Origin of the sequence: Geodermatophilus siccatus (assembly GCF_900103785.1) — a bacterium.
Taxonomy (GTDB): Bacteria; Actinomycetota; Actinomycetes; order Mycobacteriales; family Geodermatophilaceae; genus Geodermatophilus; species Geodermatophilus siccatus.
In genome coordinates this window covers 1-57,671 of the sequence record NZ_FNHE01000002.1, presented here as the reverse complement: position 1 = coordinate 57,671, position 57,671 = coordinate 1, and the positions used below count along the sequence as shown (strand labels likewise).

Genomic DNA, 57,671 nt, shown 5'->3' with positions numbered 1-57,671 from the left:
ACCACCGGCCCGCCGGCGCAGGCGCGGAGCAGCAGCGCCTCGAGTTGCGCGGTCTCGGTGGCCAGCCCCACGACGTGGGCGTCCTCGTCGGTCCCGCTCACGTCGACACCGTAGGGCCGGGAGGCCGGGGGCTCCCCCGTCCGCGGCGTCTCGCCCGGCGGCTCAGCCCAGGTCGCCACCGGCCACGGGCAGGATGGTGCCGGTGATGTAGGAGGCCTCCTCCGAGGCCAGGAAGGTGATGGCCGCGGCCTGCTCGTCCAGGGTCCCGTACCGCTTCATCAGCGAGGACTCGACCGTCTGGTCGACGATCGACCGGTACCAGGACTGCTCGAGCTCCGTCTCCGGCGCCGGGCCGCGCGGGGTGCGCCGCGGTGGGGCGTCGGTCCCGCCCGGGGCCGTGGCGACGACCCGCACGCCGTGCGGTGCCATCTCGAGGGCCAGCGCGGTGGTGATGGCGTTGACGCCGCCCTTGGCGGCGGAGTACGGCAGGCGGTTGACCCCACGGGTGGCCACCGACGACACGTTGACGATGGTGCCCTGCCCCCGCTCCACCATGTGCGGGACGACGGCGCGGCAGCACCACAGCGTCGGCCAGAGGGACCGGTTGATCTCGGCCTGGATCTGCTCGGGCGGGTAGTGCTCGAACGGCTTGGCCCAGATCGTGCCGCCGACGGTGTGGATGGCGACGTCGATGCGGCCGAACCGCGCCAGCGCGGCGTCCACGACGGACTTCGCGCCCTCCCAGGTCTCCAGGTCCGCGACGACGGGGATCGCCTCGGCCCCGGGCTGACCCAGCTCCTCGGCCAGGTCGCGCACCAGCTCGGCGCGGTCGGCCAGCACCATGATCCCGCCCTCCGCGCTGATCCGCCGGGCCGTGCGCTCGCCGATCCCCTGCCCGGCCCCGGTGACCAGGACGACCCGACCGGCGAACCGGCCCGGCGTCACGAACCGGGGACGGCGTCCCGCGGCGAGGTCGTGCATGGCCCGGCGGGTGGTCTCCTTGGACCGTTCCGCGTGCTCGGTGATGAGGACCCGTGCCCGCTCGCGGTCGCCGTCCCGGAACGCCTCGACGATGTCGAGGTGGTCCTGGGCGCACCGGGGGTGGCACCAGGTGGCCGAGCGGAGGGACTCCTCCATGTGCCCCTTGACGCCGAGTGCCTGGTAGGCGCGCAGCAGGTGCTCATTGCCGGTGAGGGTGAACAGGTAGTCGTGGAAGGCGGCGTTGGTCTCGGTGTACGCCGCCGCGTCGACGAACCGGTCGCCCTCGACGTAGGGGACGGTGGCCTCGGCCAGCACCCGGTAGCCGATGAGCTCCTGGTGCGTCAGGCGACCGATGATGAGCTCGGCGGCGCCGAGTTCCAGCGCCCGGCGGGCGTCGAAGATGGCGTCGGACTCGTGCACCGACGGGTGCTCCTCACCGATCTCGTACCCGTCGGCCGTGATGGAGTAGCCCTCGGGGGTCAGCGTCGGCTCGACCGCTGCGTCCTCGGTCCCGGCGTCCGGCTGACCGGCCGGCGGCGGGGGCGTCGGCGCGGTGAGCTGCTCCAGCTCCCCCTGGGGCAGCATCTCCTGACCGGCGACGGCGCGGGCACCGACGGCGGGCACCAGGTCCTCGGCGTCGTCCACGGGCAGGACGTCCCCGGTGGGGAACGGTTCCCCCAGCTGCTGCCCCGCCAGCCGCCACATGTCCGACGGCGACTCGGTGCGCGGCCCGGCTCCGTCGGCGCCGAGGGGGGTCAGCTCCACCGGCGGGAACAGGGCCTGGCCGGCCGAGGTCCGGCCCTCCCGGCCGCCCAGGGCCAGCAGCTCGGCCACGGTGTCCGGGACGACGACCGGCACCGGCGGCGGCTCGGGGGCGACCGCCTCGGACTCCGGCACGACGGCCTCGGGCTCCGGCTGGACGACCTCCTCGGCGGCCTCCGTCGGGACCGCGGCCAGCGCGAACTTCTCGTAGTAGAAGCCCGAGGGGGCGACTCCCAGCCCGGCGACGTGCTTGCGGACCGCCTCCACCATGGCCGGCGGGCCGCAGAGGTACACCGCGGCGCCGCCGTCGTGCAGGTGCTCGGGCCCGTACAGGCCGGTGACGTAGCCCTGGTTGGGGGCCTTGGTGGCGGGGTCGGCGACGCAGTAGTCCCAGGTGAGCCCGTCGATGCTGCCCGCGAGCTGCTCGATGGCCTCCATCTCGACCAGGTCGTCGTCGGTCGTGACCCCGTAGACCAGGTGCATCTGCCGGTCGCTGCGGCCGCCCTCCAGCGTCCGCAGGATGGACAGGATCGGCGCCAGTCCGGTGCCGCCGGCCAGGAGCAGCAGCGGGGCGTCGGACTCGCGCAGGAAGAAGCTGCCGTGCGGACCGGTGAAGGTGATCTCGTCCCCGACCGCGGCGCGCTCCTCCAGGTAGGTCGACATGACGCCGCCGGGCGTCAGCTTGACCAGGAACGTCAGCGCCTCGTCCTGCGGAGCGCTGCTGAAGGAGTACGACCGGGACTCCTCGGTCCCCGGGACGGCGATGTTGACGTACTGCCCGGGGAGGAACGCCAGGGCGTCCCGGTCGTCGATCTCGACGGTCAGCGCGACCGTCGTCGGGGACAGCCGGTCGAGCGCGGTGATGCGACCGCGGTGGGTGGCGGCGCTGGTCTTGGCCACCGCCGACGTGGTCGCGATCTGCAGCACCAGGTCCGAGCGCGGCTTCATGCTGCAGGGCAGCACGTACCCGTTCTGGGCCTCGTCGTCCGACAGCGCGTCCTCGAGGTACGTGCCCCCGTCGAACTCCCCCGACTCGCAGAGGGCCTTGCAGGTGCCGCAGGCGCCGTCACGGCAGTCCAGCGGGATGTTGATCCGTGCCCGGTAGGACGCGTCGGCGACGGTCTGGTCGTCCCGGCAGGTGATGAAGCGGGTGACCCCGTCCTCGAACGCGAGTGCCACGCGGTGGTCCATGGAGATCTCTCCGTAGTTCTCGGAGGAACAGCGGCCTGGAGGGGAACAGCCTGGCGGAGCCGCTGCTCAGAGGTGGTAGACGTCGACGACGTGGTGGATGTAGTCGTTCTTCAGCACCACGGTCTTGCGCCGGATGAGCGGTGCGGGCCCGGAGAAGTCGATCGTGTAGAACGACGTCCCGTAGTAGGGGTCGACGGTCTTGTACCGGAAGTACATGGTGTGCCAGTTGAACCGGATGTCGACCAGGTCGCCGCGGCGCTCGATGACCTCCACGTTGGTGATGTTGTGGCTGGTGCGCGGCTCGGGCAGCGACGTCGCGCTGGAACGCTCGGTGCGGATCCGGAAGACGCGGTCCTCGAGGCCACCCTTGTTCGAGTAGTAGATGAGGGACATCTCCCGGTGCGGGTCCTCGGTGAGCCGGTCGTCGTCGGCCCACGACGGCATCCAGAAGACGACGTCGTCGGCGTAGCACTCCAGCCACTTCTCGAACTCGCGGTCGTCGAGGTAGCGGGCCTCGCGGTAGAGGAACTGCTCGATCATGTTCTGGGTGATGAGCTTCCCGCCCGCGGGCGCCGCCTCGGTCGGGGTCTGCACGGGGTTCTGGGTGGTCGTCACGGGGATCAGCCCTCCGAGGTCGCGGTGGACACGCCGGCCTGCTTCTCGACGGCGGCGCGCATGGTCTGCAGCCAGTAGCCGTGCTGGATCGGGTACAGCCCCTCGTCCTCGTTGCGCTGCCCCGCGGAGATGACGCCGTCCATGCCGAGGGCCTTGGCGACCGGGTCCGGCCCGTTCAGCCAGTGCTCGGCACCGCGGCTCATGTCGTTCCAGGGCGCGGCGGTCGCCCGGAAGGTGAGCTGGCAGGAGCGGAACTCCTCCAGGTCGTCCGGGGTGGCCATGCCCGAGGCGTTGAAGAAGTCCTCGTACTGGCGGATCCGGTGCTCACGGGCCTCGGCGCTCTCGCCCTTGGGGGCGATGCAGTAGATGGTGACCTCGGTCTGCTCGGGCGAGATCGGCCGGAAGTGCCGGATCTGGGTGCTGAACTGGTCCATCAGGTAGACGTTCGGGTACAGGCACAGGTTGCGGGAGCCCTTGACCATGAACTCGCCCTTGGCCTCGCCGAACTGGGCCTTGAGCTCGTCCATGCGGTCCCACAGCGGGCGGTCCTGCGGGTTGGCCGCCCAGGTCCACAGGCACAGGTGCCCGTTGGGGTAGGACCAGTAGCCGCCGCCGGACTTGCCCCAGCCGCCGGCGTCCAGTGCCTTGGTCGTGTTCTTCGACTCCCCCGTGCTGCGCCGTGAGGTCGTGGCCGCGTAGTTCCAGTGGGTCGCGCTGACGTGGTAGCCGTCGGCGCCGTTCTCCGCCTGGACCTTCCAGTTGCCGTCGTAGGTGTAGGTCGAGGAGCCGCGCAGCACCTCCAGCCCCTCCGGCGACTGGTCGACGAGCATGTCGATGACCTTGGTGGTGTCACCGAGGTGTTCGGCGAGCGTGCTGACGTCCGGGTTGACGCTGCCGAAGAGGAACCCGCGGTAGCTGTCGAACCGCGCGACCTTGACCAGGTTGTGCGAGCCGTCCTTGTTGAAGCTGGCGGGGTAGCCGGCGCCGTCGGGGTCCTTGACCTTGAGCAGCGTGCCGTCGTTGCGGAACGTCCAGCCGTGGAACGGGCAGGTCAAGGTCATCCGGTTGTCCGTCTTGCGGCGGCACAGCATCGCGCCGCGGTGCGCACAGGCGTTGATGAGGCAGTGCAGCTCGCCGCTCTTGTCGCGCGTGATGACGACCGGCTGACGGCCGATGTAGGTCGTGAAGTAGTCCCCCGCGTTGGGGACCTGGCTCTCGTGCGCGAGGTAGACCCAGTTCCCCTCGAAGATGTGGGTCATCTCCAGCTCGAAGATCTCCTCGTCGGTGAAGATCCGACGGTTGGCCCGGTAGATCCCGGCCTCGGGGTCTTCGATGACGGCATCGGCGAGGACGTCGCTGAGCTGGGTGGCGTCGACTGTCATGGCGGGCCTCCGGTCCGGTGGTCGATTGCGCTGTCCCCAACTGTGGGTGGCACCGGTCACGTTCGCGTCAGCAAAGTGCCTAGTCCTGACCAGGCATCCATTGAGACTCCAGACGTCTCAATGCAGCGAAACTCGGTCTTTGTTCGTACAGAACCGAGCCCCTACGTTGGGTGCGTCACAGCGTGGCACGGCGCGTCCCCTGGACGCCCGGTTCCGGACCTGACCGTTCGACGGAGGAGGGCACGTGGAGATCCGCCAGCTGCACTACTTCGTCACCGTCGCCCGGACCCGTCACTTCGGGCGGGCGGCCGAACGCCTGCACATGGCCCAGTCCCCGCTGTCCCAGGCCATCCGCCAGCTGGAGGCCCAGCTCGGGACCGCGCTGTTCACCCGGACGACGCGGCGGGTCGAGCTCACGCCCGCCGGTGAGGCGTTCCTGCAGGACGCCGAGCGCATCCTGGACTCGATCGAGGCCGCGCGGACCCGGGTCCAGCTGATCGGCGCCGGCAGCACCGGCCTCCTCCGTGTCGGGGCGACCGGGCTGGCGGCGCTCCGCCAGCTGCCCCAGCTGGCCCGGATCGCCGCCCGGGAGGTTCCCGGCCTGGTGCTGCGGTTCCAGACCGACCTGCTCACCCCGGCGCAGGAGCTGGCCCTCGAGGAGGACCGGATCGACCTCGCGGTGCTGCGTCCACCGCTGCGCCGGACGGGGTTGTCGTCCCGCCTGATCACCCGGGAACGGCTGGTCCTCGCTGCGCCCGGCAGCCACCGTCTCGCCGGTGACGAGCCGGTCGGGCTGACCGAACTGCGGGACGAGGACTTCGTCGTCTACGGCGTCGAGGGCTCCGTCGTGAACACCGTCGTGACCCAGGCCTGCCTCGCCGCGGGCTTCCTGCCCCGGCGCACCCACCAGGCCGCGGAGACCTCGATCATGCTCACGCTGGTCGCCGCCGGCCTGGGCGTGGCCCTGCTGCCCGAGTCCGTGCTGGCGCTGCGCGTCAACGGGGTGAGCTTCGTGCCCGTCGCCGACGACGTGCACATCGACCTGGCCCTGGCCTGGCGGCGCGAGGACCGCTCCCCCGCCCTCGCCCGGCTGCTCGACGCGCTGGAGGCCAACGGCTTCCTCGTGCCCGACGCGGACTTCCCCAGCTCGACCGCACCAGACACCGCCCCACTGGGAGGCACCCGTTGAAGATCGAGAAGGTCGAGGCGATCCCGTTCGCGATCCCGTACAGGAAGCCCCTGCGCTTTGCCAGCGGCGAGGTGCACGTGGCCGACCACGTGCTGGTCCGGGTGCACACCGACGACGGCGTGGTCGGCGTGGCGGAGGCCCCGCCGCGGCCGTACACCTACGGCGAGACCCAGGAGTCCATCATCGCGGTGGTCGACAAGCTCTTCGCGCCGCAGCTGGTGGACCTCACGCTGCTGGAGCGCGAGACCGCGCACGCGCGGATGGAGCGCACCGTCGGCAACCCGGCCGCCAAGGCGGCGGTGGACATGGCGATCTGGGACGCGCTGGGCCGCACCCTCGGGGTGTCGGTCTCGGCTCTGCTGGGCGGCTTCACCGACCGGATGCGGGTGTCCCACATGGTCGGGTTCGCGCCGGACGCCGAGATGGTCGCCGAGGCCGAGCGCGTCCGTGACACCCACGGCATCCGCGTGTTCAAGGTGAAGGTGGGCCGGCGCCCGGTGGAGCTCGACGTCGGCGCCTGCCGCGCCCTGCGCGCGGCGCTCGGGCCGGACGTGGAGCTCTACGTCGACGGCAACCGCGGGTGGACCCCGTCGGAGGCGGCGCGGGCCCTGCGCGCGATGGCCGACCTGGACCTCACGCTGTCCGAGGAGCTGTGCCCGGCCGACGACGTGCTCGGCCGGCGCTGGCTCACCGCGCAGACGACGGTGCCCACCGTCGCCGACGAGAGCGCCACGACGCCGGGTCAGGTGACCCGCGAGCTGCTCGACGGGGCGGCCACCGCCATCAGCATCAAGACCGCCCGCACCGGGTTCAGCACCTCGCAGCGCATCCTGCACCAGTGCGAGGGCCTCGGCGTCGAGGTCGTGATGGGCAACCAGATCGACGGCCAGGTCGGCACCGCCTGCACCGTGGCCTTCGGCGCCGCCCACCGGCACTCCGCACGCCGCGCCGGTGAGCTGTCGAACTTCCTGGACATGAGCGACGACCTGCTCACCGAGCCGCTGGAGATCGCCGGCGGCGAGCTCACCGTCCGTCCCGGACCCGGGATCGGCATCGAGATCGACCCCGACAAGCTCGCCCGCTACCGCCAGGACCGTTGAAGGACCTCCCTGCCCCCCAACTCCCCCAACCGCTCGCAGGCTCGCGGCGGGCCCCTGCAGAGGGCCCACCGCATCCCCGTCCCATCCGCACCGCACCCGAGGAGACCCTCATGACCGCGACCGTCCCCAACCCGACCGCGGCCGGCTCCGGCCGCAACGCCACCGAGCGCTTCGCCCAGAAGGAGCGCAGCGCCGCCACCGTCGACCAGGCGCGCGTGTCCGCCATCGCCACCGACGCCATCACGGCCCTGCACGAGGTCATCCGCAAGCACGGGGTGACCTACGCCGAGTACGACGCCCTCAAGGCGTGGCTGATCCGGGTCGGTGAGGACGGCGAGTGGCCGCTGTTCCTCGACGTGTGGGTCGAGCACGTGGTCGAGGAGGTCGCCAACGCCGGCCGCTTGGGCGCCGTCGGCACGATCGAGGGCCCGTACTACATCCCCGGCTCGCCGGAGTCCCGCAGCGAGGCCACCCTGCCGATGCGCGACGGCGAGCAGGGCACCCCGTTCCTGTTCCAGGGCACCGTCACCGACCTCGACGGCAACCCGATCGAGGACGCGCAGGTCGAGCTGTGGCACGCCGACGACGACGGCTACTACTCGCAGTTCGCCCCGGGCATCCCCGAGTGGAACCTGCGCGGCACCGTCCGCACCGGAGACGACGGCCGGTTCGCGTTCCACACCATCAAGCCCGCGCCCTACCAGATCCCCACCGACGGCTCGTGCGGCGCGCTGATCGCGGCGGCCGGCTGGCACGCGTGGCGCCCGGCCCACCTGCACCTGAAGGTGTCGGCCCCGAGCAAGCAGCTGGTCACCACGCAGCTGTACTTCGCCGGCGGCCAGCACGTCGAGGACGACGTCGCCCAGGCCGTGAAGCCGGAGCTGGTCCTGCACCCGACCCCGGCGGCGTCCGGACGGGGCGAAGAGGTCACCTACGACTTCGCGCTGGACCCCGCGTGACGCAGCTGTACGCGGTGCGGATGGACGTCGCGCTGCCGCCGGACATGGACCCGGCGGCGCGCGACGACCTCCTCGCCCGGGAGAAGGCCTACTCCCAGCGCTGGCAGCGCTCGGGCCACTGGCCGCACATCTGGCGCTGTGTCGGTCAGTACGCCAACCTCAGCGTCTTCGCCGTCGACAGCAACGAGCAGCTGCACCAGATCCTGTGGGGCCTGCCGCTGTTCCCGTACATGGGCATCACGGTCACCCCGCTGGCCGCGCACCCGTCGGACATCGCGCAGGACCCGGCGCAGTAGACATCGCGCAGGACCCGGCGCAGTAGACATAGCGCAGGACCCGGCGCAGGAGACACCGCGCAGGACCCGCGCACTGAGCACCACCGCACGACCCGCACCACCGCACGACCCGCACCACCGCACCACCCGGCCGCCCGGCGACCTCCCTCCAGCCCGGCGCGTCTCCCCTCCCCCCACCCGTGGCGACGTCGGTCGCCGGGTGTCCCCTGCCCTGCCACGGCTCCCGTGCCGTCTTCGAGCCAGGGCCCGTCCCGAGGAGAACAGCAGTGGCACCATCCACGCAGGACGGAGCCGTCCGGCAGGACGCGCTCCGTCGCAGGTCGGTCACCTGGATCGTCTCGCTGGCCACGGTCGGCCTGGTCTTCGACGGCTACGACCTGGTCGTCTACGGGACCGTCGTCCCGCTCTTCCTGCGCGACCCGGGTCAGATCGGCGAGGTGACGCCGGCCCTGGCCGGCGCCCTGGGCAGCTACGCGCTCATCGGCGTGCTCGTCGGCGCCCTCCTGGCCGGCAGCGTCGCCGACGTCATCGGCCGGCGGAGGGTCATGCTCACCGCCTACGCGTGGTTCTCCGTCGGCATGGCCCTCACCGCCCTGGCCACGAGCACCGCGGCCTTCGGCCTGCTCCGCTTCGTCACCGGCATCGGGGTCGGCGCCCTGGTCGCCACCACCGGGGCGCTGGTCGCCGAGTTCGCGCCCGCGGGCAAGAAGAACCTGGCCAACGCGATCTCCTACTCGGGGGTGCCGCTGGGCAGCCTGCTCGCCGCGCTGCTGGCCATCCTGCTGCTGGACGTCATCGGCTGGCGGGGCATGTTCTGGATCGGTGCCCTGCCGCTGCTGACGCTGCTCCCCCTCGCCTTCCTCAAGATGCCCGAGTCGCCGGCCTGGCTGGCATCGCGGGGACGCCTGGACGAGGCGCGGGCCGTCGCCGCGCGGACCGGGGTGTCGCTGGCCGTGCCGGGCACCGAGGGCCCCCGGGTCCCCGAGCCGGTCGTCGAGGGCCGTGCGGGCTTCGCCGGGCTGGCCGGACGCACCTACCTGCTGCCGACCCTCCTGCTGGGCCTGCTCAGCGCGACCGGTCTCCTGCTGGTCTACGCGCTCAACACCTGGCTGCCGGAGCTGATGGGCCGCGCCGGCTTCTCCACCAACGGGTCCCTGTCCTTCCTGCTGGTCCTGAACGGCGGCGCGGTCCTGGGCGCGCTGGCCGCCTCCCGGTTCGCCGACCGGTTCGGGCCCAAGCCGGTGGTGGCGGCGTCCTTCACGCTGGGTGCGGCGGCGATCGCGCTGCTGACCGTGAGCCTCCCGCTGGGCGTGCTGCTGGCCTTCGTGGCGGTCGTGGGGCTGGGCACGAGCGGGACGCAGATCCTCATCTACGGCTTCGTCGCGACCTACTACCGCACCAACGTGCGCAGCGCGGGTGTCGCCTGGTGCGCCGGGTTCGGGCGCCTCGGGGGCATCGGCGGTCCGCTCATCGGCGGCCTGCTCGTCGCCTCCGGCATCGCGCTCAACTCCATCTTCTACGTGCTGACCGCCCTGGCCGTGCTCGGCGCCCTGCTCACCCTCGTCGTGCCGACGGCGGACGCCCGGCACGCGCAGGCGGCCCGCCGGTCGGCGCCCGCCGCGCTCGCCGTGGAGCCCGGCGACCTGCTCGCCCACCGGGCCCGGTAGCGGGTCGACACCTCCGGGCCCACGACCCGCCGGCCCCGGACGCCGCACCCCGGCGTCCGGGGCCGGCGGGTCGTGCCGTGTCCGTCAGGCAGGGATGACTACGGCGGACGGGTCTACGTCGCGCGGGGACCGTCCGGAGGCACGTTCTCCCACAGTTCGTCGAACGCGATGCTGTCGTAGAAGGCCGTGCCGTCGATGACCTTGCCGCCGCGCAAGGTCATGAACCAGGCGTAGGTGTTGCGGTAGGTCGTCCCCGCCGTGGTGGTGCCCTCGCCGTCCCACAGGACGATGACCGTGTCACCGTCGGCGTAGATCCCGCGGATGGTGACCGGCCGGAACGGCGCGTCCGGTCGGAACCGCGCCCCGAACGGGTGCAGGACCTCGTCGCTGAACTCCCGGGCGCTGCCGTACGTCCCCGATGCCCGCGACCGGCCGACGATCTCCCAGGTCATCTCGTCGGCGAAGATGCTCGAGACGTATCGCTCACCGCGGGACCACGCCTCGAAGGCGTCGGCCACGATCTGCCGGTTCGTCCTCACCCGCCAGAACCTCCTCGGACCCTGAGGGGCCGGCCGCTGACGACCGGCCGGACGGCCGCGCCATCCTCTCCTGTCCGCGTCGCCTGCAGGCCTGTCCGGGTCACCCGGGGTCGCACGGGGTGCACACCGTCGTCCCGGTCCCGGGGACGGACCCGTCACGTCACCCTCGTCCGCCGTACCGGGCACGGGTGGGTGAGGTGACCCGTCCGGCGCGGCTGCCGGCAACCCGGCGTCCTACTCCGCCCGGGCGGCATCGGCGCCCCACCGGTACAGGTGCTCGGGGCGGCCGGTGCTGCCGTAACGCAGGGAGACGCTGGCCTGGTGGGTCTCGGTGAGCGCGGCGAGATAGCGCTGCGCCGTGGCACGTGAGATGCCCAGGGCGTCGGCGACGTCGGCCGCCGTGAGGGCGGCGTCCGAGGTGCGCAGTCGCTCGGCGACCAACCGCGCGGTGACCGAGGACTGCCCCTTGGGTGGCGAGGCCCGGGAGGCCTGTCTCAGCGCGGTCAGGGCGCGGTCGACGCCCTGCTGGCCGAGCTCGTCGGCGGAGTCGCGCAGCAGCGCGCGGTAGCGGGCGTACGCGGACAACTGCCCCGCGAGCCGCTCCGGTGTGAACGGCTTGACCAGGACGTTGACCGCGCCGGCCGCCACGGCGGCGCGGATCAGCCCCGCCGAGCTGTCGGCGGTCACCATGAGCACGTCGCAGCCGAGCTGCGGAGCCAGCTCGACCCCCTGCTGGTCGGGCAGGTAGTTGTCCAGCAGGACCAGGTCCGGGGAGTGCTCGGCGACCAGGTGCCGGGCCTGCTCGGCGCTGTGCGCGACGCCGACCACCCGGAAGTCGGGGACGTCCTCGACGAGGCGCGCGTGCAGCCGGGCGACCCGGAAGTCGTCGTCGACGACGAGGACGGCGAAGCTCACGGGTCCTCCTCGCCGGCGCTCGTCGGCCGCGTCCGCGACGCTGCTGTGCCCACGCGTGAGCTCGCGAGCCCGCTCACGTGGTCACCTCCGGCCGCTCGAGCACACCGGGCAGCCGGCTGACGAACACGGTCATGGCACCGTTCCCGCCCGCGGAGGTCACCTCGACCCACCCGCCGAGGCTCTCGGCAGTGCCGCGCGCGATGGCCAGCCCCAGGCCGCGGCCCTCGCCGCGGGTGCTGACGCCTCCGGTGAAGATGTCCGCCAGGCGCTCCGGGGGCAGCCCGTCCCCGGTGTTGGCCACCGACACCACCAGGTCGTCCCCGTCGGCGAGCAGGTCGACCTCGACCGTCGCCGGCCGGACGGCGGAGTCGTGCGCGGCCTCCACGGCGTTGCCGACCAGGTTGCCCAGGACGGTGATCACCTCCACCGGCGCCACCAGGCGGTGGGGCACCCAGCTGCCGTCGGAGATGAGCAGCTGCACGCCGAGCTCCGCGGCCCGGGCCACCTGACCGCCGAGGTAGGCGCGCACCGTGGAGGAGGCGATCGCCTCGCTGTTGTCGGCCACGGCGATCGCGGGGGCATCCAGCAGGGCGCTGACGTACTCGGCGGCGTCGTCCGCGTCCCCCGTGTGCAGCAGGCCGTGCACCGTGTGCAGGCGGTTGACGAACTCGTGCCGCTGCGCCCGCAGGGCCTGCGTCATCAGCCGGACGGCCCCGAGCTCGTCGGTCAGCCGCTCCACCTCGGTGCGGTCCAGGACGGTGACCACCGAGCCGAGCGGCCGGCCGTCGCGTTCGACCTCCCGCCGGGTGACCACGAGCACCCGGTCCGCGGCGGCGGTGACCGTGGGGGTGCCGGACCGGTCCGCGACCGCGCGGGCGAGCGGCGCGGGCAGGTCCAGGTCGGCCAGCGGCCTGCCGGGCACCACCCGGACCCCCAGGAGCCGGGACGCCTCGGCGTTCGCCGCGCTCACCACCCCGCGGTCGTCGACGGCGACGACCCCGTCGGAGACCCCGTACAGCACCGCCTCCCGTTCCCGGACCAGCTCGGCCAGGTCGGCCGGCTCCAGCCCGAACGTCCGGCGGCGGAGCAGCCGGATCAGCAGGAGGCTCCCGGCCACGCCCAGGAGCAGGGCCACGCCGAGGAAGGCAGCCGTGCTCTGCAGCAGTCGCCGGAGGGCCACGGAGATGTCGTTGGCGTCGAAGCCGACGCTGACCTCCCCGACCACGCGCCCCGTGTCGTCGCGGAGCGGGACCTTGCCGCGGGCGGACAGGCCCAGGGTCCCGCGCTCGACGGTGGCGACCTCGCGACCGCGCAGCGCGGCGTCGGGGCTCGTGCTCACCCGCTCCCCGATCCTGGCGGGGTCGGGGTGGGCCAGGCGGACGCCCTGGTCGTCGGTGACCACGACGAACAGCGCGCCGGTCGCCCGCTGCACGGCCAGGGCCCGGGCCTGCACGTCAGCACTGTCCTGTGCCAGCACCTCGTCGGCCAGCCGGGGCTCCGCGGCGACGCTCCGGGCGACGGCGAGGGCGCGTTGCTCGAACTGGTGCTCGAGGCCCGCCTCCAGCCGCCAGGCGACCACCGCGAACCCCAGGGCCACCACGGCGGCGAGCACGGCGAGCTGCAGCAGGAGCAGCTGGCGGGTGAAGGGCAGCGCCCGCCGGAGGCCGGCGCGCGGACCGGCCTCCCCGGACGCGGCCGGCCGCCGGGGAGCGGCTGAGCTGAACGAGCGAAACGTCGAGAACACGACCTGTGCGGCTTTCCTGCGCAAGAGAGACCCGGGCCACGTGCCTCCCTAGTGTCGCTGGTCACAAGGGCCCGACGGAGGAGCCGACCCGAGCTCTCCGTCGCCGAGCCGGCCCGCCGCCCGGTCGAGGCGTCAGCCCGACCAGGCCCCGCACCCACCGACACCCACCGTCAGGAGCCACCCGTGCTGGTCACCCTCGGCTTCCTCATGATCGCGGTCTTCATGTACCTGATCATGAGCAGGCGGACCACCCCCGTGGTCGCCCTCATCCTCGTCCCGGTCGCCTTCGGCATCGCTGCCGGCGCGGGCACCGACATCGGCGACATGGTGATGTCGTCGGTCGAGGACCTCGCGCCCACCGCGGCGCTGCTGTTCTTCGCCATCACCTACTTCGGCATCATGATCGACGTCGGTCTGTTCGACCCGCTGATCCGCAAGATCCTGCAGCTGGTCGGCCACGACCCGGTCAAGCTCGTCGTCGGCACCGCCGCCCTGACCGCCATCGTCAGCCTCGACGGCGACGGATCGACCACGTTCATCATCGTGACGTCGGCCCTGCTGCCGATCTATCTCCGCCTCGGGATGAGCCCGGTCGTGCTCACCTGCGTCGCGGCGGTCACCAACGGTGTGCTCAACGTCGTCCCCTGGGGCGGCCCGACGGCCCGCGCCGCGGCCGCGCTGAACGTGAGCCCGACCGACGTCTTCGTGCCGATGATCCCGTCGATGATCGCCGGCATCCTCGCCGTCTTCGTCCTGGCCTGGCTGCTGGGGCGCTCCGAGCGCAAGCGCATCGGGCTCGTCCACCTGCCGGTGGGCGGGGAGGCCGGGACCGACGGCACCGGGGGTCCGGCGCCCGCACCGGCCGGGATGCGAGGACTGCGCCCGGCCGCGTCGAGCCTCGACGGCGCCCCGGTGCGCTCCGGAGGCGTGCTGGTGGGCGCGCGCGTGCGGCAGGACACCGTCGAGGTGGCGGACGGCGCGACCGAGCCGGTCCCGGTCCTCGCGCACGACCCCGCGGCGAGCCTGCCCGACCGGGGCGAGCGGGCCCGGCCGGGTCTGGTGTGGGTCAACCTGGCGCTGACCCTCGCGGTCATGGTGATGCTCGTCGTCGACCTGGTGCCGATCCCCTTCGTCTTCATGGTCGCCGTCGGCCTCGCGCTGGTGGTCAACTTCCGGCACGTCTCGCAGCAGGCCGACCAGTTCAGGGCCCACGCCGGCAGCGTCGTGTCGGTGGTCGGCATGGTGCTCGCGGCCGCCGTCCTCACCGGCGTCCTGTCGGGGACCGGCATGGTCGAGGCGATGGCCGACTGGCTCATCGGCGTGATCCCGCACAGCCTGGGCTCGCACCTGGCCGTGATCACCGGCCTGCTCTCGATGCCCCTCACCTTCCTGATGAGCAACGACGCCTTCTACTTCGGTGTCCTGCCCGTCCTGACCGAGACCGCCGCCAACTACGGCATCGAACCGGTCGAGATGGCCCGGGCCGCGGTCACCGGCCAGCCGCTGCACATGCAGAGCCCACTGGTCCCGGCGTTCCTGCTGCTGATCGCCCTGGCCAAGGTCGAGATGGGCGACCACCACCGCAAGGCCATCTGGCGGTCGGTCGTCGTCTCCCTGGTCATGCTGGCGACCGGCCTCGCGCTGAGCGTCATCCCCCTGTGAACCCCGACCGGCGCCGGCCCCTGGGGCCGGCGCCGGCCCGTCGACGAGGAGAGACGAGGAGATCTGCGATGCGCAGCACGATCGTGCTGGTGAACGACCGTCCCGAGGGGGACGCCGCCCTGCGCTGGGGCGCCGACCACGCGCGCCGGTGCGGCAACGACCTGCAGGTGGTGCTCGTCCGCGCCGACTCCCCGGCGGCCCCGGAGTACAGCACCCCGGCGCTCCGCGAGCGGGTGACGGAGCGGCTCGTCGACGCGGGTCTGCCGCACCTGCTCCACGCCCCGGAGGAGGACGTGGTCGCGCAGGTCGACCGGCTGGCCACCGCGGTCGGCGCCGACCTGGTCGTCGTCCCGGTGCGGCGCCGCTCCCCGACCGTGAAGCTCCTCGTGGGGAGCATCGCGCAGCGGCTCATCCTCGACGCGCCGTGTCCGGTCGTCGCGGTGAAGGGCCTCGGGTGAGCAGACGCGGGGACGCCCCGCGGGTCCGCCGGTGCGATGCGCGGCCGGCGTTGAGCCGGTCGGGGCACCGGAGTAGAGAGGCGGGACACCGCTGCGCCAGGAGGCTGCCATGAGCCGAAGGCACCGTCTGCTCCGCTCCGCCATCGCGGCCGCCGCGGCCGCCGTCGCCGGCGTCCTGACCAGGTCGATGGTGAGGGCCGTCAGTCGTCCCGGGGACGGGACCGGGTAGGGCGTTCGCTGCGGCACCGAGGACCCCGACACGCCGTCAGCACCGCCGCGCCGCGGGTGACGTCACACGGCCGAGGGCACGATGTTGGCGTTGTGGCGGAAGACGTTCTCCGGGTCGTAGGCCCTCTTGATCTGCGCCAGCCGTGGGTACTTGGCCCCGTAGCTGGCTCGCACCCACCGGTCGGGGAACTCCGAGCTGTCGTTGACGTAGCTGCCGCTGCTCAACGCGTGGTCCTGCAGGGCGCCCCAGAACGAGCGGACCCAGGCACGATCGGCGGCCAGCACGTCGGGGCTCTCGGCGATGGCCAGGATGAACACGCTGAACCGCGGGGAGCGCCCCCCGCCGAAGGCGGTGTCGTCCTCGCCGACCTCGGAGTAGGCGGCGTCCAGGCGGTAGAGGAACATCGCGGACGACGGCGAGGTCTTGCGGGGCCAGTGCTCGGTGATGAGGCGGATGACGTCGTCGGTGAGCTGGGCGACCTGGGTGCCCTTGTCGTAGACCAGGGAGCCCCACGCGGCGGCTTCGTCGGTGAACTGCTGGACCTGGACGTACGGCATCGGCGTGACCAGGTCGAACAGCGGGGGGACCCGCTCACGGATCCGGTCGATCACCGCGGTGTGCTCGTCAGCGGACCCGAACCCCGTGACGATCAGGGCGTAGCCCGGCTGGAGGTGGTGCCGCTCCGGCACGAACGGTGCCGGCGGGGCGTTCAGGCCGACGATCATGATGTTGACGTCGCGGGGCAGGTCGTCGATCACGTCCCGGGCCTCGCGCAGCGCGGCCGGCCCCTGGTCCAGTCCCCAGAAGAGGAAGCCGAACTGCACCATCGGCCCGACCGGGTGCAGCCGGAACTCGAAGGCGGTGACCACCCCGAAGTTGCCGCCGCCGCCGCGGATCGCCCAGAAGAGGTCCGGGTGCTCCTGCGCCGAGGCGTGGACCACCCGCCCGTCCGCCAGCACGACCTCGGCTCCGACCAGGTTGTCGATGGCCAGCCCGTGCCGTCGCGTGAGGTGCCCCATCCCGCCGCCGAGGGTCAGGCCGCCGATCCCGGTGTGGCCCACCATGCCGGCGGGCGTGGCCAGGCCGTGCGCCTGGGCGGCCGCGTCGAAGTGGAGATTGAGTGCTCCGCCGCCGGCGCGCGCTCGGCGGCGCAGCGGGTCCACGTCGACCTGCCGCAGGAGGCTCAGGTCGATCATGACGGCGCCGTCGGCCACCGCGACGCCGGCGGCACTGTGCGCCCCGCCCCGCACCGAGACCTCCAGTCCGTGGCGTCGGGCGAAGCCGATGGCCGCGCTCACGTCCGCCGCGTCGGCGCAGCGGGCGATCAGGGCGGGTCGACGGTCGATGCAGGCGTTCCAGACCCGACGGGCCTCGTCGTAGTCCGGATCCGCCGGAGTGATCAGGCGGCCGGCGAAGACGTGGCGGAGCTCCTGCAGCTCCCCACCGAGCAGCTGGGTCATGGTCACTCCTCGGGTCCGTGCGACCGACGCGGCGAGGTCTCGACGCTAGGGGCGATGGCGTCACCTGCACGTCACGGTGCAGATCTGCGCCTCCCGCGGACGGGAGCGCCGTCTCGCGATCTCGACCCGAGAGCCCGCCCGCGCCGGTCGCCACGACGATCGGGGCCCGGCACCTCGACGAGGACGGCGCAGCAGCGGCCTCACCGGGGATCGGTCAGGCCGCGTCGAGGTCGGCTGCGATCGCCGCTGCCGCTGCCGACAGCGCCACCGACCACGCCCGCAACCGGTCCCGCGCGTAGCGGGCGGTGGGCATGGAGACCGAGATCGCGCTCGCCACGGCGCCCCCGCGGTCCGGGATCGCGACCCCGACCGCGGTGAGTCCGGCCTCGGTGTCCTGGTCGTTGACGGCGAACCCCTGACGCCGGATGGTCGGCAGCTCCCGGCGCAGCCGGGCCGCCGTCTCGTCGTCGTGCTGCCCGAGTGCGCGGTCGAGGTCGCCGGGGGCCAGGGTGGCGAGGAGCGCCTTCCCCCCGGAGGTCAGGTGTGCCGGCAGCGACCGGCCGGTCCGGTCCCCCACCCGGAGGACGTGCTCGCACTCGACGGTGGCGACGAAACGCACGTCCGGGCCGGTCAGGACCATCAGGTTGGTCGTCTCCCCGAGCTCGTCGACCAACCGCCGCAGGTGCGGCAGAGCCAGCTCCCGCAGCCGCGCGACCGGCGCCTGCGGGAGCGGGGTGCGCTCCAGGATCCGCCCCGGGCCGTAGCGCCGGTCGGGCAGCTGCTCGGCGAAGTCCCGGTAGACGAGCATCCCGAGCAGGCGGTGCGCCGTCGAAGCGGAGACCCCGAGGCGCTCGGCCGCGTCCGTCACCCGCATCGGCCCCTCGTGCTGCAGCAGGGTCGCCAGGAGCAGGGCCGAGTCGACCGAGGCGATCGCATACGGCGGCCGGTTCTTCACAGCAGAAAATCCTATTCCGCGCTCCGACACCGAGGGGACCGTCCACCTGCGGACCCCACCGGCTCAGGGCGGAGGTCCGCACACCGAGCGACAGAGAGGGCCGAGACGATGCAGTTCTACCTGGACGGCTACAAGCCCGGCGACCCGCTGGTCGAGGAGCCGCACCCGTCGGTCGCCGACCGGCCGGACGGACTCCCGGAGGAGGTCGACGTCCTGATCATCGGGTGCGGCCCGGCCGGGCTCGTCCTGGCCGCCCAGATGGCCGCGTTCCCGGAGATCCGGACCGCCGTCATCGACCGCAGGGAGGGCCCGCTCGCGGTCGGCCAGGCCGACGGGGTCGCCTGCCGCACGGTCGAGATGTTCGAGGCGTTCGGCCTGGCCGGTCGCCTGGTCGACGAGGGCTACTGGGTCAACGAGGTCGCCTTCTGGCAGCCGGACCCGGACGACCGGAGCCGGATCCGGCGCACCGGCCGGGTCCAGGACGTCGAGGAGGGCCTGTCGGAGATGCCGCACGTCATCGTCAACCAGGCCCGCATGCTCGCCTACCTGCTGGAGCACATGGAGCGGTCGGCCAGCCGGTCGACCCCGCACTACGGCCTGCAGGCCAGCGACGTCCGCATCGACACCGACGGCTCCTCGGAGTACCCGGTGACGGTGACCGTGCAGCACGTGTCGGGCGGCGAGGAGACCGGGGAGGCCTCGACGATCCGGGCCCGGTACGTCGTCGGCTGCGAGGGCGCGCGCAGCCGCACCCGGTCCGCGATCGGCCGCGAGCTGGTCGGCGACCCGATGAACCAGTCCTGGGGCGTCATGGACGCCTTCGCGGTCACCGACTTCCCCGACATCCGGCTCAAGTGCACGATCCACTCCGCCGACCAGGGGAACATCCTGGTCATCCCGCGCGAGGGCGGGTACATGGTCCGCTTCTACATCGAGCTGGACCAGGTCGGCGACGAGGAGGTGCTCGACCGCCGCACCGTCACCCCCGAGAAGCTGGCCGCGGTCGCGAACCGGATCCTGCACCCCTACACCCTCGACGTGCGGGACGTCGGGTGGTGGTCGGTGTACGAGATCGGCCAGCGGCTGTGCGACAAGTTCGACGACGTGCCGGCGGAGCAGGTGCCGGGCCGGCTCCCCCGGGTGTTCATCGCCGGGGACGCCTGCCACACCCACAGCGCCAAGGCGGGCCAGGGCATGAACGTGTCCATGGCCGACACCTGGAACCTCGGCTGGAAGCTCGGCGCCGTCCTCCGGGGGACGGCCCGGCCGGAGCTCCTGCACACCTACTCCGCGGAACGGCAGGCGATCGCCCGGGAGCTGATCGACTTCGACCGCGAGTTCGCCCGGATGCTCAGCGCTCGACCGAAGGAGACCGGGGACGTCGAGAGCGAGGGGGTCGACCCGGAGGAGTTCCACCGGTACTTCGTCGCCCAGGGCCGGTTCACCGCTGGGGTCGCCACCCGGTACGCCCCGTCCATGATCACCGCGGCGAGCTCCTCCCAGGACCTCGCGGCGGGCTTCCCGATCGGGATGCGCTTCCACTCCGCCCCGGTGGTCCGGCTGGCCGACGCCAAGCCGCTGCACCTCGGCCACGTCGCCCGGGCCGATGGCGCCTGGCGGCTCTACGTCTTCGCCGACCGGGCGGAACCGACGAGCCCGGACTCCCGCGTGCGGGCGCTGTGCGAGTTCCTGACCTCGGACGCCTCCCCGATCGCCCGGTTCACCCCGAAGGGCGCCGATCCGGACTCGGTGATCGACGTCCGCGCCGTGTTCCAGCAGGGGCACCGGGACCTCGCCGTCGACGCGCTGCCCCCGGTCCTGCTGCCGCGGAAGGGCCGCCTCGGCCTCGTCGACTACGAGAAGGCGTTCTGCCCCGACCCCGGGCGCGGCGACGTCTTCGACCTGAGGACCGTGGACCGGGACCGGGGGTGCCTCGTGGTCGTCCGCCCGGACCAGTACGTCGCGCACGTCCTCCCGCTGGATGCGCACGAGGCGCTGGTCGACTTCTTCGCCGGGATCCTGGTCGACGCCGCGTAGCAGCGACGCCGCCGTCCACCGCACCCACACTGATCCGCGCGAGGAACTCGCTCGGACGCGCGGCGCACCGCGTGGCCGTGCCTCGTGCTCGCAGCCGTCGGGTCCGGCCGGGTCCACCCGCCGGAGCCCACCCCGAGACGACGACGGAGGAGAGCAGATGACCGTGATGAGCGGCGTCCGCCTGCCCGGCGACAGCACCGTCCAGCACGTCGAGGTCGACGTGCCGACACCGGGGCACGGTCAGGTGCTCCTGCGGATGAAGGCGTCGTCGATCTGCGGCAGCGACATCCGGGCCATCTACCGGGAGCACCTGGGCACCGGGCCGGAGGCGTACCAGGGCGTCATCGCCGGGCACGAGCCGTGCGGCCAGGTCGTCACCGTCGGCCCCGGCGCCCGGCGGCTGCAGCCCGGCGACCGCGTGGTCGTCTACCACATCGCCGGCTGCGGCGTCTGCGAGGAGTGCCGCGCCGGCTACATGGTCGGGTGCACCTCACCCCTGCGCGCGGCGCACGGCTGGCAACGCGACGGCGGGCACGCCGAGTACCTGCTGGCCGAGGAGGCGACCTGCATCCTGCTCCCCGAGCCGCTGTCCTACGTCGACGGGGCCCTGATCTCGTGCGGCTTCGGCACCGCCTACGAGGGGCTGCTGCGACTGGGGCTCTCCGGGCGGGACCGGCTGCTCATCACCGGGTTGGGGCCGGTCGGTCTGGCGGCCGCCATGCTCGGTCGGGCGCTGGGCGCCGGGCCGATCATCGCCACCGACGTCGCACCCGAACGGCTGCGGATGGCGGAGGACCTGGGCCTGGTCGACCACGCCGTCCCGGCCGACGAGCGGGCCACGGCCACCATCCGCGGGCTCACCGACGGCCGCGGCTGCGAGGCCAGCATCGACTGCTCCGGCAGCGGCGCCGCGCGGGTGGTCGCCCTGGAGAACACCCGGACCTGGGGACGGTGCGCGTTCGTCGGTGAGGGCAGCCAGATCAGCTTCGCGGTGTCGGAGCTGCTCATCCACAAGCAGATCACGCTGCACGGCTCGTGGGTGACCTCGCTGCGGCACATGGAGGAGCTCCTCGAGCACCTGGTGCGCTGGGGCCTGCACCCCGAGCGCATCGTCACCCACCGGTTCCCGCTCGACCGGGCCGACGAGGCCTACCGCGTCGCCGACCGGGGTGCTGGGGGCAAGGTCTGCATCGTCTTCGAGTGATCCGACCCGTCCCGGGTGGACCGGAGAGCGCCGGACGGCGAGGGAACCGGCCGCCGGACCCGTTCTCCTGGCGGCGACACACCGGACGGCGAGGGCGCCGGTCCCGCACCCTGACCCGATGCGCATCCTGATCTGGCACGGCTATCTCCTCGAGGGCAGCGGCTCGAACGTCTACACCCGGGAACTCGCCCGGGCGTGGAGCCGGATGGGCCACGAGGTCGTGGTCCTCTGCCAGGAGCCGCACCCCGAGCGCTACGACCTGGGCGGCGCGGCGGTCGTCCGGCCGGGTCTGCCCGGGCCGCTCCCGGTCTTCGTCATGGGACCGTACGAGGACGTGCAGCCGCGGCTGTTGACCGAGATGGACCGCGTTGATCGGGAGGGGTTCGTGGCGGCGAACGCGGCGGCCGTCCGGGCACAGGGCCCCGCGGACCTCCTGCTGGTCAACCACGTGCTGCTCGGCGCTCCGGTGGGGGCCGCGTCCGGGCTGCCCTACGTCGTCAAGGCGCACGGGTCGGAACTGGAGTTCGCCATGCGGGGGGACGCCGAGTTGTGCGCCTGGGCCCGGGAGACCCTCTCCGGCGCGGCTGTCGTCCTGGCCGGGTCGCGCCACGTGTCCGGCGTCCTCAGCGAGCTCGTGGGCGTGGACCCCGAGCGGGTCGCCGTCGTCCCCCCGGGCGTGGACGTCGAGGCGCTGCGCCCCCGCGAGCGGGCCGCCGCCCTGACCGCGCTCGTCGAGGAGAGCCTGCGGGATCCGGCTCACCCGGCCGGGGGTCACGACGAGCGGCTGCCCGACGTGGGCAACGCCGAGCGACTGGCGGCGTTCCTGAGCGGGGACCGCAGGACGGTGTTGTACGTCGGCAGCCTCAGCGCCGAGAAGGGGGTCTCGCTGCTGCTGGAGGCCCTGCACGGACTGGACGCCCGCGCGGTGGTCGTCGGCTTCGGCCCGGCCCGTGCCGAGCTGGCGGCCGCGGCCGGCCCGGACGTCCTGTTCACCGGCCCGCTGCAGCACCGCCACCTGGCCCACCTGTGGCCGCTGGCGGACGTCAGCGTCGTCCCCTCGGTCTTCCCGGAGGCGTTCGGCATGGTGGCTGCCGAGGCCGCGGCCTGCGGGTCACCCCCGCTGGTCGCCCGGCACTCCGGCCTGGCCGAGATCGCGGCCGGCCTCGAGGAGGAGTACCCGCCGCACCTGCGCCACCTGGCGTCCTTCACCAGCGGGGACGTCGAGGACCTCCGCACCCGGCTGGGCGAGCTGCTGGACCTGGACGCCGGGTCCTGGCGAGCGCTCTCCCGAGGAGCCCGCAGGGCCGCCGTCCGGCTGTGGAGCTGGGACCACGTGGCCGGCCGCATCCGCGAGCTCGCCGCCGTGGCCGGGGACGACGGGCCGGGAACCGGGCGGTGACGGCGCGGCGCTCCGTCGCGCCCCGCGACCGTCACCAGCGGTCCACAGGAGACGCAGGACCGCGATCAGCGCGACCGGGCAGGAGACCTCCGGCACCTCGTCCACCCGTGGACGACGCGCGCCGTCGCCGTCCACCCGTCGTGTCGCCGACCGTCCTCGTGCACCGGTGAGTCCGCTGCTGCGCTGAGTCCGCTCCTGCCGTGCTGGGCGTGTCCGGGCGCGGGCGGGTCTTGTCGGGGTCACTGGCCCTCCCGACGCTGGACCCCTCACAGCAGAGGGGAGCAGCCATGGCGCGCAACGACATCGACGCGCTCAACGCCGCCTTCGTGCAGGGCCTGGAGAAGGGCGATCCCGGGCTGATCGCCTCGGTCTACGCAGAGGACGGCCGGGTGCTGGCACCGGGGTCCGAGGCGGTGAGCGGCCGGGCGGCGATCGAGCGGTTCTGGCAGGGCGCGCTCGGCCAGGGACTCACCGGGGGCAGCCTGTCGACGGTGTCCCTCGAGGAGCAGGGCGACCTCGCCGTCGAGGAAGGCCGCTACGAGCTGACTGCCGGGAACCAGGTCGTCGACACCGGCAAGTACGTCGTCGTCCACCGGCGGCAACCCGACGGCACGTGGAGGTACGGGATCGACATCTGGAACTCCGACCAGACGCCGCCGTCCTGACCGGACCGGGCGTCGGTGACAGAGGAGGGACCTCGAATGGGCCAGATGTACCTGCAGCGCTTCGCCTACCGCGACGGCGCGACCCGGTCCGAGATCGACGCGGCCTGGGCGGAGGCCTTCGAGACGTTCGCCCGCTCGGGCAACTGGGGCGGAGTGGACAGCGGGGTGACGCACCACCGGACGTACGGCACGGGCTGGGGCGGTTACGTGCTGATCGAGGTCGACGACCCCGAGGCGTTCGGCCGCTACCAGGCGCACCACAACCAGACCTACGCCTCGGCGGTGAACATCACCTTCGAGCCGCTGTGGGACCTGGACGCCGCTTCCGCGGAGACCATCGACAGCCTGAGGTGACGCTCGGGTCGGCGACGCCGGGCGGTGGATCGTGGGTTCGCGGCCGACCTCTCCCGTGGAGTCCCTGGGTCACCCGGCCGCGAGGCGACGGCGATCCCCCGTGGAGAGCAACGCGTCCAGGGTCACGAAGGCGTAGCCGGCCGCACGCATCCGCTCGATCACGTCGGGCAGCGCGTCGGCATCCAGGGTCGTGCCGTCGTCCGGGTTCGCCCCGAGGTGCATCAGCACGATCTCCCCGGGTCGAAGGGCGTCCACCGCCCGGTCCGCCACCTCCTGTGCGCTCATCCCGCCGCTCGTGCCCTTCCATCCCAGCGTGTCCACCGTCCACCGCACGGCGACGTACCCGAGGTCGTTGACCGCGGCGATGGTCCGCTCGTCCCGGTCCCCGAACGGGAAGCGGAACAGTGGCCGGGGATCAGCTCCCGCGGCGAGGATCCGCTGCTCCGCGCCCTGCACCTCGTCCCGGATCGCCCGGTCCGGCAGCGCGGGGAAGTGGGGATGGGTCATCGAGTGGTTGCCCAGGCGGTGGCCGTCCGCGTGGATCACCGCGACGCCGTGCGGGTTGCTGCCGACCCACTGTCCGGTCAGGAAGAAGGTCGCCGGCACCTGCCGGTCGGCGAGGGTCCTGAGGATGCTCGGCAGGCCCGCCGAGTCGGCACCGGCATCGAACGTGAGCGCGACGACGCGGTCCACGGTCGGGATCTCGGTGACGTCCTTGCCGCGCAGGTGATCCGGGACGGCCGACGGGTCCGCGGTCGTCGACTCCGGGGTCGGGGTCGTACCGGTGGACGGCGACGCCGGCGCAGCGCTCCCCGCACCACGCCCGGTGCTGTCCCCCGGGCCGTCGCCGCAGGCCGCCGACAGCGCCGGGGGCGTGTCCACCGGGGCTGCCATCGACCGGCCGGATGTCCGGGGATCCTCGTGCACGCACGTCGTCATCGTCTGCTCCCTGGCGTCCGGGCGTTCAGCACATCGCGGGACCGGGCCGCAGGCAAGCGGCTGCGACCTCCCGGACCCGTCCAGGACCAACGGCACGACCGACGGAGGTCAGCGGTCCCCTCCCGGGCGAGCGCGCCTCGGGGGTGCGGCGTCCCGCCGGAACCCCCACCGCAGGCTCGGCAGCGTGCCCCAGGTCCCGGCTGGAGGGACGTCCGGGACGGCCCTCGTGGCCTGTGTCGAGGACGCGAGGACCGGCGACGCCTGGAGAGCCCTCGGCGTCCCCGGTCCGTCCCGCTCCGCTCGACAGGTTGAGCCGGGGGAAGGAGCGGGTATGCAGACGTGCCGCAGTCGTCGGCCCACCTCGTGGCAGAGGAGGGGGCGGGACAGGGATGTGGACCTGCGCCACCCGGGCCGTCGCCTGCGCCGTGCGGGGCGGTGTGAGCGGTGCTGGCTCCGTCGAGGTGCTCGCCGGCGCCACGCCCACCGAGCAGCCGTGAGGACGGTGGACCGGTGTCGAGGCGTACCGGCGGCTGGGGACGCCGGCGCTGCGCCGCCACAGGCCCTGGGTCGACGCGCCTTCCTCGTCGGCTCGGCCGCGACAGCTCTGGCGATCCCACTCGTCGCAGTGATGCCTGAGGAGGCCCGGGCCCGAACCCCCTTCAGGGGGGTCGACGTGCGTCCGCGAGCCGACTGGGCTCGAGGTCTGGCCCCCACGGGTCCGTTGCGGCAGGAGCGACCAGGCGACACCCGCTTCCTGCTCGTCCACCACACCGCCTCGGCGAACGACTACGACCCCGGCGACGTGCCGGGTCTGCTCCGCGGCTTCTACTGGTTCCACACCGGCCCGGACAGGAGGTGGCCGGACGTCGCCTACAACTTCTTCGTCGACCGGTACGGCACGGTGTGGGAGGGCCGGACCGGCAGCCTGGCCGGTCCGGTGATGGCCGATGCCACCGGTGGCAGCGAGGGGTTCGCCCAGTTGTGCTGCTTCATCGGCAACCACCAGGTCGAGGCTCCGACTCCGGCAGCTCGGAGCTCCATGACGGCCCTGCTGGCAGCGCTCGCGGACACCTATGGCATCGAGACCGCGCCGGGGGCCACGACCACCTTCGTGTCCCGCGGGTCCGACCGCTGGCCGGTCGGTACCACGGTGACGACCACGACGATCGCGGGACACCGGGACATGTCCCGCACCACGTGCCCTGGTGATGCCGCTCATGAGCTCGTGCGGGACGTGTTCCCCGCCGCGGTCACCGCGCTGAGGCCGACCCCACCCTGACTCCCCACCCACGACCTCGACCGGCGCCCCGGAGCGGACCACTGCGTCGGCCGCCGTGCCCTACCAGGGCCGTCCTGCCGATCCACGCGGAGCCGCAGCACGATGGCGGCGATGACCAGGATGGCCTGGCGCCGCCGCGGCGGCCGGTGACGCCCGGCCGACGCGTCCCCGTCAGTGGTGCCGACGCGTCCCCGTCAGGTGGTGCTCCGGGCGTGACCACGGTGGTCGAGGAACGCGCTCAGCGAGGGTGCTCGCTGAAGTTGGCGTAGAGATCGTGCTCGGTGAACTCCCGGCCCAACTGGCGGCGGAAGAACGCGTTCGTCGAGTAGCGGGTGGAGGAGAGGAAGAAGCGCTCCTCGTTGCGCCTGACCATGGCGAAGAAGGGATCCGCCGCGTCCGGGCCGAGGTCGAAGTTGTCGTAGTTGACGACGACGTGCACCCGCCGGTCGAGCGCGGAGAAGCGGCGGTCGAGCTCCCGGGCCAGGTCGTCGGCGTCCTGCGCCGTTGCCAGCCGCAGCCCCTCGAAGTTGACGTAGACGGTGTCGGTGGCCGCGTCGAACCGGAAGCGCTCCGCCATGGCGACGGGAGGTCGGTCGCGCAGCCCCATCGGCCGGTCGCGGAAGATCGCTGCGTCCATCGCGCACAGGTCGTCGCCGATGACGGGAGCGACGTCCATGTGGGCCAGCACGTCCCGTTCCACGTCGACGCCCGGGGCGACCTCGACCAGCTCGAGGCCCCGCTGGGTCAGCCGCAGGACGCACCGCTCCGTCACGTAGTGGACGGACTGCCCCCGCTCCGCTGCCAGGCGCCCGTTGAAGGTCACCTGCCCGACCCGGTCGCGGAACTTCGCGACCGCGCCGGTGTCGTCGACGACCAGCGCGCCGTCCCGCACCGCCACCCGCGAGCGGGCGGTGAACGTGCCGAGGAAGAAGACCGCCTTGGCGTTCTGGCTGATGTTGATGAAGCCGCCCGCACCGGCGACCCGGCGACCGAACCGGCTGACGTTGACGTTCCCCTCCGCATCGGCCTCGGCCATGCCCAGGAACGCCTGGTCCAGCCCGCCGCCGTCGTAGAAGTCGAACTGGTACGGCTGGTCGATGATCGCCTGCGGGTTGGCGACGGCGCCGAAGCTCAGCCCGCCGGCCGGGATGCCGCCGACACCGCCGGGCTCGACGGTCAGCGTGATCAGGTCGAGGATCCGCTCCTCGGCAGCCACCGCCGCCACCCCCTCGGGGATGCCGATCCCGAGGTTCACCACGGCGTTCGTCGACAGGAACATCGCGGCGCGACGGGCGATCACCTTGCGCGCGTCGAGGGGCATCGGGGCCAGCCCGGTGCTGGGCGCGGTGATCTCCCCCGTGTAGGCGGGGTTGTAGGCCTCGGCGAAGGTCTGACCGTGGTGGCCGGGCTGCGCGACGACGACCGCGTCGACCAGGATGCCGGGGACCCTCACCTCCCGCGGGCTCAGCGTCCGGTGCTCGGTGACCCGCTCGACCTGCACGATCACCACTCCGCCGGAGTTCTTGGCCGCCTGCGCCATCGACAGCACCTCGAGGGTGAGCGCCTCCCGCTCCATGGTGATGTTGCCCTCGGGGTCGGCCGTCGTCCCGCGCAACAGGGCCACGTGCACCGGCTGCGCGGGGAAGAACAGGTGCTCCTCCCCGCGCAGCGTCACCAGCTCGACCAGTTGCTCCGTGGTGCACTCGTTCATCCGGCCGCCCCCGTGGCGCGGATCGACGAACGTGCCGAGCCCGACCTTGGTCACCACACCCGGGCGCCCGCCGGCGACCTCCCGGAACAGGTGGCTGATCACCCCCTGCGGCCAGCAGTACGCCTCGATGCGGTCGTCGAGGGCCAGCGCGCCGAGGCTCGGCACGAGCCCCCAGTGCCCGCCGATGACCCGGCGCACCATGCCCTCGGCACCGAAGTGGTTCAGCCCGCGTGTGCCGCCGTCGCCCTGGCCCGCCGCGTAGACCAGGGTGAGGTCCCGCGGCGAGCCGGTGGCCTGGAACCGCCGTTCCAGCGCGAGCGCCAGCTCCTCGGCGAACCCGACGCCGACGAACCCGCCGGTGGCGACGGTGTCGCCGTCGAGGACGATCTGCGCCGCGGCGTCGGCCGAGATGACCTTGTTGCGCCGCACCGGACGGCGGGGCTCAGCGCCGGCCGGCGCCGGCCGGCGCCCGATCGGCGGCGGGGTCCCGCGTCAGGTCGCTGTGCGCGGTCTCCCGGCTGAGCACGACGGCGATCACCGTGAGGACCGCGGCACCGGCGAGGTACAGCGAGATCGGCAGGGAACTGCCGTACTCCAGCAGCAGCGCCGTGGCGATGATCGGCGCCAGGCTGCCCGCCACGATCGAGGACACCTGACCGGCCACCGACAGGCCGCTGTAGCGCACCTGGGTGGAGAACAGCTCGGAGAAGAAGGACGCCTGCGGCCCGTACATCGCTCCGTGGAGGACCAGGCCGATCGTGCCGGCGAGCGCGAGCAGCAGGAACGACTGCGAGTCGTACAGGGCGAAGAAGACGAAGCCCCACACCCCGACGCCCACGGCCCCGACCAGGTAGACCGGGCGGCGGCCGAACCGGTCGGACGCCGCCCCCATCGCGGGGATGGCCGCGAAGTGGACCGCGGAGGCGATGAGCGCCGCGTTCAGCGCCGTGCCCCGTGAGACGCCCGCCTCACCGGTGGCGTAGGCCAGCGCGAAGGCGGTGAAGATGTAGTAGCCGATGTTCTCCGCCAGGCGGGCGCCGATGGCCAGGATGATCTCCCGCGGGTACTCCTTGAGCACCTGCACCACGGGCAGCTTGGGCGCCTCCTCGGCCTTGGCGGACTGCTCCCGGGCGGCCCGGAAGACCGGCGACTCCTCGATCGAGACCCGGATCCAGAGACCCACGCCCACCAGCACCGCGCTGAGCAGGAACGGGATGCGCCAGCCCCAGGACTCGAACTGCTGGTCGGTGGTGAACGCGGAGACCAGCGCGAGGACGGCGACGGCGAGGAGGTTGCCCGCCGGCGCACCGGCCTGGGGCCAGGAGGCCCAGTACCCGCGTCGCTCCGGCGTGCCGTACTCGGCGGCCATGAGCACCGCCCCGCCCCACTCGCCGCCGAGGGCGAAGCCCTGCACCAGCCGGAGCAGGATCAGCAGGATCGGCGCCCAGACGCCGATCGCCCCGTAGGTCGGCAGCAGGCCGATGAGGAACGTCGCGCCGCCCATCAGCATCAGCGTGATGACCAGCATCTGCTTGCGGCCGACCTTGTCGCCGAAGTGCCCGAAGACGATGCCCCCGATCGGCCGGGCCGCGAAGCCCACGGCATACGTGGCGAACGCGAGCAGCGTGCCGACGAGCGGGTCGAAGTCGGGGAAGAACAGCGTGTTGAAGACCAGCGCGGCGGCCGAGCCGTAGAGGAAGAAGTCGTACCACTCCACGGTCGTCCCGACGAGGCTGGCGCCGACGACCTTGACGATGGACGTGCGCGACGCCGGCGGGACAGCGGCTTCCTGGTGAGACCTGGACAAGGCTCATCCCCTCTGCGTGTGGAGGTTGCGGATGTCTCCGGCCGAGGGGCGGGAGCCCCCGGCGATCGAGCCGGCCGGTCGCTCACGGGCGGCCGGCTCAGCGTGCGGGACTGGTGCAGCGGCGGCGCGAGGGGCGACCGGGGAGGCCAGGGGCCCGGCGCCGGACACGGGGCACGGCCCCCGCGGAGGCCGTGGTGCAGGTGGCCGCCGGAGGTAGGCGGCTCGGCGCCGCACCGGAACGGGCAGGGCCCGCGGACGACTGCGCAGATCCACGGTCACCCCCTTGCTGCCCCAGCTCCGGCGACAGCATCCCGGGGTTGCGGCACATCGGCCAATTGTGGGCGTTCCTGATCCGCTGACGGGTGACGCGAGTGCCTTCTCGGCCCACGCCCGCGCATCGGCCTCGTCGTCGTCCGTGGTGGTCCGGTGGAGGGCCGCGGTGCGCCGCCTGCCGTCCCGATCGAGGGGGCCCCCAGCGGCACGCAGACCTCCACCCCGCGAGTCGATCCGGTCACCACCACCGACCGTCGGCCGACGATGCCGGTCCGGGTCGGCTCAGGAGCAGCTCGTCGCCCGACGCCGGGTCGGTGCCAGGGATCGACGGTGCTCGTCGGTGGTCGCCACACGGCCGACTCGTCGAGGGCCCCTGCGGCTCGACGCTGCGCGCCGGCTGACCGGGGAGGTGCCGCATCTCCCCGTCGGGCGTCGGTCACCGCGAGGAGGGAGGTGATGCCCCGCACGGCAGGCGGTGAGGGCGGTCGTTCCTCCGATCGCTCCGGTGGTGGTGATGGCGCCGCCCGCCCCGGAGTCGTCCGGTCAGGCCCGGCTGACGACCGTGGTGACCGGCAGACCGAAGCGGCGCTCGACCTGGTGCGGGACGTCCGATCCGAGCCAGCGCGAGACCCGCTTGGGCAGGGTCGCCACGATGACCTCGTCGAAGTCGTGGTCCCTGAGGGCCTCCTCGATGGCCGCCAGCGGCTGAGGGCTGCCGAGATGCCCCTCGGCCTCGACTCCCGACTCGGCGAGGCCGGCCAGCATCCGGGACAGTCGCTCCCGGGCCTCCTCGGTCGCCTCCTCGTCGGTCTCGGGCCCGCCGTAGCCCGTGGCCATGCTCGGCATGGGCACGACGCCACCGGCCGCAGGCACGACGTGGTAGTGGGCGGCGCGGGTGTTGGGCACGAGCACGTAGAACGAGGACTCACCCGCCACCGCACGCTTGCGGATCTCCTCCTGGAGTTCCCGCCCACCGAGGGTCTGGTTCGCGACGACGAGATACCTGCGCATGTGATCGACCTCCACCTGTCGACCTACGGGGGGAGTCTAGGAACCCGACCTGCCGCCGGGCCAGGGTCCGCGCGCGTGCGGGGCGACGAGCGCGGGAACGGCCGTCAGCCGGAGTGACCAGCACCGCCACGGACCGCCCCGGCGTCGGCGTGCATCTCCTCCAGCTCGACGCCCTTGGTCTCCCGCACCCAGCGGAGCACGAAGACGAAGGACAGCACCGCGCACACGGTGTAGAAGCCGTAGGCCAGGCCGAGGGACGCGTCGCTCAGCACCGGGAAGCTCACCGTGATCAGCCAGTTGGCCACCCACTGGCCGCCTGCGGCGAAGGCCAGCGCCGCGGCGCGGATCCGGTTCGGGAACTTCTCGCCCAGCAGCACCCAGACCACCGGCCCCCAGGACATGCCGAACGCGACGACGAACAGGTTCGCCGCGAGCAGCGCGATCGGGCCGGTCGCACCCGAGAGCACCGGGTTGCCCTCGGCGTTGAGCGGTGCGGTCCCGAAGATGACCGTCAGGGTGCCGAGCGTGACGGCCATGCCGACCGAGCCGATGAGCAGCAGCGGCTTGCGGCCGAAGCGGTCGACCGTGGCGATCGCGATGAGGGTGGTCGCGATGTTCACCACGGAGGTGATGACGGTGATGACGAAGGCGTCGTTCTCGCTGAAACCGACGGCCTCCCAGAGGATGTTCGAGTAGTAGAAGATGACGTTGATCCCGACGAACTGCTGGAAGACCGACAGCCCGAGGCCGACCCAGACGATCGGCAGCAGCCCGGTCCGCGGGGCGCGCAGGTCGGCCCACGACGGCGGCTTCTCGCGCTGCATGGTCTCCCGGATCCGGTTGATCTTGATGTCGATGCCGCGCTCCCCCAGCAGGGTGCTGAGGATCCGCCGCGCCTCGGGGATCCGGTGGGTGGCGATGAGGTAGCGCGGGGACTCCGGGATGGTCAGGGTCAGCACGCCGTACAGCACGGCCGGCACGGCCATGGCGAGGAACATCCAGCGCCACGCCTCGAGGCCGAACCAGAACTCCTCCCGGGACCCGCCCGCCCCGGCCGCGAAGAGGTAGTCGACCAGCAGGGACAAGAAGATGCCGGTGACGATGGCCAGCTGCTGCAGCGAGCCCAGACGACCACGGATCCGCGCCGGGGCGACCTCGGCGATGTAGGCCGGAGCGATCACCGACGCGACGCCGACGCCCACGCCGCCGACGATCCGGCCGAGGACCAGGACCACCAGGTTGGGCGCGAACCCGGTGATCAGCGCGCTGACGAAGAACAGCACCGCGGCCACCTTCATGGTGAACAGCCGGCCGAAGCGGTCGGCGAACCTCCCGGCGGTCAGGGCACCGGCCGCGGCGCCGAGCAGGGCCGAGGCCACGGCGAAGCCCAGTGGGCCGGGGGCCGCGTTGAACCGGTCCTCGACGGCGGCGACGGCACCGTTGATCACCGCGCTGTCGTAGCCGAAGAGGAAGCCGCCCAGCGCGGCCACGGACGCGATCCGCACCGCGCTGCGACCGCTGCCGGTGTCGCTCTCGTCGTAGATGGACGCGTGCTGGTCAAACGAAGCGTGCTCGCTCACCGGATCCCCCTCCGCCGTCCCCCGCGCTCCACCGTGTGCCGACTGGCTCTGCCGTCCGACATCCCCCGCGAGTCCTCTGCCCCGTACTGCCTCACCGGCGTCGCGCGAGGTCGGCCGCGCCGACGATCCCGGCCTCGGGGCCGAACTCGGCCAGCCGTACGGCCGGCACCTGCCGGTACGCGCGCGCGGTGATCCGCTCCTGCAGCGACCGCTCCGCCGGCTCGCGCAGCAGCTCCCCGGCGGCGGAGACCCCGCCACCGAGCACGAACAGCTCCGGGTCCAGGACCGCGGTGAGCGCGGCCATGCCCTGACCGAGCCAGGTGCCGATCACCCGGAACGCCTCCAACGCGGCCTCGTCCCCGTCCTGCGCCGCACGCGTCACGTGCAGCCCGGTGATCGCCTCCGGCCGGCCACCGGCCAGCTCCAGCAACCGACCGGCGATGGCCGGTGAGACCGTGGCGAGCTCCTGGGCCTCGAGGATGAGCGCCCGGCCACTGGCGTAGCGCTCCCAGCAGCCACGGCCGCCGCAGCCGCACCGCCGTCCGCCCGGCTCCACCGTCACGTGCCCGAACTCCGCGGCGATGCCCTGCCGCCCCCGGTACAGCTCCCCGCCGGTCACCAGGCCGCCGCCGAGGCCGGTCCCGACGGTGAGGACGACGACGTACTGCTGCCCCCGCCCGGCACCGAAGCGGGCCTCGGCCCAGGCCGCCGCGTTGGCGTCGTTCTCCACGACGACCGGCAGCCCGCACCGCTTCTCGACGTTCACGCGCAGCGGCTCGTCGCGCCAGGCCAGGTTGGGCGCGAAGACCACGGTCGATCGCGCGGCGTCGACGAACCCGGCGGCCCCGATGCCGACGGCCTCGACCTCGTGGGAGGCCTGCAGCTCCCGGACGACGTCGGCGATGATCTCCTCGATCCTGGCCGGGTCGTGCGACGGTGTGTCGCGCCGGGCGCTGGCGACGATGCCGCCCTGCTCGTCGACCAGGCCGGCGGCGACCTTGGTCCCGCCGATGTCCACGCCGATCGCGAGTGCCATGGTCGCCCCCCGGTGCTGGGTGCGGTGTGGTCCAGAGCACTGTGGACTCTGCTCCCTTCCCGCACCTGGTGCCACCGGAACTGGGTCCGGTGGGCCGGCGGCGCGGTCGGGTCCTCGGGCTGCCGGTCCGCCGTCCGCGGTCGGACCGGAGTGCCGGGGACCGGCCGGCTCCGGTGACTCCCGCGGATGTCCCCGGCTCCGGTTCCGATCAGGTGCCCCCACGAGCATGATGTGACCCGGCTCACGGGAAGGTCTCGCTCGAGGCCCGGAGCCACACGCGCACCCACCACGGGACGACAGGTCGTCGAGGCCCGTGGCGGGCGGCTCAGGAGGTGGGGGATGGCGGAGCCGAGGATCCTCGGGATCGTGCTGGCCGGTGGTGCGGGCACACGGCTCGCGCCGTTGACCGAGGACCGGGCCAAGCCCGCCGTCCCGTTCGGCGGCCTCTACCGGCTGATCGACTTCGCCCTGTCCAACCTCGTCAACGCCGGCATCCTCAAGATCGCTGTGCTCACGCAGTACAAGAGCCACAGCCTCGACCGGCACATCACCACGACGTGGCGGCTGTCGAACCTGCTCGGCAACTACGTCACCACGGTGCCGGCGCAGCAGCGGCTCGGCCCGCGCTGGTACACCGGCTCGGCCGACGCGATCCTCCAGTCGCTGAACCTCATCAACGACGAGCGCCCCGACCTCGTCGTCGTCTTCGGTGCCGACCACGTCTACCGCATGGACCCGGGGCAGATGTGGCGCCAGCACCTCGACGGGGGCGCCGGGGTGACGGTCGCGGGCATCCCCGTGCCCCGCCAGGAGGCCACCGCCTTCGGTGTCATCCAGACCGCGGACGACGGACAGCGGATCGAGGCGTTCCTGGAGAAGCCCGCCGATCCACCCGGGCTGCCCGGCCGCCCCGACGAGACCTTCGCGTCCATGGGCAACTACGTCTTCAGCACCGAGGCGCTGCTGGACGCCCTGCGAGCGGACTCCGCCGACGAGGACAGCAAGCACGACATGGGCGGCGACATCGTCCCGCTGCTGGTCGGGCAGGGCGCGGCGCAGGTGTACGACTTCACCACGAACGACGTCCCCGGGGAGAAGGCCGGCACCGAGCGCTACTGGCGTGACGTCGGCACGCTGGACTCCTACTTCGACGCCCACATGGACCTCTGCGCGACGATCCCGGCGTTCGACCTCTACAACGAGCGCTGGCCGATCCTCACCCACATCCCGTCCCGGCCGCCGGCGAAGTTCGTGCACGACGACGGCGACCGGGTCGGCCGGGCGATCAGCAGCATCGTGTCCAACGGCGTCATCGTCTCCGGCGGCTGCGTCCGCGAGTCGGTGCTCTCCCCCGGTGTGGTCGTGCACAGCTGGGCGTCCGTCGAGCGGTCCGTGCTCCTGGACGGCACGCACGTCGGCCGCCGGGCCGTGGTCCGCGATGCGATCGTCGACAAGAACGTCCGCATCGGCGAGGGCGTCGAGATCGGCGTCGACAAGGACGACGACCGCGCCCGCGGTCTCGTCGTCTCCGCGGCGGGCATCACCGTGGTCGGCAAGGGACGGGAGATCATGAAGTGAGGGCGGACGCCGGCGACCGGCCGAGGGAGCGATGCTGATCCGTCTGCCGTCTGCCGTCGGCCGCGGGTCCGCGCCGGGCCGTCGAGGTGCTCGCCGACGCCCTCGACCGGTAGCCCCCGGACCACCTCCGCCGGGGCAGCAGTCGCTCCGCCCGACTGCCGCACGCCTCGCCGAGGCGGCCGAGGACGCCGTTCCACGGCCGTGCGCGGTCATCGACGGGTCGCCTGGACCGACGACCTCGAGCACACGTGCACCGGCATGGGGAGGGAGCCCGGGACAGGAGTGGCGATGGGTCAGGACCCCGGCAGCCGGATCATGATCCGGCCCGGCGAAGGCGCACCGGTGCACGGGATGGACATGGCTCACAAGGTGGACGCACACCATCTCGGCGGTCGTCTGCTCATCATGGAAGGTCAAGTCGCTCCCGGTGCGCTCGTCCCGCCGCACACCCACACCCGTGAGGACGAGTGCTCCTACGTCATCTCCGGGAGAGTGGTGTTCCAGGTGGGTGAGGACATCGTCACGGCCGATGCCGGCAGCTACGTGATCAAGCCTCGCGGGGTGTCGCACGCCTTCTGGAACCCCGGCGGCGAGCCCGCGCGGGTGATGGAGCTGCACGTGCCGGCGACGTTCGCTCGCTACTACGACGAGGTCGGCGTGATCTTCGCCGACTCCGCGATGACCGAACAGGAGCGGCGCGAGGCCCTGGAAGCACACCATGCTCGTTACGGCGTGACCTTCCACTGGGACCGCGTTGCGGATCTCGTCAGTCGCTACGGCGTCAAGCCGTGAGCCGCTCAGGCCACTCCCGGACGGAGGAACGGCCTGACCGATGAAGGACTCGGACCGAGGGCACCCGCACCCCGATCCCCGCACCAGCAGGCCGTCACCATCGCGTTCATGGCGGTGCACCGCCGTCCCCCAGGCCGCCTCACCGACAGGGTCCCGCAGCCGCGAACTCCCCCGCGGGCCGTCGACGGCGACCACCGACAGGGCTCGTGCCGACCCGCCGGACGCCTGGCACCCACTCCGCCCACGGCCGTGGCCGGTTCGTCGAACCCGAGCAGCCGACCTGAGCCGCCCTGGCGCCGGTGCGATGGTCTGGGTGTGACCACCCTCGACGACGTCGCGGCCCTCGCCGCCACCGAACACCACCTCGCGGTCGTCTCCACGCTGCGGGCCGACTCGACCATCCAGGCCTCGGTGGTCAACGCCGGGATCCTCGCCCATCCGGCGACCGGACGGCCGGCGCTGGCCTTCGTCACCTACGGCCGGGTCAAGCTGGCCAACCTCCGCGCCCGCCCGCAGGTGACCGTGACCTTCCGGCACGGCTGGCAGTGGGCGACCGTGGAAGGACGGGCGCAGCTGGCCGGGCCCGACGACCCGCAGCCGTGGCTGACCCACGCCGACCAGCTCCGCCTGCTGCTGCGCGCGGTGTTCACCGCAGCCGGCGGCCGGCACGACGACTGGGAGGAGTACGACCGGGTCATGGCCGAGCAACGGCGCACCGCCGTGCTGATCGATCCGAACCGGATCTACAGCAACGGATAGGCAGCACCGCAACCGTCCCCCTCGGACCGGTGGACCCGGCGACCACCGTGCCCCGGAGTGGCTCTGACCGGCGCGGCGGCGGCCCTACGCAGACGCGGACGCAGCGCCGGCGGCTCACCAGGGCGGTGACGGTGGAGGACCAGGCCGCTCATGTGCGCCGGTCCCTGACCTGCGGAGAGGTGTCGGAGGACCGCGTCGTGTCCGGCGGACCCGCGCCCGTTCGCCCGAGCAAGCGCACGGAGCGGGTCGTGCAACCCGTTCGGGACCGGTCGACGTCGTGCCGCCTGGCGCAGCACACTACGCGGGGTTCCCTGCACCCGATGCTCCCCGCGCCGCGACCTCTCAGGAGTGGACGATGCCGCGCTCGTACACCAGCTCCGTCATCGGTGCCGATCCCGACACCGTCTGGGACTTCCTCCGCGACTTCAACCGCACGCCGGACTTCGTCGACGCCGTCACCGCGAGCGAGATCCTGGACGGGAAGCCCGCCGATCAGGTCGGCTGCGAGCGGAAGCTGACGCTGAACGACGGCTCGCTGGTGCGGGAGCGGCTGGTCGCTCTGAGCGATCTCGATCGCAGCTACACGTATCACCTGCTGGAGGGACCTTTCCCGTTCACCAGGTACTACTCGACCATCCGCGTCAGCCCCGTCACCCAGGGGGCGCGAGCTTCGTCGAATGGTGGAGCACGTACGACTGCGAACCCGAGGACGAGAAGGCCATGGACGACCTGCTGGCGGGCGCCCTCTACGCAGGCGGCCTCGCGGCGGTGGAGGCCCGTCTCGGCTGAGCCGCCCGTCGGACCGCGCGGGCGTCGGCACGGTGGTCGACGGCAACGCCCTCCAGGTGGAGCCCGTGCTCGCCCGAGGCCCTGGACGACGAAGCGGCCGAGGTCGTGCGGCGCAACGGGGTCCGGTCCACGACCTCGCCCGCAGCGGGTCCGACGCCGTGGAGTGGTGGGTGACCGGCGCCCGCGAGGACGAGACCGCCGACCTGCAGGTCGGTCTGCTCGCTAGCCCTTGAGGTGGGCCACGTCGCTGACCATCGCGACGTGTTGCTGCATCGCCAGTGCGGCTGCTGCGGCGTCACGCGCCCGGATGGCGTCGGCGATCGCCCTGTGGCCCTGGAGTGATCTGGCGGGCCGGTCCGGCTGAGCCAGCGACGCGATCCGCGTCTCCCTGATCAGATCGCTGATCTCGACCATGAGCTTGGCCAGCAGCGGCGAGTGGCCGGCGGCTGTCACCGCGGCATGGAACCGTTCGTCCCCCTCGACGCCTCGTCCTCCGGAGGCGATGTCGCTCTCCATGGACTCCAGGGCCTCGTCCATGGCGGCGAGATCACTGTCGGTCCGCCGCTCGGCGGCGAGCGCGGCCAGCTTGGTCTCGAGCGCATCGCGCGCCTCGATGATCTCGGGCAACTGCTGGGCGTGCCGCCGCAGAGCGTTGACGACCTTGGTCGACCCGGCGGGCTCGACGAGGACGACACCGTCGCCGTGCCGCACCGAGACCACGCCGACGACCTCCATCGCCACCAGCGCCTGGCTCAGGGTCGCCCGGCTGACGCCGAGCTTGGCGGCGAGCTCCCGCTCCGGCGGCAGACGGGCACCGACCTCGAGGCCGTTCTCGGCGATCCAGGCCTCGATCTCGCTCACGACCTGCTCGTACAGGCGCGGCCGGGAGACCGGCCGGAAGGTGCCGCCCACAGACATGACACCAGTCTATTGACAGGTGTCCCGATGTTATTGGCTAGACCACTGAGCCACCGAGTGAGGGGCGCCACAGTCAGTGGCCATGCCCCCGGGCTCCTCCCAGTCCCGACCCGAGGACCGCACATGTCACCTGAGCTGGTCTCGATCCTCGCCCTCGTCGCGTTGTTCGTCGTCGGCACCGTCCTGCCGATCAACATGGGCGCGCTCGGTTTCGTCGCCGCCTGGGGCGTGGGGATGTACGCGCTGGGCCTCGACGAGTGAGAGATCGTCGACGGCATCAACGGCGATCTCAACCTCACGCTCGTCGGCGTCACCTACCTGTTCGCCATCGCCCGCAACAACGGGACCGTCGACCTGATCGTGCGGGGGGCCGTGCGCGCGGTCGGCGGCCGGGTGGCGCTGATCCCCTGGGTCATGTTCGCCGTGACCGCGGTGCTCACCGCGATCGGCGCCGCCAGCCCGGCGGCCTGCGCGATCGTCGGCCCGATCGCGCTCGGGTTCGCCGGCCGCTACCGCATCAGCCCGCTGATGATGGGCATGCTCGTCGTCCACGGCGCCCATGCGGGCGGGTTCTCCCCGATCAGCATCTACGGGGTCATCACCAACTCCGTCATGGCCGAGAACGACCTGCCCGTCGACGAGGGAGCGATCTTCCTCTCCAGCCTGCTGGTCAACCTGGCCATCGCCATCGCGCTCTTCCTCGCGCTCGGGGGCCGCCAGTTGGCGTCCCGCCGCATCGGCTCCGAGGAACCCGGCGACGGCAAGCAGCCCGAACCCGGCGACGTCGTCCCGGCCGGCGCGTCCAGGGGTGGCGCTCCGGCGGCGGCCCCGGGCGGGGGCACGGTCACCGAGACCCGCGGGCACACGACGGTCGCCCGCCGGCGTCTCAGCGACCAGGTCATCACGCTCGTCGCGTTCGCCGCCGTCGCGGTCGTCGCGCTCGCGTTCGACCGCAACATCGGGTTCGCCGCGATCACCGCCGCGGTTCTCCTGACCGCCCTGTTCCCCGAGGAGCAGAAGGGTGCCATCAAGCAGATCGCGTGGCCGACCGTGCTGCTGGTCGCGGGCGTCAGCTGCTTCGCGGCCATCCTCAGCGCCGCCGGCGCGCCCGAGGCGGTGGGCACCTGGGCGGCCGGCCTGGGCACCGTCCTCATCGGCGCCCTCGTCCTCTGCTACGTCGGCGGCATCACCTCGGCGTTCGCCTCGTCGACAGCGCTGCTGCCCATCATCGTCCCGATCGCGATCCCGCTGATCGCCACCGGCGAGGTCAGCGCCGTCGCCGTCGTCGCCGCCCTCGCCGCGTCCTCGACGATCGTCGACGTCAGCCCCTTCTCCACGAACGGGGCGCTCATGGTCGCCAACCGGCCGGACACCATCACCGAGGAGAAGTACTACAAGCAGGTCCTCTACCACAGCGTCCTCGTGACGCTCGCCGGCCCACTCCTCGTCTGGGCCGTGCTCGCGGTTCCCGGCTGGCTCTGAGGTGCACACCATGACCGGCACTGCACCCGGGCCGCTCCCCGGCACGCTCGTCGTGGACCTCTCCCGAGCCCTCGCCGGGCCGCACGCCGGGACGATGCTCGGCGACCTCGGCGCCCGGGTCATCACGGTCGAGGCACCCGGCACGGGAGACGACACCCGCGGGTGGGGGCCACCCTTCGTCCACCCCGACGGGAGAGCCGACGGGCGGGAGTCGTTCAGGCAGCCGGGCCGGGTGGGACGAGCACCAGCTTCCCGATGTGCCCCTCCGTCAGGAAGGCCTCCTGCGCGGAGGCGATCTCCGCCAGGGGGTACGTGCGCGAGACGACCGGTCGGACCTCGCCGCGTTCGACGTACTCGATGAGGTTCTCGAAGACCTCGTCCTCCTGGAACGTGCAGCCGAAGAGCGCGAGGTCCTCGAGGTACAGCGTTCGCAGGTCGATCTCCGCGATCGGCCCTCCGACGGCGCCCGAGACGGCGTACCGACCGCCTGGCCGCAGGAGGTCCAGCAGCTGCGCGCAGCGGGGGCCGCCGACGACGTCGATCACCACGTCGACGGTCGCCCTGCCGAGGGCGTCGACCAGGTCCGCGTCCCGGTCGACGGTCCGGTCAGCGCCTCCTGCGAGCACGTCGGCGGCCTTCGACGCCGAGCACACCGCGACGACCGTCGCGCCCCGGCGCTTGGCGAGCTGGACCGCGGCCAACCCCACTCCCCTCGAGGCGCCGGTCACCAGCACCCGCTCCGACGCCACCGCGGCCCGGTGGAGCATGTTCTCCGCGGTGGAGTAGGCGCACGGCAGCGCAGCGAGTTCCTCGTCGCTCCAGTCACTGCGAACGGCGTACGTCTCGCGGGAGGGAGCCACCGTGAACTGCGCGGACCCGCCGTCACACTCGCTGCCGGAGGTCCAGCACTCGAACGGCCGGTGGCCGACCGGGGTGCGGAGCATGGTGCGGACGAGGACCCGCTCGCCGATGCGGTCGCGGGAGACCCCCTCCCCCACGTCGACGACGCGACCACAGACGTCCGCACCCTGGATCCGCGGGAACTCGAGCGCCGTCCCCGCCCACGTGGCGTCGACGCTCTCGACGGCGTCGACACCCGCTGCCCCGCCTTCTCCGGTCCCGGAGGTGCTGGCCTTCGAGTACCACCCGATCCGCGTGTTCACGTCCGTGTTGTTGATCCCGGCTGCGGCGACCTGGATGAGCACCTCACCCCTCCCGGGGTGAGGAACGGGGACGTCCGTCCGGTACTCGAGCTCCTCCAGCCCGCCGTGTCCGGTGAGCAGAACGGCGGCCATCGTCTTCGGCAAGGACATGCGAGCTGCTCCGTCCCGCGTCACGACCCGGGCGATCGACTGTGCGCCGCTGGCAGCGACCAGTCCCCTCGACAGGTGACGCGCACACGCGTCGTCGCCCGCGCCCGCCCGCCGACATGCTCCCGACCTGCATCGACGGAGAGGCGACGGAGGAGGGTCAGATCGCGCTGCACAGGCGGAAGGAGTCGAGGACGGCCGCGTGGATGTTGCGGCTGCTCACCGCATCGCCCACGCGGTAGATGCGGAAGCGGCCGTCCTCGTTGTGGGTCGGGGACTGGGGCGACAGCGCCAACAGCTCCTTCGTGTCGATCTCGCCGCAGTTGGTCGACGCGTCCACGAGCGCGTCGTAGACGTCGGTCACGGGCAGCGTCCCGTGCTCGATCACGATCGTGTCGGCGTACCGCTCGATCGACCGCCGAGCACCGTCCACGGCGAACGTCGCCTTGAGCCGCCCGTCGGATCGTTCGACACGGACCAGGCGGTGGGCAGGCGTCATCGTCACGTCGTGCTCAGCGAGCATCTGCAGGTAGCCGGCCATCGTGAGCGCACCGACGTCGGGTGAGACGGTCCGCTCCGGGGTGACCAGCTCCACCGAGGCCGCGGCGGGCGCGATGACCTCGATCGCGTCGAGCGCCTGGTGCCCCCCGTGGTCGTCGTAGACGAGCACGTCGCCGGTGGGCTTGACCGCTCCCGACATGACGTCCCAGGAGTCGATCGCGAGGTGGCTGCCCTCGGCGACCTCGACGTCGGGCAGACCACCGGTCGCGACCACGATGACGTCGAAGGCCCCGTTGACGAGCTCGTCCGGCTCCACGAGGTGGTTGAGCTCGAGGTGGACACCCAGCCGCTTGCACTCCTCGATCCGCCAGTCGACGATCCCGATCAGGTCACGCCGCCGCGGGGACTTCGCCGCGAGGGCGATCTGCCCGCCCAGGCTCGGGTTCGCCTCGAAGAGGACGACCTCGTGCCCCCGTTCGGCGAGCGTTCTCGCGGCTTCCAGTCCCGCGGGCCCACCGCCGACGACTGCGGCCCTCTTCCGCTCGGCCGCCTTGCGGACGGTGTGCGGGAGGCGCAGCTCCCGGCCGGTCGACGGGTTGTGGGCGCAGTAGGCCGCACCGGAGCTGTAGATGCCGTCGATGCACATGTTGGCGCCGACGCACGGGCGGATCCGGTCCACCTGCCGGGCGGCGACCTTGTTCGGCAGGTGGGGGTCCGCGATCAACGCCCGGGTCATCCCGACCAGGTCCACGAGGCCCTCGGTGACGGCGTACCGAGCAGTCGCCACGTCACCGATCTTGGCGGCGTGCATCACCGGGACGTCGACGTTCTGCTTCACCCAGCCGGTGAACGCGAGGTGCGGCGCCGCCGGCGTGCCCATCGGCGGGATCACCTGTGCCAGCTCGGCGTCCGTGTCGATGAACCCCTTGATGACGCTGAAGAAGTCGATGCCCGCACCGGTGAGGGCGTTCGCGATCCGCAGCGCCTCGTCGGTCTGCAGACCCTCCCTGCGTCCCTCGTCGAAGGTCATGCGGACGCCGACGACGAACTGCTCACCGACGGCGGCGCGGATGGCCCGGACGACCTGGAGCGGGAAGCGCATCCGGTTCTCGAAGGATCCTCCGTACTCGTCCTCGCGGCGGTTCCGGGCCGGGGTCCAGAAGGCGTCCAGCAGGTGCCCGTACGCCATGAGCTCGATGCCGTCCAGTCCCCCGTCCTTGCAGCGCACGGCCGCGTCGGCGAAGTCCCGGACGATGCGGTCGAGATCCCAGCGGTCCGCCGGCCGCGTGAACGCCCGGTGCGCCGACTCCCGGAGGGCGCTGACCGACAGCGCCGGCAGCCAGTCGTGGGTGTAGTTGCTCGTCCGGTGGCCGAGGTGGGTCAGCTGGGTCATGACCGCAGCGCCGTGCTCGTGGACCTCGTCCGCGAGACGACGCAGCAGCGGGACCGCTTCGTCCTTGAACAGCTGCAGGTTGCCGAAGGCCGGTGCGCTCTCCGGGCTGACGATGGCGCTGCCGCCGATCATCGTGAGCCCGACCCCGCCTCGCGCCTTCTCGACGTGGTAGGCCCGGTACCGGTCCCCCGGGAGCCCGTCCTCGCTGTAGGCGGGCTCGTGGGAGGTGCTGACGATCCGGTTGCGCAGCGGAACGCCCTTGAGCGTGAAGGGACTCATCAACGGGTCTGCGGACTGCACGGGTGCCTCCAGGAGCAACGGCGGCCGATGGCGTCTCCCCGACCTCTCCTCCGCGCTTCCTGCCTCGTCGGAGGAGTCGGCACGGTCGCGACGTCGACGGCCCCTCGACCAGTTCCTGCTCGGTGGACGGTGCCCATCGCAGGGGCTGCCGGCGGCCCTCGGTCGCGTCGGGAGGCAAGAGTGCAGCGGTGTCCGCCGGTCCGGTAGTACCGCGCCCGGACTCGTACCGGGAGCGAGTTGTCGAGTTACACTCTGCACTCCACGCTCGAGGAGTCAGGTGAGCGATCCGCAGCTCGAGGACCTCGCGCGGGACGTCGACGAGGCGGTACGTCTGCGCGCACGACTGGTGCAGGACGTGCTGTCGCTCGGGCCTGCGCGCGCTGCCCGGGCACACGGCGTCACCAGGCAGACGGCCGCCAAGTGGGCTCGGCGCTACCGCACAGGCGGGGCGGCGCAGCTGAGCCGGCCCGCCCACCGACGCCGGACGACGGAGGAGTTGCGGCTCGCTGCCCTCACCGCCCCCCTCTGGATGCCCACCACCAAGTGGTCCAGCCGCTCGATCGCTGCCGCCCTCGGCGTCAGCCAGTCCTTCGTGGCGCGCGCCTGGGAGGCCATGCGGTCCGGTACCGCGGTCAGCGATGACCTGACCGCCGCGACGACCGGGCGTCAGCCGGCCGTCCTCGGCCTCCTGGTGACGTCGCAGTACGCCGTCCTGGCCGTCCAGCTCACGCCCGTTCCCCGGCGGGAGGACCCTGCTCCACCGGCACGCGTCGACCCGGCGGTGCACCGATCACTGCGTGCGGTCCTGGCCTCCGACCTGGTCCGCCCTGAGGTCCCGGCGACCTCCGCTGCCGACACGGGTCCGTTCTGGGACGAGGTGGTGGCCGCTGCTGACCCGGACGCGACCCTGATGGCCCTCGCGTCCGCGGAGGCGCCGGTGCCGGCCGAGGTGTCGGTTCGGAGGGTGTGCCGGGATCTCGGCGAGTGGCTGTCCCTCTTCCCGCTCTTCGTCGACTGGGGGGCGCTGCTCCCCCCCGCTTCGGCACTGCAGCTGGAGAACGACCTGCGCGCGTGGGCGCGAGCGCCCCGCCGTGCGTTCACCTGGGTGCGTCCCGCACCCCGGGCGGGAGGAGGCCGCGGACCCGCGACCCGGTCCGCCGCGCGTCACCTGGGACCGGAACGAGCTCTTGCCGACGAGATCGTCCTGACCATCCGCCAGGGCATCGCGGAAGGCCGGCTCGCCGGTGGTGACCGCGTCACCGAACGCTCCCTGGCGGGTCGGTTGCGGACGTCGCGGGCTCAGGTCAGGGCGGCGATGCGACTCCTGGAGAGGGACGGCCTGCTCACGATCACGACGGGGCATGCGGCGGTGGTCCCCGTCCTGACGACGAACGACGTCGTCGAGACGTACGCCGCTCGGCGCGCGCTGGGAGCCCTGGTGATCCGAGCCGCCGTCCGGTGGTCTGCGCAGGAGCGGCAGTCGGTCGCGGAGTCGCTGGACGCGCTGGAGCGGTGCGCCGCGACCGGCGACGTCCACCGGACAGGCGAGGCGGACATCGCCTTCCAGAACGCCCTCGCCGAAGCCTCGGGCCTGGTCCGCATCGCACCCATGCTGGAGGTCCTGGCGGACCACCTGCGCATGTTCATCGCCGTGATGGGGCTGGACTACGCGTATCCGATCGACGCGATCCTGCAGGACGATCGCGCCATCTTCGAGGCGATCGACTCCGGGAACGGCGAGGTCGCGGTGGAACGGTGGCGCGTCAAGATCGACGATGCCGCCACCTACATGCTCGGACAGCTCGAGGCCACCAGATCGCGGCCGACCAGGAGGTCGTGAGCAGTCGAGGACGACCCGGGCGGCTGTCACGGGCGGGTCCGGCGCCTCGGTGCGGGGAGGCGCCGGGGATCCGTGCAGGGTTCGACCGGCTGACCGTTGACAGTGGTCCAACTCACACTGTTTCGTACGGCGCGACGGAGCGCTCTGCGGAACGGAAGGTGTCTCATGAGCCCCGACGACCCCGATCACCGGATGCCCGCCCGAGCGGCCGACGGCGACATGACGGTCGAGGAGACGGTCGTCGTCACCGAGCGGTTCGTCCACGCCGCGCCCGATGACGACCGGACGCACCCGCGAGCCGCCGACGTGGACCAGCCGGTCGACCGGACCGTCTTCATCGCCGGCCTCGCCCTGACCCTGGCGTTCGTGCTGTGGGGGGTGATCTCACCGGGCTCGCTGGCCACCGCGGCCTCGACGGTCCTGGCTAAGATGATCGACGCCACCGGCTGGGTGTACGTGCTCGTGACCGTCGGCTTCGTCGCGCTCATGCTGCTGCTCGCGATCTCGCGCTACGGGCGGATCCGGTTGGGCCGCGACGACGAGCGCCCGGAGTTCAGCACCGTTTCCTGGATCTCCATGATGTTCGCCACCGGCATGGGCATCGGGCTGATCTTCTGGGGCGTCGCCGAGCCGCTGTCGCACCTGCTCACCCCGCCGCTGGGACTCGCCGAGCCCGCGACGCCGGAGTCGGCCCAGCTCGGCATGGAGTACACGATCTTCCACTGGGGGCTGCACCCGTGGGCGCTGTACGGCGTCGTCGGGCTCGCCCTGGCCTACGCGACGTTCCGCAAGGGCCTGCCCAACCTGCTCAGCTCGATCGTCTTCCCCCGGAAGGACCCCGCGCACCCTGCCCGCCGGGCCGTCGACATCTTCGGTCTGTTCATCACCACCTTCGGGGCAGCGACGTCCCTGGGGCTGGGCGCCCTCCAGATCAACAGCGGGCTGACGCGGGTCTTCGACGCCCCCCAGAGCAACACGGTGTCGATCGTGGTGATCGTCGTGCTGACCGCCCTGTTCGTGGTGTCCGCGGTCAGCGGGACCGAGCGGGGCGTCAAGTGGATGGCGAACATCAACGCCGGGTTGGCCGTCGCGGTCCTGGTCTTCGTGTTCGCCTTCGGGCCCACGATCTTCCTGATGAACACGTTCGTCGAGTCCTTCGGCGGTTACCTGGCCCACTTCGTGCCCATGTCGTTCCGCACCGGTGCCAACGGTGGCCGCGAGTGGCTCGCCGGCTGGACGATCTTCTACTGGGCGTGGTGGATGTCGTGGGCGCCGTTCGTGGGCACCTTCATGGCCCGGATCTCGCGGGGGCGCACCATCCGCGAGTTCGTGATCTGCGTGTTGATCGTCCCGACGCTCGTCAGCACGATCTGGTTCGTGGTGATGGGTGGCACCGCCATCCGGTTCCAGCTGAGCGGGGTCACCGACATGGCCGGCTCGCTGGCCACGGGTGTCGAGAACACCCTGTTCACGTTGCTCGACGCCATGCCGTTCTCGACCCTCACCGCGGTGCTAGTCGTCGTCCTGATCATGCTGTTCTACGTCGCCGGCGCCGACGCGGCGTCCCTGGTCCTCGGGATGCTCTCCCAGGGCGGCTCGCTGCACCCCCGGACCTGGCTGGTCGTCACCTGGGGATCGATGATCGGCGCGGTCGCGATCGCCCTCCTGCTCGCCGGGGGTCTGGACGCGATCCAGACCACGGTCATCGTGTTCGGCGTCCCGTTCCTGGTCGTCATGCTCGGTGTCTGCTACAGCCTGCTCAAGCAACTGCGCAGCGAGCCGGTGGTCACCACGGTCCCGCCCGGTGTCCGCACGGTGGTCGCGGAGATGCGATCGAACACGGTCCAGCAACCGGACTCGGCCCAGCCGCCGACCCCGACCGGCCCCGAGAACGGCGCCGCCGCGCCCACCCGCGAAGCGACGGCGTCACGAACACCGATCTGACGAGTGCAGCCACCGGCTGCGCACCGGCAGGGCCGCGCCTCGTCCTGTCCGGCTGCACGGCCGGGGCGCAGCCTGCTCGGCCGCACCGCCGCCGGCTCCGAGCCGGTGGTCGACGCACCGCCCCGCGCAGCCCTCCAGCCGGAGCGGTGCCCGACCGAGTAGACCCCTGCCGAGCACCTGCTGTGGGGAGCCGCTCGTGATCAGCACACCGGGCGCGTCGTCCGGCCGGGCCACCCGACCCAGGTACGACGTGCCGCGGTCGGTCGCGCCGGCCCGGACCCGCGAGGCACAGCCGGAGGTGGACGCCGCACTGGTCCGCGGGGCAGTGGAACACGCGCTCGTCCGCACCCGCGACGCGCTGCACCGCCATGACCTGGCCGCTGCGCTGCTCGTGGATCCCGTCAACATCCGGTACGCCTCCGGGACCTCCACCATGCCGGTCTGGACGATGCACGTGATCGACCGCTACATGCTGGTGCCGGCCGAGGGCGAACCGATCCTGTGGGAGTACGCGTCGGCTCCGGCCGAGCTGGTGTCCCCCCATCCGCACGTCGAGACACGGACGGCGACGAGCTGGTCGGTCTTCGGGTCTGCGGAGCGCGCCCAGGGCCGAGCCGAGCGGTTCGCGGCAGAGGTGGCCGACGTCCTGCAGGAGCGCGGGGTCCGGGACGCCCGGATCGGGGTGGACAGACTCGACACGTACGGGTTCCTGGCTCTCCAGGAGGCCGGTCTGCACCTCGAACCAGCGCAGCTGGCGATCGAACAGGCGCGCGCCACGAAGGGGACGGCGGAGATCGAGCTCATCCGCCGATCGGTTCGCGCCTGCGACGCGGCGGTCACCCACCTGCACGAGGCCCTCCGGCCGGGCATGACCGAGAACGAGGCGTGGGCGCTGTTCACCGGCCGAGCGTTCGCCCTGGGGGGCGAGTACGTCGAGGCGCGCCTGCTGTCGTCCGGACCGCGGACGAACCCCTGGTTCCGCGAGGCCAGCGATCGCCGCATCGACTCCGGCGACCTGGTCTCCTTCGACACCGACCTCATCGGTCCGGCCGGCTACCTCGCAGACGTGTCCCGCACGTACCTGGTCGACTGCACCAAGCCCACCGCTCGGCAGCAGAGGTTGTACGCGGATGCCGAGGCCTTCCTCGAGGAGATCACCGGTGAGTTGACGCCGGGGGCCGCCTTCGACGAAGTGGGCGAACGACTCAGCAGTCGCCTTCCCCGTGCCTACCACCCGCAGCGGTATCCGTTCATCGCCCACGGCAGCGGGCTGAGCGACGAGTACCCGGTCATCGTCTTCGAGGACCACCACGCCGGCCAGATCGAGGCCGGGATGGTGTTCAGCGTCGAGGCGTACCTGGGGGTCGAAGGAGAGGCCGAGGGGCTGAAGCTGGAGGAACAGGTCCTCGTGACGGAGGGCGGCGTGGAGCTGCTCAGCCACGCACCGCACGACGAGCGCCTGTCCGGCGTCTGACGGGCTCCCCGAGCTGTTGACTCACCCCGAGACGGCGTGCTACCACTCACCTGGTGGACATGCCCATCCACTAAGTGGTGACCACGGCGCCGGCTGACCGGGCAGGTCGACGCGGCACCCGCACCGCGATCAGCGAGCTCGTCCCCTCCCCCAGGAGACGCACCATGACCATGCAGCTGGAGCGCCCCACCGGACACGACCTGGTCGACCTGGTGGAGCGTCGTGTGCCCGGGTACAGCCTGGAGGCGCCCTTCTACACGAGCCAGGAGGTCTTCGACCTGGACGTGAGCGCGATCTTCGCCAGGCACTGGCTCTTCGCGGCCGCAGAGGCGGAGCTCCCCGAACCCGGCGACTTCGTCACCGTCGCGGTGGGCAGCTACTCCGTCATCATCGTCCGGGACGACGACGAAGAGCTGCGGGCCTTCCACAACGTGTGCCGGCACCGGGGATCGCGGCTGCTCGACGAGCCCCGGGGCAGCGTGGGGAACCTCGTCTGCCCCTACCACCACTGGACCTACGGCGTCGACGGTCGACTGATGCACGCCGACAACCAGCCGGCCTCGTTCGACCGCAGCTGCTTCAGCCTCAGGCCGGTCCAGGTGCGCAGCATCGGCGGTCTCGTGTTCCTGTGCCTCGCCGATGACCCGCCGGCGGACTTCGACGAGGTCGCCGCGCGCATCGAGCCCTTCCTGGCCCCGTACGGCCTGCGCCAGGCGAAGGTCGCCCATCAGAGCGACATCGTCGAGACCGGCAACTGGAAGCTCGTCATGGAGAACAACCGTGAGTGCTACCACTGCGACGGCCACCCCGAGCTGGTGAGCGCCTACTTCCCCCTGTTCGGCTACACCGCCGAGGACGTCCCGCCGCGGCTGCGGCCGGCCTACCAGCGCTACCACCAGGCCTCCGCCGCACTCCGGTCGGCGTGCGTCCGGCAGGGCTTCCCCCTCGAGGGAGCTCGGGAACTCGACACACGCGCCACGGGGTTCCAGCTCTCCCACGCCCCGCTCGACGGTGCCGGCAAGTCGTTCAACACGAACGGCGAGTCGGTGTGCAGCAGGCTCATGGGGTCCATGACCACGGACCGGTTCGGCGACCTGTCCCTGCACATGCAGCCGAACTCGTGGTTCCACATGCTGGCCGACCACGCGGTGGTGTTCTCCGTGCTGCCGCTCGCCCCGGACCGGACCCTCCTGCGGACGACCTGGCTGGTCCACCCGGACGCGGTGGAGGGCCTGGACTACGACGTGGCCACCCTGACCCGGGTCTGGCAGGCGACGAACCAGCAGGACGGGACCCTGGTGGCCCGCACCCAGAAGGGCGTCGAGGACCCCGGCTACCGGCCGGGCCCGTACTCGACGGTCGAAGGGGACGTCGATGCCTTCGTCACCTGGTACGTCTCCCGGCTGGCCGCTCACCTGTCCCGCTAGGGACACATCGACGGTCGAGGCCGCAGAACCGCAGAGGTGGGACATGGACGAGACGGAAGGCCGGACGAGGCCATCGGCGCTGCCGAGCCCAGGACCTCGTGGCCGCACGAGGACCGGCGATGAAGGAGCCAAGCTCAACCAGTCGGTCAGGAAGGCGATCACCCTCCTCCGCGCGACCGCCGACGACCACAGGGCGAACGTCTCGTCGCTGGCCCGGGCTGCCGGGCTCCCGCGTGCCACGGCGCTCCGGATGATCCAGACGCTGGAACAGGAGGGCTTCCTGCTCCGGGTCGCCGGTGACGACCGGGTGCTCCTGGGGCCGGAGCTGCTGCGCCTGGCCCGGAACACCGACGAAGGGCTCCTCCTCCTGGAGGCAGCTCGCCCGGTCATCGCTGAGCTGGTGGCCGCGGTCAGGGAGACCGGGACGCTGAGCGTGGTGGCCCCCGACGGAGGCCTGGACCTGGTGCACCAGGTCGACGCGCCCCACCACCTGCGACCGGGATCCTGGGTCGGACAGCGGTTCCCGCTGCACGCCAGCGCGAGCGGGAAGGTGCTGCTCGCCACGTTCGACGACGAGCAGCTCGAGCGCTTCCTCCGCGAGCCGCTCGTGCGTCTCACCCCCTCGACGATCACCGCGGCCGACGAGCTGCGCATCGACCTCGGCCGCGTCCGCGAGCGAGGGCACGCCCTCTCCGTGGACGAGGCAGAAGAAGGCCTGTCGGGCGTCGCGACGGGCATCTACGGGCAGGTCGGCGAGCTCGTCGGCGTGCTCACCGTCAGCGGCCCCACGCAGCGACTGGATGGGCGCCGGGCGCGACGAGCGGCCGACCACCTGACGCGCGCGGCCGGCCGCATCGAGTCAGCACTCCACCAGAGGCGGGAGCGCGCCCGGGCCCTCTGACCCGACGCCGTGCGGCCCCTGCCACGCGGCGGCCCGACCCGGGCCTGCGCCCGACCCTGCTCACCCCGCCCGTCGCCGGCCGACACACCCGGTACCCGAGCCAGCACGTCGAGAGGCTTTCCGATGACCGCGCCCCCCAGCCCCGTGGCGGTACTGGATGCAGGTCCGCCGGCGCCGTCCCCCGCTGGCGGGCACGTCGGTCTGACGGCCCACCCGTCCCTGCTCCCGGTCTGGGGAGAGACGGACGACTCCACGCTGGTGTGCCGGCAGGTCCTCGACGTCACCCACGACGTCAAGACGTTCCTGTTCGGGTCCGAGGACCCCGCGCTGTTCCACTACGACCCCGGCCAGTTCATCACGCTGCGACTGCAGATCGGCGGCCGCGCTGTCGACCGGTGCTACACGATCTCCACGCCACCGACGCGGCCCCACCTGATCGGGATCACGGTCAAACGACAGCCCGAAGGGCTCGTCTCCAACTGGCTGCACGACACCATGGGGCCCGGCCAGCGCGTCTCGGCGGACGGACCGTTCGGGCTCTTCTCGCCCGCACGCCATCCGGCAGGCAAGTACCTGTTCCTGTCGGCAGGCAGCGGCGTCACCCCGCTCATGTCCATGACGCGCACGCTGTACGACCTCGGCTCGGACACCGACGTCCTGTTCGTGCACAGTGCGCGGACGCCGTCCGACATCATCTTCCAGCGCGAGCTCGACGTGATGGCGAGCATGGCGCCCACCATCCGCGTCGCCCACGTCTGCGAACGGGACTCCCCTCGGGAGCCGTGGGTCGGACTGCGGGGCTTCCTGAGCGGCGAGATGCTGCGGGTGCTCGCGCCCGACCTCCACGAGCGCGAGGTGTTCTGCTGCGGACCCGCCCCGTACATGGCCGCGGTCCGCCGGATGCTCGTCGCGGCGGGCTTCGACATGACGCGGTACCACGAGGAGTCGTTCTCGTTCGAGGAGCTCACGGTAGAGGCGGCTCCCACGCCGGCGGACTCCGCCGGTGCCGACCGATCCCAGCCGCCGAGCGCCGAAGCGCAGACCGCCGCCTACTCCGTCGAGTTCGTCCGCAGCGGTCGGACGTTCCGCTGCCGCGCCGACGAGAACGTCCTGGACGCCGCGTACGAGGCTGGGTTGACCCCTCCCTCGTCCTGCGGCCAGGGCATGTGCGGCACCTGCAAGACGACCGTGCTCTCCGGCACCGTGGACATGCAGCACCAGGGCGGGATCCGGCCGCGTGAGATCGCGCAGAACAAGCTGCTCATCTGCTGCTCGAAGCCGCTCAGCGACCTCCGGATCGACGCCTGACTCGCCCGTGCACGTCGGTCGACCGGCCCGGCGCAGCCCACCCCGGCACGACGGCCCTCTCCAGGTCCTCGGCGAGCACGGCGTCCACCTGGTCAGGCGGCATGTGCGCCGGGAACACCGTCCCGCGGGGTGCGGCTGTCCTGCTCGGCGGAGACGCAGTCGTGGCGGGACTGCCGGATCCACCGGCTGCGGACGAGCGACACGACCACACAGCCGGGCCTCCTGGCCGCGCTCGCGTCCGCACGGACCCACGCACCTGAGACGCCGCTCCCGCAGGATCGACGAACGACCCGCCGTCCGTGCCGTGTCAGGCGTCGGGACCGGCTGCTGGAGAACGAGCGCCTGCCCCGCACCGGGGACAGGGGCCGTTCCGGATCTCTCCGGACACAGCACCTGACCTGCGGTCTCCCGCTGCCGGGCTGGCAGGACTCGGACCCGCGACCTTGGGTGCGCCTACGTACGCCTGCGCACGTCGTGGCAGCTCATCGAGCAACGGATCGATCCGCAGCCGGGGCAGCGGGTGATGGAAGTCATCGGAGTGGGGCATCAGTGGCACGGGTCAGGCGGCCGGGGAGGCCTCAGCCAGCTCGTCGGAGGTGAGGACGTCGTCACCGTAGAGGTCGGCCACCCAGTTGGTCTGGTAGATCGTGTCGAGGTAGCGCTCCCCGAGGTCGGGGGCGATGGCCACCGTCGTCAGGTCAGGCGTGCCGTGCCGGGTCAACCAGTCGATTGCGCCGCCGACCACGGTGCCGGTGGAGCCGCCGAACAGGAACCCACGCCGAGCCAGGCGGTGGCAGGCCCGGATGGCGTCGGCCTCCTGGACGTGGATCACCTCGTCGACGTAGGACTCGTCGAGCAGCGGCGGCCCGCACCCCCATGCCCAGGCCGGGGATCATCCGCCGGGCCGCCGGGGCGCCGAAGGACACCGAACCGACCGGGTCGACGGCCACGATCCGCACGTGGGGGTGGTGCTGGCGGAAGTAGCGGGCGCAGCCCATCAGCGTGCCGGTGGTACCGGCGCCGACGAACAGCACGTCCAGCTGCGGGAACTCCCGGGCGATCGCCGGGCCGGTGGTGCGGTAGTGCGCCTTCCAGGCATTGGGGTTGGTGTACTGGTTGAGCCACACGTACCGGTCGTCACGGGCGCACAGCGCGCGGATAAAGTCCATCCGGGCGCCGAGCAGGCCGGTGACCGGGTCGGGCTCGGTGATGGTGTGCACCTGCGCACCCAGCGCCTCCATCAGCAGCCGGGTCGCCAGGTTGCACCGGGAGTCGGTGACGCACAGGAACCGGTAGCCCTTGCTCGCGGCGATCATGCTCAGCGCCACGCCCAGGTTCCCCGACGAGGATTCGACCAGGAACGCTCCAGGTCGCAGGGTCCCGTCCCGCTCGGCGGCCTCGACCATCTCGGTGGCGGCCTTGAGCTTGACCGAGCCGGCGAAGTTGAAGCCTTCGCACTTCAGGAACAGCGACTGCCCGAAGACCGACTGCAGGTCCACGTACAGGTCGTGTTCGTTGAAATCCTGGGGAGAAGCAACGACTGGCATGCTCACCCTCCTCTGGTGCGCTCAAGTCCCCTGACGGGTGTCCTTGTGACGTCCATAGGATGTACAGCCGTCGTGCCGGTGCAGTATCCCGTGCGTGGAGCGACTCCGTTGCTCGCGTGTAAGGCGCTTCTCATATCGATGTAAGACGTGCTGGTGGCATCGCCATCTGACGCCCAGCCCTCTCTCACACCGAGGTCCAACAAAAATCACTGCACAGCAGCGATCTACGGTGATCCGGGCTGAGGCTCGCTGGAGGCGAGCAGCCCGCTCACCTTCGTGTGGTCGGATCATGCGACGGACCGCACCTGCACCTGCCGTGGAGGGATCAGGAACACGGCATCGAACGGGCAACCCGCGTGATGTTCGATTCGCCGCCGTTTCTCAGGCAGTCACGCTGGACACCTCGACGGGAGCGGCCTGGTCATCCGCGGTGCCGTCGCCGAGTTGACCTTCCGCATTCCAACCCCAGGCCATGACCGTGCCGTCGGCGAGCAGTGCGAGGCTGTGCTGGGTCGACGTCGAGACGGCGGTCACCTCGGTGAGGTCGAGGACGTCGACGGGAAGGGGTTGATCGTCGAAGGTGCCGTTACCGAGCTGGCCGCGTTCGTTGGCCCCCCATGTCGTGACCCGTCCGTTGCGGCATAGGGCGAGGCTGAACCGGTCGCCGGCGGCGATGGTGATGACGTCGGTCAACCCGGACACCGTGACCAGGTACGCGATGCCGGGATGGTCGAGGCTCTGCATGACCCGGGCTTCCCGGACGAATCGGGCGGCGAACTCCTCCTGCATGGCCAGCGCCGGGAGCAGCAGCTCGAGTGCTGCCGGGCGACCCAGTTCACGGTGGACCGCACGGTAGACCTCACCCATCCCGCCCGACCGATGAGCGCCTCCACGGTGAACGAGCCGACCGCAGCACCGGGTGGCAGCGATCCGGTGGTGGTCATGGCGGCGAGTCCCACAGATCGGCGAGGGGCACCGCGCCGCGGCGGATGGCCTCGTTGGCCAGCTGGCCTCGGCGGCTGCCCGTGCCGGGGGCGATGCCGAACTTGTCGTAGAGCCGCAGCAGGTGCTGCTGCACCGCGGCCTCGGTGACGACCAACGTGGTGGCGATCTCGTGCAGGGACGCCGGCTCGGTGAACACCTGACCGCTGACCAGGGGCCGGCACAGCGCGCGCAGCACATCACGCTCGCGACGGGTCAGCTCCGGCGCCGGCGCTGACCCCTCGGTTCGCGTGGTCCCTGCCGGCTCCGCCGCTCGGAACACCAACTTCGTCCGCCCCACCGCGAGGTCATCACCGTGCCGGAGGGTGCACATCCCCAGGATGCGCTCCCCCCGCACGAACGTGCCGTTGCGGCTACCGACGTCCTGCACGCACCAGCCCCCGCCGACCGGCTCCAGGACCGCGTGCAGGCCGGAGACCGTCTTGTCGTGGGCGAGGGGGACGTCATTGCCGCTGTTGCGGCCGATCGTCACCCGGCGCGTCTCCAGCAGCACGAGCTCGACACCCGAGGGCTTCCACACCTCCAGATACGCCGTCATGCCCGCCCACCGCCACCTGGCCATGGCTCCCGGCTCCGCACCGGCGATCCCCCGGCCAGCCCCCAGACCCAGCGTGACGACATGGCAAGTCTCCCTGGAGACCACTGCTACCAGCCCCGGCTGGCCGAGCTTACCGACCTGACCCGTCACCCCGTCCCGATCCTCGGCCGAGAAGTGGGCGGCCCACGGCGGCCTCCACCACCACGCCGTCTCGAGCGGGTGTGCCCAGCTGTGGACGGATCCCGGGGGCCAACTGTCCTTACGAGTCCAGCACAAGACCCTTACTCGCGCGTGCCGAAACTGTGCCGTCGGACGCCATGCCGCATCGGATTCGCGCTGACGAACCTGAAGAAGTCCGCAGGACCACGAGCGCCGGTCACAGCGAGCGCTTCCACGAAACAGAGGAATCCGATGTCTGGACACTTTCCCGGATTGCGACCCGGACAGGTCAGGGTCGCATCTGCCAATCGTCCCTGTCATCGACACGCCATCGGCGTATGGATGGCTCACTGCTCGGAATGCACCGCCTGGCATCTCGGCCACCAGATCGCCGACCCATCCCCGGGGCCGGGGCAGCGCCCCGCGGATCGGAGGCCGTCTCGATCGTCACCGGACGGCTGCGTCAGCAGGCTCGATGGCACGAAGCCGGGAGTGCGCGGCACCGTCGCGCCTCGGGAGACGAGGTGCTCCATGGTCGCCACCCCGCTGCAGTCCACCACCCACCCCCACCGAGGGCACCCGGCCTCCGCGTCGCGGCGCCCGGAGAGCACCGCACCGACCGTGGATCCCAGCTCCCGTCCGCGGCCGGGGCGGCCGGCTCCGGCGCCGGTGCCCGCGCCCGGGCACCGGACGATCGGAGGGTCCGGCAGGGCTCGTCCCGATGGCGTGGCGCACGGCCGCGAGTCCACCGCTGCCCGGACCGGTGGACACGAGATCACCGCGCAGCTGGTCCGGCGGGCCGCGGGCGGCGACGAGGTCGCCTGGGACGCCATCGTCGACAGGTACAGCCGCCTGCTGTGGTCGGTCGTCCGCGGGTTCCGGCTGACCGACGCACAAGCCGCCGACGCCGTCCAGACGACGTGGGTGCGGCTGCTGGAGAACCTCGACGCGATCCGGGAACCCGAGCGGCTGGCCGGTTGGTTGCGGACGACCGCGCGCCGAGCCTGCCTGGAGACCGTCCGCCGAGCGAGCCGCGAGTGCCCGGTGGACCCGCACGTGCACACGGCCCTCGAGCAGGTCGCGGGGCGGGCCGACGACCCCGAGGCGCACGTCCTGCGGCAGGAGCGGGCAGCCATGGTCCGCGAGGCGCTCGGCGAGCTCCCCCAGCGGCACCAGCGACTGTTGGAGCTGCTGGTCGCGTCACCGCCGTTGAGCTACGAGGAGATCAGTGCACGGCTGGGCATGCCGGTGGGCAGCATCGGCCCCACCCGCGCCCGGCTCCTGACTCGGCTGCGTACGGCGCTGGCCCCGGCCGTCCTGTGACGACCTCGTGCATGGTCAGCGGCACGACCTGCACCTAGTCGCGGGGTGACCCATGACGTACTGGCCTGCTGGGGGGTGTCCCGCTCGACGATCACCGGGCCGTCGGGGAGGTCCCCCACTGCCGGCCGAGCGCGGCCGCACCGTCGAGGGCGGGCTCCGGTTGCGGCCCCTGGCCGATGTGGTCGTCCACCTGGGGGCGAGCGGGCAGCTCGGCCTGCTGGATGCCACGGAGGTGCGGGTGCGCCGCCCGGCGGCCCACGAGGCCGGGCGCCAGCGGTTCGTCTCCGACCGACACGGTCACGGCGCTGGGCATGACCGACCCTGGCCGGCGGCTGCCGTTCTGCGGACAGAGCCGCCCGGGCGCTATTCGAGGACGCACACGAGGTCGTCCAGGAGCACCCCGGGCACTCCTCGTACGCCATCACGGCGGACGTCCACGGCCACGTCGGTCCGGCGCAGCAGCGGGAGGCGGCCGACCGGCTCGACCAGGCGCTCCGCTGGTGACCGTTGCCGTCCGTCGGGCCGCGTCGCTGTAGGTATGCACGAGGCGGGCTGGCTTTTCCGGCCGACCCGCCTCTGACCTGCGGTTCCACTGTCGGGCTGACAGGATTCGAGCCTGCGACCCCTTGACCTCCAGTCACATTCGAAGGGTCGGTGACGTCCCTGGAAGTGGTGTAGCTGGTCGGAGGTCCTGAGCTCGTCGGCGAGGTGCTGGCGTGCGAGAGGCCACCGCGTGGATCTTCTGCGTGAACCCGCCAAGGAACACTCAGGAGAAAGGCCACGCGATGGCCCTGAACCAGTCTGCCCTGCTCGAGCTCCTCGAGGCACTCAAAGCTGCCGAGGTTGACGACCGCATCCGCACCGCCACCGAGACGCTCTACCAGGCGCTGATCGAGGCCGAGCTCACCGCGGTCATCGGCGCCGCACCCGGTGAGCGCACCGAGAGCCGCACCGCCCAGCGCAATGGTTCGCGCCCCCGCACGCTCA

General features: G+C 72.2%; 48 protein-coding genes and 2 pseudogenes (1 of these 50 running past the window's edge). 27 read left to right on the top strand and 23 right to left on the bottom strand.

Annotated elements, in window-relative coordinates; translation table 11 throughout:
* The 4 genes from BLS21_RS03580 to benA all read right to left on the bottom strand — a co-directional run.
* Positions 1–101: the start of a helix-turn-helix transcriptional regulator gene (locus BLS21_RS03580; protein WP_091215063.1), read on the bottom strand. Its footprint begins 2,677 nt before the window's first position; 101 of the gene's 2,778 nt are visible here — the first part of the coding sequence; the start codon lies at positions 99–101; its stop codon lies beyond the left edge, outside the window.
* A gap of 61 nt (positions 102–162) precedes the next feature.
* Positions 163–2,922: a benzoate 1,2-dioxygenase electron transfer component BenC gene (gene benC, locus BLS21_RS03575; RefSeq protein WP_245700031.1), complete on the bottom strand. Its 2,760-nt coding sequence runs from the start codon at positions 2,920–2,922 to the stop codon at positions 163–165.
* A 78-nt stretch (positions 2,923–3,000) separates the two neighbouring features.
* Positions 3,001–3,549, bottom strand: a complete 549-nt coding sequence (gene benB, locus BLS21_RS03570; protein WP_175479399.1) for a benzoate 1,2-dioxygenase small subunit — start codon at positions 3,547–3,549, stop codon at positions 3,001–3,003.
* A 5-nt stretch (positions 3,550–3,554) separates the two neighbouring features.
* Positions 3,555–4,931, bottom strand: a complete 1,377-nt coding sequence (gene benA, locus BLS21_RS03565) for a benzoate 1,2-dioxygenase large subunit (protein WP_091213952.1) — start codon at positions 4,929–4,931, stop codon at positions 3,555–3,557.
* A 244-nt stretch (positions 4,932–5,175) separates the two neighbouring features.
* Here benA and BLS21_RS03560 point away from each other — a divergent pair, with 244 nt between their 5' ends.
* The 5 genes from BLS21_RS03560 to BLS21_RS03540 all read left to right on the top strand — a co-directional run bounded on the left by BLS21_RS03560 (position 5,176) and on the right by BLS21_RS03540 (position 10,142).
* On the top strand, positions 5,176–6,120 hold the full coding sequence (locus tag BLS21_RS03560) for a LysR substrate-binding domain-containing protein (RefSeq protein WP_091213950.1): 945 nt from the start codon (positions 5,176–5,178) through the stop codon (positions 6,118–6,120).
* The gene (locus BLS21_RS03555) at positions 6,117–7,220 is read left to right on the top strand and encodes a mandelate racemase/muconate lactonizing enzyme family protein (protein ID WP_091213947.1); all 1,104 of its coding nucleotides are present in this window, start codon (positions 6,117–6,119) and stop codon (positions 7,218–7,220) included. The genes BLS21_RS03560 and BLS21_RS03555 overlap by 4 nt, the downstream gene beginning before the upstream one ends.
* A gap of 110 nt (positions 7,221–7,330) precedes the next feature.
* Positions 7,331–8,179, top strand: coding sequence for a catechol 1,2-dioxygenase (catA, locus tag BLS21_RS03550; RefSeq protein ID WP_091213945.1), 849 nt, complete (start codon positions 7,331–7,333; stop codon positions 8,177–8,179).
* On the top strand, positions 8,176–8,475 hold the full coding sequence (gene catC / locus BLS21_RS03545; RefSeq protein WP_217635966.1) for a muconolactone Delta-isomerase: 300 nt from the start codon (positions 8,176–8,178) through the stop codon (positions 8,473–8,475). The genes catA and catC overlap by 4 nt, the downstream gene beginning before the upstream one ends.
* 266 nt (positions 8,476–8,741) lie before the next feature.
* Positions 8,742–10,142, top strand: coding sequence for an MFS transporter (locus tag BLS21_RS03540; protein WP_091213942.1), 1,401 nt, complete (start codon positions 8,742–8,744; stop codon positions 10,140–10,142).
* 113 nt (positions 10,143–10,255) lie between these two features.
* Here the strand turns inward: BLS21_RS03540 and BLS21_RS03535 are convergent, their stop codons facing one another.
* From BLS21_RS03535 to BLS21_RS03525, 3 genes are all read right to left on the bottom strand, one after another.
* A complete protein-coding gene (locus tag BLS21_RS03535; protein ID WP_175479398.1) occupies positions 10,256–10,681 on the bottom strand; it encodes a nuclear transport factor 2 family protein in 426 nt (141 codons plus the stop codon).
* Between the two features lie 234 nt (positions 10,682–10,915).
* The gene (locus BLS21_RS03530) at positions 10,916–11,596 is read right to left on the bottom strand and encodes a response regulator (protein WP_091213937.1); all 681 of its coding nucleotides are present in this window, start codon (positions 11,594–11,596) and stop codon (positions 10,916–10,918) included.
* Positions 11,597–11,669: 73 nt separating this feature from the next.
* Positions 11,670–13,340, bottom strand: a complete 1,671-nt coding sequence (locus BLS21_RS03525; RefSeq protein ID WP_217635965.1) for an ATP-binding protein — start codon at positions 13,338–13,340, stop codon at positions 11,670–11,672.
* 183 nt (positions 13,341–13,523) lie between these two features.
* Between BLS21_RS03525 and BLS21_RS03520 the strand changes: the two genes are divergently transcribed.
* Positions 13,524–15,002, top strand: a complete 1,479-nt coding sequence (locus tag BLS21_RS03520) for a CitMHS family transporter (protein ID WP_091213935.1) — start codon at positions 13,524–13,526, stop codon at positions 15,000–15,002.
* 68 nt (positions 15,003–15,070) lie between these two features.
* Complete coding sequence (locus BLS21_RS03515; RefSeq protein WP_091213933.1) at positions 15,071–15,460, top strand: universal stress protein; 390 nt, start codon at positions 15,071–15,073, stop codon at positions 15,458–15,460.
* 291 nt (positions 15,461–15,751) lie between these two features.
* Here BLS21_RS03515 and BLS21_RS03510 read toward each other — a convergent pair whose 3' ends face one another.
* Together BLS21_RS03510 and BLS21_RS03505 are read right to left on the bottom strand one after the other, a co-directional pair.
* Positions 15,752–17,149, bottom strand: coding sequence for an FAD-binding oxidoreductase (locus BLS21_RS03510; protein ID WP_091215029.1), 1,398 nt, complete (start codon positions 17,147–17,149; stop codon positions 15,752–15,754).
* A gap of 214 nt (positions 17,150–17,363) precedes the next feature.
* Positions 17,364–18,134 carry an IclR family transcriptional regulator gene (locus BLS21_RS03505; protein WP_245700030.1) on the bottom strand — a complete coding sequence of 257 codons (771 nt, stop codon included), beginning with the start codon at positions 18,132–18,134 and terminating at the stop codon, positions 17,364–17,366.
* A 78-nt stretch (positions 18,135–18,212) separates the two neighbouring features.
* Here BLS21_RS03505 and BLS21_RS03500 point away from each other — a divergent pair, with 78 nt between their 5' ends.
* From BLS21_RS03500 to BLS21_RS03480, 5 genes are all read left to right on the top strand, one after another.
* On the top strand, positions 18,213–20,141 hold the full coding sequence (locus BLS21_RS03500; RefSeq protein ID WP_091213929.1) for an FAD-binding monooxygenase: 1,929 nt from the start codon (positions 18,213–18,215) through the stop codon (positions 20,139–20,141).
* Between the two features lie 157 nt (positions 20,142–20,298).
* Positions 20,299–21,345 carry a zinc-dependent alcohol dehydrogenase family protein gene (locus BLS21_RS03495; protein ID WP_217635963.1) on the top strand — a complete coding sequence of 349 codons (1,047 nt, stop codon included), beginning with the start codon at positions 20,299–20,301 and terminating at the stop codon, positions 21,343–21,345.
* A gap of 118 nt (positions 21,346–21,463) precedes the next feature.
* Positions 21,464–22,744: a glycosyltransferase family 4 protein gene (locus tag BLS21_RS03490; RefSeq protein WP_091213927.1), complete on the top strand. Its 1,281-nt coding sequence runs from the start codon at positions 21,464–21,466 to the stop codon at positions 22,742–22,744.
* A 287-nt stretch (positions 22,745–23,031) separates the two neighbouring features.
* Positions 23,032–23,409: a YybH family protein gene (locus tag BLS21_RS03485; protein WP_091213926.1), complete on the top strand. Its 378-nt coding sequence runs from the start codon at positions 23,032–23,034 to the stop codon at positions 23,407–23,409.
* 36 nt (positions 23,410–23,445) lie between these two features.
* Positions 23,446–23,763 (top strand): hypothetical protein, encoded by a 318-nt coding sequence (locus BLS21_RS03480; protein WP_091213924.1) that lies wholly within the window; start codon positions 23,446–23,448, stop codon positions 23,761–23,763.
* A gap of 69 nt (positions 23,764–23,832) precedes the next feature.
* On the opposite strand, the gene BLS21_RS03475 is transcribed toward BLS21_RS03480, so the two are convergent.
* Positions 23,833–24,657, bottom strand: a complete 825-nt coding sequence (locus BLS21_RS03475; RefSeq protein ID WP_217635962.1) for a polysaccharide deacetylase family protein — start codon at positions 24,655–24,657, stop codon at positions 23,833–23,835.
* Between the two features lie 718 nt (positions 24,658–25,375).
* Between BLS21_RS03475 and BLS21_RS24945 the strand changes: the two genes are divergently transcribed.
* Positions 25,376–25,981, top strand: a complete 606-nt coding sequence (locus BLS21_RS24945) for an N-acetylmuramoyl-L-alanine amidase (protein WP_175479397.1) — start codon at positions 25,376–25,378, stop codon at positions 25,979–25,981.
* A 238-nt stretch (positions 25,982–26,219) separates the two neighbouring features.
* On the opposite strand, the gene BLS21_RS03465 is transcribed toward BLS21_RS24945, so the two are convergent.
* From BLS21_RS03465 to BLS21_RS03445, 5 genes are all read right to left on the bottom strand, one after another.
* A complete protein-coding gene (locus BLS21_RS03465) occupies positions 26,220–28,121 on the bottom strand; it encodes an acyl CoA:acetate/3-ketoacid CoA transferase (RefSeq protein WP_091213919.1) in 1,902 nt (633 codons plus the stop codon).
* 13 nt (positions 28,122–28,134) lie between these two features.
* Positions 28,135–29,499, bottom strand: a complete 1,365-nt coding sequence (locus BLS21_RS03460) for an MFS transporter (RefSeq protein WP_091213917.1) — start codon at positions 29,497–29,499, stop codon at positions 28,135–28,137.
* Positions 29,500–30,315: 816 nt separating this feature from the next.
* The gene (locus tag BLS21_RS03455) at positions 30,316–30,783 is read right to left on the bottom strand and encodes a hypothetical protein (protein WP_139177004.1); all 468 of its coding nucleotides are present in this window, start codon (positions 30,781–30,783) and stop codon (positions 30,316–30,318) included.
* 104 nt (positions 30,784–30,887) lie between these two features.
* Positions 30,888–32,363: a sugar porter family MFS transporter gene (locus BLS21_RS03450; protein WP_091213913.1), complete on the bottom strand. Its 1,476-nt coding sequence runs from the start codon at positions 32,361–32,363 to the stop codon at positions 30,888–30,890.
* Positions 32,364–32,454: 91 nt separating this feature from the next.
* Positions 32,455–33,399, bottom strand: coding sequence for an ROK family glucokinase (locus BLS21_RS03445; protein ID WP_091213911.1), 945 nt, complete (start codon positions 33,397–33,399; stop codon positions 32,455–32,457).
* Positions 33,400–33,738: 339 nt separating this feature from the next.
* Between BLS21_RS03445 and glgC the strand changes: the two genes are divergently transcribed.
* The 4 genes from glgC to BLS21_RS26380 all read left to right on the top strand — a co-directional run bounded on the left by glgC (position 33,739) and on the right by BLS21_RS26380 (position 37,543).
* Positions 33,739–34,977, top strand: coding sequence for a glucose-1-phosphate adenylyltransferase (gene glgC, locus BLS21_RS03440; RefSeq protein ID WP_091213908.1), 1,239 nt, complete (start codon positions 33,739–33,741; stop codon positions 34,975–34,977).
* A gap of 288 nt (positions 34,978–35,265) precedes the next feature.
* Positions 35,266–35,769 carry a cupin domain-containing protein gene (locus BLS21_RS03435; RefSeq protein WP_175479396.1) on the top strand — a complete coding sequence of 168 codons (504 nt, stop codon included), beginning with the start codon at positions 35,266–35,268 and terminating at the stop codon, positions 35,767–35,769.
* 315 nt (positions 35,770–36,084) lie between these two features.
* Complete coding sequence (locus tag BLS21_RS03430; RefSeq protein WP_091213903.1) at positions 36,085–36,528, top strand: TIGR03618 family F420-dependent PPOX class oxidoreductase; 444 nt, start codon at positions 36,085–36,087, stop codon at positions 36,526–36,528.
* Between the two features lie 355 nt (positions 36,529–36,883).
* Positions 36,884–37,543 (top strand): SRPBCC family protein, encoded by a 660-nt coding sequence (locus tag BLS21_RS26380; protein WP_091213900.1) that lies wholly within the window; start codon positions 36,884–36,886, stop codon positions 37,541–37,543.
* On the opposite strand, the gene BLS21_RS03420 is transcribed toward BLS21_RS26380, so the two are convergent.
* Positions 37,540–38,235: a FadR/GntR family transcriptional regulator gene (locus BLS21_RS03420; RefSeq protein ID WP_091213896.1), complete on the bottom strand. Its 696-nt coding sequence runs from the start codon at positions 38,233–38,235 to the stop codon at positions 37,540–37,542. The genes BLS21_RS26380 and BLS21_RS03420 overlap by 4 nt on opposite strands.
* A 27-nt stretch (positions 38,236–38,262) precedes the next feature.
* Here BLS21_RS03420 and BLS21_RS03415 point away from each other — a divergent pair.
* A pseudogene (locus tag BLS21_RS03415) lies at positions 38,263–39,717 on the top strand (SLC13 family permease).
* Between the two features lie 10 nt (positions 39,718–39,727).
* Positions 39,728–39,886 (top strand): annotated as a pseudogene (locus BLS21_RS03410) (CoA transferase); the annotation flags it as partial.
* A 46-nt stretch (positions 39,887–39,932) separates the two neighbouring features.
* Here BLS21_RS03410 and BLS21_RS03405 read toward each other — a convergent pair.
* Together BLS21_RS03405 and BLS21_RS03400 are read right to left on the bottom strand one after the other, a co-directional pair.
* On the bottom strand, positions 39,933–41,030 hold the full coding sequence (locus BLS21_RS03405; RefSeq protein ID WP_091213893.1) for an alcohol dehydrogenase family protein: 1,098 nt from the start codon (positions 41,028–41,030) through the stop codon (positions 39,933–39,935).
* Positions 41,031–41,187: 157 nt separating this feature from the next.
* Positions 41,188–43,221 (bottom strand): oxidoreductase, encoded by a 2,034-nt coding sequence (locus BLS21_RS03400; protein WP_091213891.1) that lies wholly within the window; start codon positions 43,219–43,221, stop codon positions 41,188–41,190.
* A 277-nt stretch (positions 43,222–43,498) separates the two neighbouring features.
* Between BLS21_RS03400 and BLS21_RS03395 the strand changes: the two genes are divergently transcribed.
* From BLS21_RS03395 to BLS21_RS03370, 6 genes are all read left to right on the top strand, one after another.
* On the top strand, positions 43,499–45,061 hold the full coding sequence (locus tag BLS21_RS03395) for an FCD domain-containing protein (RefSeq protein ID WP_091213888.1): 1,563 nt from the start codon (positions 43,499–43,501) through the stop codon (positions 45,059–45,061).
* A 165-nt stretch (positions 45,062–45,226) separates the two neighbouring features.
* Positions 45,227–47,005 (top strand): BCCT family transporter, encoded by a 1,779-nt coding sequence (locus tag BLS21_RS03390; RefSeq protein WP_091213885.1) that lies wholly within the window; start codon positions 45,227–45,229, stop codon positions 47,003–47,005.
* A gap of 196 nt (positions 47,006–47,201) precedes the next feature.
* Complete coding sequence (locus tag BLS21_RS03385) at positions 47,202–48,479, top strand: M24 family metallopeptidase (RefSeq protein ID WP_175479395.1); 1,278 nt, start codon at positions 47,202–47,204, stop codon at positions 48,477–48,479.
* A gap of 164 nt (positions 48,480–48,643) precedes the next feature.
* On the top strand, positions 48,644–49,906 hold the full coding sequence (locus tag BLS21_RS03380) for an aromatic ring-hydroxylating oxygenase subunit alpha (protein WP_175479394.1): 1,263 nt from the start codon (positions 48,644–48,646) through the stop codon (positions 49,904–49,906).
* On the top strand, positions 49,854–50,807 hold the full coding sequence (locus BLS21_RS03375) for an IclR family transcriptional regulator (protein WP_342705403.1): 954 nt from the start codon (positions 49,854–49,856) through the stop codon (positions 50,805–50,807). The genes BLS21_RS03380 and BLS21_RS03375 overlap by 53 nt, the downstream gene beginning before the upstream one ends.
* Before the next feature lie 258 nt (positions 50,808–51,065).
* Positions 51,066–52,115, top strand: a complete 1,050-nt coding sequence (locus BLS21_RS03370) for an FAD-binding oxidoreductase (protein WP_245700028.1) — start codon at positions 51,066–51,068, stop codon at positions 52,113–52,115.
* Between the two features lie 559 nt (positions 52,116–52,674).
* Here BLS21_RS03370 and BLS21_RS26130 read toward each other — a convergent pair.
* The 4 genes from BLS21_RS26130 to BLS21_RS03355 form a co-directional block, all read right to left on the bottom strand.
* Positions 52,675–52,803 carry a hypothetical protein gene (locus BLS21_RS26130; RefSeq protein ID WP_281241898.1) on the bottom strand — a complete coding sequence of 43 codons (129 nt, stop codon included), beginning with the start codon at positions 52,801–52,803 and terminating at the stop codon, positions 52,675–52,677.
* Positions 52,804–52,813: 10 nt separating this feature from the next.
* Complete coding sequence (locus BLS21_RS03365) at positions 52,814–53,662, bottom strand: pyridoxal-phosphate dependent enzyme (protein ID WP_217635960.1); 849 nt, start codon at positions 53,660–53,662, stop codon at positions 52,814–52,816.
* Between the two features lie 381 nt (positions 53,663–54,043).
* Positions 54,044–54,529 carry a protein kinase family protein gene (locus BLS21_RS03360; RefSeq protein WP_091213876.1) on the bottom strand — a complete coding sequence of 162 codons (486 nt, stop codon included), beginning with the start codon at positions 54,527–54,529 and terminating at the stop codon, positions 54,044–54,046.
* 73 nt (positions 54,530–54,602) lie between these two features.
* Complete coding sequence (locus BLS21_RS03355; RefSeq protein ID WP_091215021.1) at positions 54,603–55,202, bottom strand: FHA domain-containing protein; 600 nt, start codon at positions 55,200–55,202, stop codon at positions 54,603–54,605.
* Between the two features lie 885 nt (positions 55,203–56,087).
* Here BLS21_RS03355 and BLS21_RS03350 point away from each other — a divergent pair.
* Positions 56,088–56,684, top strand: coding sequence for an RNA polymerase sigma factor (locus BLS21_RS03350; protein ID WP_245700026.1), 597 nt, complete (start codon positions 56,088–56,090; stop codon positions 56,682–56,684).
* A 91-nt stretch (positions 56,685–56,775) separates the two neighbouring features.
* On the opposite strand, the gene BLS21_RS24940 is transcribed toward BLS21_RS03350, so the two are convergent.
* A complete protein-coding gene (locus BLS21_RS24940) occupies positions 56,776–56,997 on the bottom strand; it encodes a hypothetical protein (RefSeq protein ID WP_175479393.1) in 222 nt (73 codons plus the stop codon).
* Positions 56,998–57,469: 472 nt separating this feature from the next.
* Here BLS21_RS24940 and BLS21_RS03340 point away from each other — a divergent pair.
* Positions 57,470–57,671, top strand: a 202-nt coding sequence (locus BLS21_RS03340; protein WP_175479436.1) for a transposase, incomplete at its 3' end; no start/stop codon positions are given.

Excerpts from the sequence above, each read along its gene's own strand:
- benA (WP_091213952.1), bottom strand. The coding sequence starts at position 4,931 with ATGACAGTCGACGCCACCCAGCTCAGCGACGTCCTCGCCGATGCCGTC.
- catA (WP_091213945.1), top strand. The coding sequence starts at position 7,331 with ATGACCGCGACCGTCCCCAACCCGACCGCGGCCGGCTCCGGCCGCAAC.
- BLS21_RS03515 (WP_091213933.1), top strand. The coding sequence starts at position 15,071 with ATGCGCAGCACGATCGTGCTGGTGAACGACCGTCCCGAGGGGGACGCC.
- BLS21_RS03510 (WP_091215029.1), bottom strand. The coding sequence starts at position 17,149 with ATGACCCAGCTGCTCGGTGGGGAGCTGCAGGAGCTCCGCCACGTCTTC.
- BLS21_RS03500 (WP_091213929.1), top strand. The coding sequence starts at position 18,213 with ATGCAGTTCTACCTGGACGGCTACAAGCCCGGCGACCCGCTGGTCGAG.
- BLS21_RS03495 (WP_217635963.1), top strand. The coding sequence starts at position 20,299 with ATGACCGTGATGAGCGGCGTCCGCCTGCCCGGCGACAGCACCGTCCAG.
- BLS21_RS03490 (WP_091213927.1), top strand. The coding sequence starts at position 21,464 with ATGCGCATCCTGATCTGGCACGGCTATCTCCTCGAGGGCAGCGGCTCG.
- BLS21_RS03485 (WP_091213926.1), top strand. The coding sequence starts at position 23,032 with ATGGCGCGCAACGACATCGACGCGCTCAACGCCGCCTTCGTGCAGGGC.
- BLS21_RS03480 (WP_091213924.1), top strand. The coding sequence starts at position 23,446 with ATGGGCCAGATGTACCTGCAGCGCTTCGCCTACCGCGACGGCGCGACC.
- BLS21_RS03475 (WP_217635962.1), bottom strand. The coding sequence starts at position 24,657 with ATGGCAGCCCCGGTGGACACGCCCCCGGCGCTGTCGGCGGCCTGCGGC.
- BLS21_RS03455 (WP_139177004.1), bottom strand. The coding sequence starts at position 30,783 with ATGCGCAGGTATCTCGTCGTCGCGAACCAGACCCTCGGTGGGCGGGAA.
- BLS21_RS03445 (WP_091213911.1), bottom strand. The coding sequence starts at position 33,399 with ATGGCACTCGCGATCGGCGTGGACATCGGCGGGACCAAGGTCGCCGCC.
- glgC (WP_091213908.1), top strand. The coding sequence starts at position 33,739 with ATGGCGGAGCCGAGGATCCTCGGGATCGTGCTGGCCGGTGGTGCGGGC.
- BLS21_RS03435 (WP_175479396.1), top strand. The coding sequence starts at position 35,266 with ATGGGTCAGGACCCCGGCAGCCGGATCATGATCCGGCCCGGCGAAGGC.
- BLS21_RS26380 (WP_091213900.1), top strand. The coding sequence starts at position 36,884 with ATGCCGCGCTCGTACACCAGCTCCGTCATCGGTGCCGATCCCGACACC.
- BLS21_RS03420 (WP_091213896.1), bottom strand. The coding sequence starts at position 38,235 with ATGTCTGTGGGCGGCACCTTCCGGCCGGTCTCCCGGCCGCGCCTGTAC.
- BLS21_RS03405 (WP_091213893.1), bottom strand. The coding sequence starts at position 41,030 with ATGTCCTTGCCGAAGACGATGGCCGCCGTTCTGCTCACCGGACACGGC.
- BLS21_RS03390 (WP_091213885.1), top strand. The coding sequence starts at position 45,227 with ATGAGCCCCGACGACCCCGATCACCGGATGCCCGCCCGAGCGGCCGAC.
- BLS21_RS03380 (WP_175479394.1), top strand. The coding sequence starts at position 48,644 with ATGACCATGCAGCTGGAGCGCCCCACCGGACACGACCTGGTCGACCTG.
- BLS21_RS03375 (WP_342705403.1), top strand. The coding sequence starts at position 49,854 with ATGCCTTCGTCACCTGGTACGTCTCCCGGCTGGCCGCTCACCTGTCCC.
- BLS21_RS03365 (WP_217635960.1), bottom strand. The coding sequence starts at position 53,662 with ATGCCAGTCGTTGCTTCTCCCCAGGATTTCAACGAACACGACCTGTAC.
- BLS21_RS03360 (WP_091213876.1), bottom strand. The coding sequence starts at position 54,529 with ATGGGTGAGGTCTACCGTGCGGTCCACCGTGAACTGGGTCGCCCGGCA.
- BLS21_RS03355 (WP_091215021.1), bottom strand. The coding sequence starts at position 55,202 with ATGACGGCGTATCTGGAGGTGTGGAAGCCCTCGGGTGTCGAGCTCGTG.
- BLS21_RS24940 (WP_175479393.1), bottom strand. The coding sequence starts at position 56,997 with ATGCCCAGCGCCGTGACCGTGTCGGTCGGAGACGAACCGCTGGCGCCC.